The following is a 57,671-nucleotide window of genomic DNA, read 5'->3' on the forward strand; positions in this document are numbered from 1 at the left end:
ATACTATGCTTTTTAAGATAACCACAGAAACCACAGCTTCTACTACTACTAATTCAATTTCATATCAAAAAATAGATAAAAGTAGAGAAGTAAAAAATTTCGATTTTTTTAACGGTATTGCCTTTTTGAAATAGCTATGAAATTCTTATATCAATAGATTTTTATTTGAGATAACTGGATGAAGTTAAGTTGTTCCCAATCTGAGCTTAATGCAGCTCTTCAGCTTGTTAGTAGAGCCGTTTCTAGTCGACCGACACATCCTGTGTTAGCAAATGTTTTACTAGCTGCTGATGAAGTAACGGGAAAAGTTCGTTTAACTGGATTTGATTTAAGTTTAGGAATACAAACTTCTATTTCTGCTTCTATAGAAAATAGTGGTGCTATAACTTTACCAGCAAAAATATTCGGTGAAATTATTTCTAAATTGTCTAATGACTCGCCATTAATTTTAAAACTAGATGATAACAGTCAGCAAATAGAATTAACTAGTAAAAGTGGTACATATCATGTGAGAGGAATGTTGGCTGATGATTTTCCTGATTTACCATTAGTCGAAAGTGGAACATCTCTCAAATTAAATCCATTATTGTTATCAAGTGCTATTAAATCAACTTTATTTTCAAGTAGTACAGATGATGCTAAACAATTACTTACTGGAGTTAATCTTACCTTTGATGGTTATGGTTTAGAATCTGCTGCTACAGATGGTCATAGATTAGCTATTTTAAATTTAAATAATATTTTATCTCAATCAAATGATGAAAATATATCTACAAGTATTGATAAATTTTCAATTACTTTACCTTCAAAATCTTTAAGAGAAGTCGAAAAATTTTTAAGTACTTGTGATATTAATCAACCTATTAATTTTTTTATTGATAAAGGACAGGTTGTATTTATATCAGCTGATGAAATTATTACTATTAGAGCTTTAGAAGGTTCATATCCAAACTATTCTCAATTATTACCAGAAACATTTGAGAATATTTTAGAATTTGATAGAAAAGAGTTTATAGCTTCATTAGAAAGAATTGCTGTTTTAGCAGATCAGCATAATAATGTTATTAAAATAACTACTGATAGTGCCGCAAATGTAATTAGAATATCAACCGATGCTCAAGATATTGGAACTGGTTTTGAATCTTTACCTATTTCTTTTAAAGGTGAATCATTTCAAATAGCATTTAATGTAAGATATTTATTGGATGGTCTTAAAGTTATAGATTCAAATCTTATAAAATTGAGCTGTAATGCACCTACAACCCCAGCTGTTTTTTCTCCTATTAATAGTGATCTTAATTTTACTTATTTAGTTATGCCTATCCAAATAAGAAATTAATTTTGTCAATACCAAATAAACTATTATTTAGTGATTTCTTAAAGCATAATGTCCGTTGTGACAAAGGCATAGACCATGGTCCTGTTGTAGCTGCATGGATGCATCCTCCAGCTCACAGAATATTAGGTTGGATTAGTCGACCGTCTAATTTAAGATTAGAAAGAGAAGTTTGGAGATTAAATCAATTAAAAGGTATAAATCAGCATGAACTATATGTAAAAGGAAATGGTTCTTCTTCTGATGATCAGACTTTAGATCGTTTTCCTACTTTAATGAAAGCTAATGTTTTTAATAGCAATGGTGAGAAATTAGGTCTTATAGCTGATTTTGTTTTTGAGCCGAAAAAGGGAAATATTCAATATTATTTAGTAAGTCGTTCCAATCCATTGATCCCTGGAACAAGTCGATGGCGTTTATCTTTATCTCAAATAATTGATAAACAACCTGGTTCCATTTCATGTGATATTCATACATTTGAAGATTTACCTATTCATAAAGCAAGTTTAAGAGAAGAATTTTTAAGTAAAAGTAGAAAATGGAAAAATCAGTTTCAAGATTTGACTTATAAGGCTTCTGACAGGTTAGAGGGATGGATAGATGAGCAAATAATTGAAAACGAGAATACAAGTTTTAATGATTCATTTATCTCTGAAGATAATTCTGATTCCTACGATGATTGGATAGATAATTTAGATATAGATAGTTCTGAAGAATTTAATAGAATGAATGAAAGTAGAAGAAAAACAAGTTCTACCAATGATAGAGATCTTGATCCCTGGATTTAATAAATGACATCTTTTTCTAAAAATACAGCTTTTAATCAATTAGTTAATTCGCCAGGTTTTTTTGTTGAATATGACTTGTTAGCTTCTATTGAACAAGAAGGTTTGAAATTAGATGATTATGTAGAAATTTGTCGAAGACTTAAGCGACCACCAAATCGTAATGAATTAGGAATGTTTGGTGTTATGTGGTCTGAGCACTGCTGTTATCGCAATTCTCGCCCGTTATTAAAAAAATTTCCTACCACTGGTCCAAGAATTCTTGTTGGTCCAGGTGAAAATGCAGGAGTGGTAGATATTGGCTTTGGTCAAAAATTAGTTTTTAAAATTGAGAGTCATAATCATCCATCTGCGGTAGAACCTTTTCAAGGAGCTGCGACTGGTGTTGGAGGAATATTAAGGGATATTTTTACTATGGGAGCTAGACCAATCGCTTTATTAAATGCTTTAAGATTTGGTCCTTTAGAAAATGAAAAGAATATTAGTTTATTAGAAGGTGTTGTTTCAGGAATTTCGCATTATGGAAATTGTGTAGGTGTACCCACAGTTGGAGGAGAAGTTCGATTTGACAATAGTTATTCAGGTAATCCTTTAGTAAATGCAATGGCATTAGGTTTAATGGAAACAGATGAAATAGTTTGTTCAGGAGCCAGTGGTATAGATTTTCCAGTTTTATATGTTGGAAATACTACTGGCAGAGATGGAATGGGAGGAGCAAGTTTTGCAAGTTCTGAACTTTCAAAAACCTCAATTGATGATCGGCCGGCTGTACAAGTTGGTGATCCGTTTCTTGAAAAAGGATTAATAGAAGCTTGTTTAGAAGCATTTAAGACAGGGTATGTAATTGCAGCTCAGGATATGGGAGCTGCAGGTCTTACTTGTAGTTGTTCTGAAATGGCTTCAAAAGGTGAGGTGGGAATTGAATTGAATCTTGATCTTGTTCCAGCAAGAGAGAAGGGAATGACTGCATATGAATTTCTGTTGTCTGAATCTCAAGAACGAATGTTATTCGTTATTAAACCTGGATCAGAACAAGAATTAAAACAATTATTTATGAGATGGGGTTTATATGTTGAAGTTGTTGGAAAGGTCTTAAAAGAAAAGGTTGTAAGAGTGTTACATAAAGGAAAAATAGTAGCAAATATTCCAGCATCTGCACTCGCTGATGATACACCTATAGAGGAACATACATTACTAAACTCTGTTCCTGAATATTTACAAGAACATTGGAAATGGGATGAAGATTTATTACCTGAAAATTTAAATAATGGTATTATTAATCTTCAAAATAAAGTATTTATAAGTTGGAATAATGTTTTACTTAATTTATTAAGTAATCCTTCAATAGCTTCAAAAAATTGGATATATAAACAATATGATTATCAAGTTCAATCTAATACAGTTATTTGTCCTGGAGAAGCAGATGCAGCTGTTATTAGAATTCGTTCGCAAAATAATTTTAAAATAAAATCAAAACATAATAGAGGAATAGCATCGGTAGTTGATTGCAATGATAGGTGGGTTTATTTAGATCCAAAACGCGGAAGTATGTCTGCAGTAGCAGAAGCAGCTAGAAACTTAAGTTGTGTTGGAGCTGAACCATTAGCAATTACAAATAATTTAAATTTCTCGTCTCCTGAAAATCCAGTTGGTTTTTGGCAATTATCAATGTCATGTGAAGGAATAACCAATGCATGTAAGGTATTAGATACTCCTGTTACCGGAGGAAATGTGTCATTATATAATGATACAAAATTACCAAATAATGCTGTTATACCAATACATCCAACTCCAGTTATTGGTATGGTTGGCTTAATAGATAATTTGAATAATTTATGTAAAAAAGCTTGGCTTAAAACAAATGATCAAATTTTTATAATTGGATTACCTTTAGAAACTAAAAAAAATAAAGATAATAGAATTTCATTATCTGCTTCATCTTTTTTAGAATATATACATGGTTTAAAAACTGGAAGACCACCAGAAATAGATTTAAATTTAGAAAAACAAGTTAATCTTTTTCTAAGAAAAATAATCAAAAAAGGTATTATCAATTCAGCTCATGATGTAGCAAATGGAGGTTTATCAGTAGCTATAGCTGAGTGTTGTATTGCTTCTGGATTTGGAGCAAAGATTATTTTACCTGAAAGTGATTCTAGGTTAGACCGTACTCTTTTTGCAGAAGGAGGATCAAGAGTTTTAATTAGTTGTTCAGATTACCAAGCTACAGAATTAAAAAAATATTATAATAATTTTATTTTACAAGAATCTAATATTTTTTCCTTATCGTATATAGGCAATGTTAATAATCAAAAAAAATTATCAATATATCAATCAAAAAATTTGATTGTAGATATAAATATTCAAGATTTACAAGACAAATATAAAAATACTATTCAGAAAAAAGTATCTAATTAAATTCTTGATGACTTATAATTTTAATATTCAAAAAAGTTTTTTTAACGAGGAAATATAATCATGTGTGGAATTGTAGGTGTTGTTTCAACCGATCAGTGTAATCAACAAATCTACGATAGTTTGTTATTGCTCCAGCATAGAGGTCAAGATTCTACTGGGATTGCAACGATGGATGGCAGTGTTTTTCATATCAATAAATCAAAAGGTCAAGTGCGTGAAGCTTATAGAACTAGAGATATGAGAGGTTTGATAGGAAAGACTGGATTAGGGCATGTAAGATATGCAACCAAAGGAGCTGCTCATCGAGAAGAAGAAGCACAACCTTTTTATGTAAATGCTCCTTATGGAATTATTCTTGTTCATAATGGCAATTTAACTAACACAAGAGAATTAGAAAAAGAACTTTTTAAAGTTGATAGAAGGCATACAAATACTTCAAGTGATACTGAAATGTTATTAAACGTTTTGGCTACAGAATTAAACACTGCAATATCTGTAAAAGATATAAATCCCAATGATCTTTTTAATGCTGTAAAAAGGCTTCATTCAAGAGTAGAGGGATCCTATGCTTCAATTGCATTAATTGCTGGTCATGGACTTTTAGCGTTTAGAGATCCTTTTGGAATACGACCTTTAGTTATTGGGAAAAGGTTAGTAGGAAACAATAAGCCAGAATGGGTAATAGCTAGTGAATCATTAGTGATTGAAAATAATGATTATCAAATTGTTCGAGATGTTGAACCAGGAGAGGCAATTTTTATTACCTCCGATGGTGAGTTTTTCTCTAAACAATGCTCAGACAATCCACAATTATTTCCTTGTTCATTTGAATATGTTTATTTGGCTAGACCTGATTCAATAATGAACGGTATTTCTGTTTATGAGTCAAGATTAAGAATGGGAGATTTACTCGCTGAAACTATAAAAAAACAAATTTCTTTAGGTGATATAGATGTTGTAATGCCAATACCCGATTCCTCTAGGCCTGCTGCAATGCAAGTAGCTAGACAGTTAGGTATTGAATATAGGGAGGGTTTTTTTAAGAATCGTTATGTTGGTAGAACATTTATAATGCCTGGTCAATCACTACGAAAACGTTCTGTTCGTCAAAAGTTAAATGCAATGAGTACTGAATTTAAAAATAAAAATGTTTTGATAGTTGATGATTCAGTTGTTCGAGGAACAACATCTCAGCAAATAGTTCAAATGGCAAGAAGTGCAGGTGCTAATAAAGTTACTTTTACATCTGCTGCACCACCCATTAGATATCCACATGTTTATGGTATTAATATGCCAAGTAGAAATGAATTGATTGCTTATAATAGAAATATAAATGAAATTGAAAATAATTTATTGATTGATAAAATGATATATCAAGAAGTAGACGATCTTACTAAAGCTATAACTAGGGGTTCTAAAATTAAAGAATTAGATTTATCTTGTTTTACAGGAAAATATGTAACTGGTACAGTAACTCAAGAATATTTATCTTGGATTGAAAAAACTTCTTTATCTTAATTATTTTCTGGTAATATCATTGATAAAATAGATTTTATAAATTCGTTTTCTTTTAAGCTTAGATTTAATTTTTTTTCTTTTTTGTAAGGGTGACTATTAATTTGTTTTGTATCTAATTTTTCATATCTATCTTTATTCGTTTTAATATAAATATATTCATTATCTATAAAACAATTAATTACTCTATCTTTTGTTTTCTTAGTATCCTTAAAATTGATACCTATTGTTCCTAATTCTCCTTTTTTTGATATTTCAATTTCTTGGATATTATGTTTTATGAAAGAATTTTTATTTGTTATTAATATTAAATTTTTAATTTGTTTATCTTCAACAGTAAATACATCAACTATACTTTCACCTGGGAATAATTTTATTATATTAGATCCTTTAGCTAGTTTGCCCATACATGGAAATTCATTTTCTGTTATTTTAAGTTTAATTATTCTTCCAATATTGCTTATTACTAACAGATAACTATTTTCTTCAAAAATAAGACAAGATTTAAGTTTAATTTTATCTTTTAATTTTAAAATAGTTGTTGATCTGTTAGAAATGTCTGTTATTTCACTAATTGCAATTCTTTTAAATTTTCCATCACTGCTTATTAATCCCAAGCTCATACCTTTTTTATTCGGTAATGGAATGAAATTAATTATTTTATCATTTTCTAAACCTGCAGGTAAAAATTTTTCTAAGGGTCCTGGATTTTGTCCCGCAAATTCCCACTTGAGAATGCCAATTTTTCCTAGCTCACTAATAGCTAGAATTTTTGGCTCATTTTTTATTGGCCATATTAATTTAGGAGGTAAAAAATATTTTTCTTGATTACTTTCTTTTAGTTTTAATTTTTTAATTGTTATTGATGGTACTATTTTAATTTCATTGTTTGATTGAATGATAATTTCTGAATCTATTGATAATTCTTTTAATGCATTTATTCTTTGAAGCTCTTTGTTTGGTCTTTGATTTGCTATTCGCTCGGCAATTAGTGCATCTCCGCCTTCGATTAATTTTGTTTTTCTTGAGCTTCCAAATCTTTTTTTGAGTTCTCTTAATTCTTTAATCATTAATTTCATCAATTGTTCTCTATTGTTGATAATTGACTCCAGATCATCTCTTTTAAGTTTTAAATCTTTTATCTCATTTTTTAAAGAAGTTTTTTCAAGGCTTGTTATTTTTTTTAAAGGCATACCTAAAATCCCATCTGCTTGCCTTTCATTAATTTTTAAACTATTAATTAAATTATTTTTGGCTTCTGCTATATCTTTAGATTTTTCAATTAAATTTATAATTTCTCTTAGATTATTTATTGCTTGTATTAGTGCTTCGACTATTTCTTGCCTGCTCTTAATTTTTTTTAATAAATAATTGCTTCTTAGTAAAATAGTATTTTCTCTAAACTCTAGGAAATTATCTAATAATTTTCTTAATGTAAGTTGTACTGGTTGACCATTAACTAACGCAAGCAAAATAGCACCAAAATTACTTTGTAAAGAAGTTTTTTGATATAAAAAATCTAAAATTTTTTCTGGATCAGAATCTCTTTTGATTTCTACTAGAATCCTCATTCCATCGCGATCACTTTCATCTCTAATATCTGCTATTCCAGAGACTTTTCCATTATTAACTAGATCGGCTAATTTTTCGATCCAATTAGCTTTATTTAATTGATAAGGTAATTCAGTAATGATAATACCACTTCTTTTGTGTTTACCTTTTCCTGGAATAATTTCTTCAATATGAGCTATTCCTCTCATGGTTATACTTCCTCTGCCTTTTGTGTAAGTTTCTTTAATCCCATTACTAATTAAAATTTCTCCTCCAGTAGGAAAGTCTGGTCCAGGGATTATTTCTAATAATCTTTCTTCGCTTAATGAGGGGTTTTTGACTATCGCTATTAAAGCTTCTACTACTTCATTTAAATTATGGGGAGGAATGCTTGTTGCCATTCCTACAGCGATACCTGCACTTCCATTTAAAAGTAGAAAAGGTAGTTGAGCGGGTAATACATCTGGTTCTTGCTGTGACCCGTCAAAATTTGGAGAGAAATCAACAGTTTCTTGATCAATTTCACTTAAAATTGCATCGTTTGATATGGGTGCTAATCGAGTTTCGGTATATCTCATTGCAGCTGGAGGATCATCATCAATTGATCCAAAGTTTCCATGACCATCAAGAATTGGGTATCTAGAGCTAAAAATCTGCACCTGTCTTACAAGTGCGTCATATACCGCTTGATCTCCATGTGGATGATATTTACCAAGAACATCTCCTACAACACGAGCACATTTTCTATAAGGTCTATCGGGCGTAAGTCCTAATTCATGCATTGCAAAAAGAATTCTTCTTTGCACTGGTTTCAGACCATCTCTCGCGTCAGGCAATGCTCTTCCAACGATTACGCTCATTGCGTACTCGAGGTAAGAACGCTGCATTTCTTGATGCAACGAAATTGGTTTTAGCCGTTCTTTGGCCATCTTTGAGTATGTAAGAGGCCTAAATTTCTATATTTAGGCTACTAACTAATTTGTTAAAAACCAGTTTTTTGTTAAACATTTATTCATTGAATTTTTTCTTTAGCTTCTTTAACTACTTTTTTCATTTCTTTCGCTTTAAATAAAAGTTGTGCGGAGTTCTGTAATTTCTTCCCCCACAATTGTTTCGATTGATAGTTTTTTGAAACATATTTAGGATTAGATATTAAAGCATTTTTTGCTAGATTTATTGTATAAATAGATTTATTATCTGTTGAAAATAATACGATTGCAAGAGCTAACATAGGCTCGGCATCATTACTAATTTTAAGTGCTAATTTGAATTTTGATATTGCTTCTTTTGAATTATTTAATTCATATTGAATGAGTCCTTCATTATTAATAGATTGCCAAAAAGAGGAGTTTATTTTTGAAGATTTTTTAAATGCAATTAATGCTGATTTATAATTGTTTAACATTATTTCAGCATTACCTAATTGAAAATAGCCTCTTTCACTATTTTTATTTATTAGTAAACCTTCATTTATATAAAATTTGGCTTTCTTAGGATTATTTAAATCCATATATATAGATGCTTTCTTGAAATATATGTTTTCTTCTTTTGGTTTTAGTTTTATTGCCTTATTTAATGATGATAATGCTTTATATTTTTGATCTGATCTTATCTGAGCTTCTGCAAGACTATTCCAAAGAGCTATTTCTGAAGGATTTAATTTAATTGCTAATTCTAAAAGTTTAATTGCTTCAGAATTTTGACCCAGTTGAATTAACTGAATCGCTGTTCTTCCAATTTGTATTGATGTTGAATTTAATTCCTTTTGGTTTGGTTCATTAATTTTGGGAAAGAAAGCATTTGCTGATTTAATTATAAGAAAATTGTTAACTAGAGTTAGATAAAGTAAAACTTGAAAAATAGCTGTAATTTTATTTGTCATAATTATAAATTATTTGATATTGAATTTATATTTCTACGCCACATCCATGGCTTAATACGTTTTAATGCGGAGCTATTTAAATTTTCTTTCCATTTTGTATCGCTCCATGATAATGCATCTTTTTTAGTTAAATTCAAAATCCATTCCGATGGTTGAAGATCTGGTTCAGATGTGGTAGGTATGCTTTTTTTGTTCCAAGGACATACTTCTTGACAGATATCACAACCTGCGACCCAATTACCCATTTTATTAATAATATTTCTGGGCAATTGTTCTTCTCTGTTTTCTAAGGTGTGATAGGCCAAGCATTTATTTGAATTTACAATAAATGGTTCTTCTATTGCTTTGGTTGGACATGCATCAATACATTTTTCACATTCTCCACAAATAGGTTTTGATGGCTCGTCGGCTTCCAAAATTTCAGTAGATAAAAGATGGCCTAAAAACATCCATGAGCCAATTTTTGAGTTGATAATATTGCTATGTTTTCCAATCCATCCAATTCCAGCTTCTTCAGCCCATGCTTTATCTAATAATGCGCTTGTATCAACACAAATTTTCCATTTAGAATTTGGTCTTTCTTTTTCTAAAAATTGACCAATCCTTTTTAACTTGTTTTCAATAACTTTATGATAGTCTTTTCCCCATCCGTATCTTGCTATTGAGATATCTTTAGGAGTTTTTTCTACTTCAACATAGTAATTTAGTCCTACTGCAAGAACACTTTGCACTCCTTTAAGCATGTACTCTATATTTTTTCTTCTTGGGCTTTTCATCCATTCCATTTTGGCTTGATGTCCAGCTTGAAGCCATCTTTCCAATGAAGCGTTTCTAAGTTTGATTCTTGAAGATCCTGGAACTTTTGCAATCCCTACTGCATCAAATCCTTCTTCAAAAGCTTTTTCTTTTATTTTTTTTGTAAGATCAACAGATTTTTTCAAGTTCACAGTTTGTTTTTCATTAATAGTTTTTATACCTTTAATTAAAAGGTTCTTTAGTTGATTGAGACTTTATTTGGGTCCTCAAATGCGTTCTTTTAATGTTTTATTTCTATTATTAGCTTAAATTATTTAATTAATGCACTGAATTTGGTTAGATTGTATATATATACACTTTTCGGACTCTCTTTATTTGGTGCAGTCCTCTTCTCCAAAGCAAGACCTGACTCTTGCCTCAAGGCTTCAGCAGGATCTAAAAAATGACCTGATAGCTGGTCTTTTGGTGGTTATTCCCCTAGCTACCACTATATGGTTGTCTACAATTGTCAGTCGGTTTGTACTGGCAATTTTGACTTCAATACCAAAGCAATTAAATCCTTTTATTACTCTTAATCCTTTATTGCAAGACCTAATCAATCTTGCATTGGGTTTAACTGTTCCTTTATTAGGTATTTTATTGATTGGTTTGATGGCCAGAAATTTTGTAGGAAGATGGTTGCTTGAGTTTGGGGAAGGAACTCTTTCTCGTATCCCTCTGGCAGGATCAGTTTATAAAACCCTTAAACAACTATTAGAAACTTTTCTTCGAGATAATTCCACTAGGTTTCGCAGAGTCGTCTTAGTTGAATATCCACGAGAAGGCTTATTCAGTGTTGGTTTTGTAACTGGTATTGTTGGCCCATCTCTTCAAACTGAACCTGATAAACCTTTATTAAGTGTTTTTATACCTACAGCACCTAATCCAACTACTGGTTGGTATACCTTAGTACCAGAAGGCTCTGTTAAAGATTTAGATATTTCTGTTGAAGATGCATTTAGAACAATTATTTCTGCTGGAATTGTAAATCCTGATGATAGAAATAACTCTACAAATACTTCTTTTTCTAGTTTATTTTCTCAGTTAAGAGCTTCTTCTTCATAATTATCTTTAAATTTATAGTTATGCAATTTAAATCAATTTCTAGAGAATTAGCTCTATTACTTTTAGGGCAAATTAAAAAAAATGATATTAATAAAATTAATATTGAAATATTATTAGGTAAAGCTATTGAATCCTTAACTCAACATTGGAGAGAGCAATTAGATTTTTGTGCTTCGAAATTAGAAAAAGCAAATCAGGATTTATTAGATAGTGAATTGCAAGATGATGCTGGTTTGCTAAATAAATCTCGTGATTACTTGAAGACTTGTTTAATTGACTCAGAAAACATATTAAATAGTTTGTCTGACAGTATTGAACTGCCAAGACTTCTAGCACTAGGTGATCAAAAAGAAATTCGAGAGCTAGCTCTTAAGCGAGTTCATTTGGTTATCGAAAAGCAAGATGAGATAGATAGTAATCTTGATTGCGTTATGGAGGGTTGGAGATTAAAAAGATTGCCTAGGATAGATAGAGATATTTTAAGATTAGCTTTAGTAGATTTGATTGACTTTAATACTCCTACTGCTGTTACCTGTAACGAGGCTGTGAATCTAGCTAATCGTTATAGTGATGAACAAGGAAGAAGAATGATTAATGGAGTTTTAAGGAAACTTCAAGATTCTGCTTTAAAATTAAATTAGTAATGAAAGACGATCTTTTTAAGGATGAAAAAATTCCTTCAAATACAAATCAAAGTGATTTTTCTTCATCAGTTAATGATGATTCTTTAGATTGGGCTAAACAAGCTTATTTGCAATTAAAGCAAAAGCAAAAAGATGAAAAAGAAATACGAGAAAAAGAAATACTTAATAAAAAAAATATAGAAAATAATACTAAAGCAGATTTTAAATTAAATGATTCAGTTGAAAAAAAATTTCAAGTTAATAAAATCTCCAAAGAGGAAGATGAACCTTTACTAGGTGATTTTGATGAAACTTTTACTTGGTCAGCGGAGGTTTTAGCTGCACAGGGTAAAAAAATTGATCAATTTTCGTTAGATGATATTGATTGGCTAAGTAGATTAAAACAAGGATTAGAAAAAACTCGTAAGGGATTTGTTACTGACTTATTAGATAAATTAGGTGATGATCCACTGACTCCTGAAGTTCTTGATGATTTAGAAACTCTATTATTGCGAGCGGATGCAGGGGTTTTAGCTACTGATCAAATTTTAGATTCATTAAGAACTAAGCTAAATGAGGAAGTCGTAGAAGCTTCTGAAGGTTTACGTTTTTTGAAAGACCAATTAGTCAATATTTTAGAAAAACCTATAAAAGATAGTGGTGTTTCTTTACTTTCTCCAAAAAAGGGTGTTTTAAATATTTGGATGTTAGTAGGTGTTAATGGAGTTGGCAAAACAACTACTCTTGGTAAATTGGCAAGTGTTGCAAAAAGAAGTGGGTTTTCGGCAATGATTGCTGCTGCAGATACTTTTAGAGCTGCAGCAGTTCAACAAGTAAAAGTATGGGGAGAGAGAACAGAAGTAGAAGTTATTGCAAATGAATCTAAGAATGCTGATCCAGCTGCAATAGTATTTGATGCTATTGGAGCATGTGAGTCAAAAAGTATAGATTTATTATTAATAGATACTGCAGGAAGATTGCAGACAAAAAATAATTTAATGGAAGAACTAAAAAAAATTAGAAAAATTATTAATAAACTTTCTCCAAAAGCTAATGTTGAATCTTTATTAGTACTTGACTCAAGTCAAGGGCAAAATGGACTTAGGCAGGCTCTTGCGTTTGCTGATTCAGCAGAATTAACAGGAGTAATACTTACAAAACTTGATGGATCTTCTAGAGGAGGAGTTGCTATGGCAGTTGCATCAGAAGCTAAGCTTCCAGTTAGGTTTGTTGGGGCTGGTGAGAAAATTAGAGACTTACGTCCATTTAATAGCTTTGAATTCGTAGAGGCACTTTTAGCTAATCGATGATATTAAAGAAATTTTTTGTAAATGTTGCTAAATTTTAATTTCTTTATTGCTGGAGAATGGTGAATAAAAATTCTCCAATTTCACAACAAAAATATCACCAAACAACAAAATTGTTATCCAGTGCTGCGTCAAAATCTTTAACAGAACTAATTGAAAGTCTTTCTCAAGAGCAAATTGCTAATCAAGATTTATTGCTTTCTTTAAGCTTTGCCTTGCGAAGTTTTACGAATTTACAGCGTTTTCTCGAACTGATTCCACTTTTTGTTACTCAATTAGTTGGTATTAAAGGATCATTGTTAATTCCTTTTCAAGATAATGGCAGTCTTTGGCGAGAACAATTACAAATAGTTCCTCTCGATGAAAATCAAGAAATAATTAGGCAATTATTTCTTTTAGAAGATGGGCTGAAAGCTGGTTTTGGGATGCAAGAAAGTAATATTTTAATGCTAGATCGATTAGTCCAGAGGCATTTGGACTCTTTTAACATAATGGCAACTTCTGTAGTTTCTCGAGGAAGACAAAGAGGGAGACTCTATGCATTTGATAAAAAAGAAGTTGAATTCGGAAGTAATATTCATCGCAAACATATTCAGTTAGTTGCTGACATCACTGGAGTAGCCATTGAAAATGATGCCATATTTCAAGTGATAAGGAATCATGAGAAAGTTGATAGACAAATAAGTATTGGTGCTGAAATTCAATCACAATTATTACCTGATCAATGTCCAACAATTGAGGGTGTAGAATTAGCTGCTTGTTGTAGGCCTGCTTTTCAAGTCGGTGGAGATTACTACGATTTTATGCCGACTCGGCCAGATCTAACGGATTTAGCAAAATCTTCAGGTCGTTGGGCCTTCGTAATTGGCGATGTTATGGGTAAAGGTGTTCCTGCTGGATTATTGATGACAATGTTGCGTGGGATGCTCAGAGCCGAAGTTTTAAGTGGATTACCTCCTGATTGTATTTTGCATGATTTGAATCAATTAGCGCTTGAAGATTTGACGCAGTCACATAGATTTGTTACTTTATTTTATTCCGATTTTGATGCAAGATCAAGAAAATTACGTTTTGCTAATGCAGCACATAATCCCCCGTTACTTTGGAGTGCCAAGTCAAAATCAATAATTAGATTAGATACTCCTGGTTTATTAATTGGACTGCAACCTGAAGCTGAATATGGATGTGGAGAGATCACGCTTCAGCCTGGAGATGTCCTTCTTTACTACACTGACGGAGTCACTGAAGCACCTGGTATATCTGGTGAACGTTTTGACGAAAATCGGTTAATAACTTTTTTAGATAGATTTGCGAGGCAAGGTTTAGGAGCTAAAGAAATATTAAATAAAATTTTTGAAAGATTAGATAGCTTTGTTGGTTTAGGTGATAATCATCTTGAAGACGACGCTTCAATGGTTGTTTTAAAAGTCAATGAAGAATTATCGCTTCCTGAATTAACTTAGTAAATTCACTGACAATTTCGAATACTCTTGCTTTATTTGTATTAGTAATTTGGAAAATCCATTGAGTAAAACGTGGAGCGATAGATTTGATAAAGGATTAAATCCTTTTATAGAAAAATTTAATGCTTCAATTGAGTTTGATATTTGTCTATTAGAAGAAGATTTGGATGGTTCAATTGCGCATGCTCGTATGTTGGGAATTCAGGGAATAATTACTAAAGAAGAAGCTATTGCAATAGAAAACGGTCTTCAACATATCAGGAAAGAAGCATGTGATGGATTATTTCAGCCTGATATTTCAGATGAAGATATTCATTTTGCAGTAGAAAAAAAATTAATAGATTTAATCGGTCCGATTGGAAAAAAACTGCATACGGGTCGTAGCCGTAATGATCAAGTTGGAACAGATCTCAGATTATGGCTAAGAAAGCGTATTGATGAAATTGATAAGGATTTAGAACGTTTTCAACTATCTCTTTTTTTATTAGCAGAGGAAAATCTACATACTCTTATTCCTGGTTATACGCATTTACAACGTGCTCAACCTTTGTCTTTAGCACATCACTTATTGGCATATGTTGAGATGGCGCAAAGAGATAGAAATAGATTAAAAGATGTAAGAAAACGAGTTAATATTTCTCCATTAGGAGCTGCTGCTTTAGCAGGAACCTCTATTTCTATTAATAGAAAAATTACTGCTTCTGAATTGAAATTTGAAGATATTTATTCTAATAGCTTAGACGCTGTAAGCGATAGAGATTTTGTCGTAGAATTTTTGGGAGCCTCATCATTAATAATGGCTCATTTAAGTAGATTATCTGAAGAAGTTATTTTATGGGCATCTGAAGAATTTGCATTTATCAAATTAACAGATAGATGTGCTACTGGAAGTAGCCTTATGCCTCAAAAAAAGAACCCAGATGTTCCAGAGTTAGTCAGAGGTAAGTCAGGGAGAGTATTTGGACATTTACAAGCAATGCTTACCATGATTAAGGGATTACCTTTGGCTTACAATAAGGATTTCCAAGAAGATAAAGAAGCAATTTTTGATAGTGTTAAAACAATTAGGAATTCATTAATTGCAATATCAATTTTATTTGAAGAAGGTTTGATTTTTAGAAAAGACAGACTTAATAAAGCCGTTTCATCTGATTTTTCAAATGCTACCGATGTTGCTGATTATTTAGTTTCTAAGAACATACCATTTCGGGAAGCTTATCAATTAGTTGGGAGAATCGTTAAGACCTCTTTGGAAGAAGGAATCTTACTAAAAGATATTCCTTTTGAGAAATGGAAAAAATTTCATAAATATTTTGAAGAAGATATATATGAAAAGCTTTTGCCTTCAAGTGTGGTTGAGTCGCGTTTGAGTGTTGGTGGAACTGGATTTGAGAGAGTTCAGGAAGAGCTTCTTCTTTGGCGCGAAAAATTATTTAAGTAAAATAATTGTTTTCAATCTATTTGAGGGCTTTCGGTATTAAAGTGTTTGATGATGGCTCATTTTAGAGTTATTAAATTTGGCTATTCATAGCCCAATTAGTTACATTTTATTTTCAGTCCAATTTTCAAGTGAGTATTTTTGTCGGCAACTTACCCTTCCGCGCTGAGCAGGAAGATGTCATTGAATTGTTTTCTCCCTTTGGGGAGGTGGCAAATTGTTCTTTACCTTTAGAACGAGATACAGGACGCAAAAGAGGTTTTGCTTTTGTTGAGATGGCTGATGAAGCAGTTGAAGCTTCAGCAATTGAATCTCTACAAGGTGCTGAGCTTATGGGTCGCCCTTTAAGAATAAACAAAGCTGAACCTCGAGGCAGTGCTCCTAGAAGAGGCGGTGGCGGTTATGGCGGTGGCGGCCAAGGCGGTGGCTACGGCGGCGGTGGTTATGGCGGTGGCGGCCAAGGCGGTGGCTACGGCGGTGGCGGTTATGGCGGTGGCGGCCAAGGCGGTGGCTACGGCGGTGGCGGTTATGGCGGTGGCGGCCAAGGCGGTGGCTACGGCGGTGGTGGCCAAGTTGATCAATCAGCTCAAGACAGACCTTCTGGCGCTAAAGGTTGGGAAGATCGTAGTCATGGCAATGCTTCACAGGATGCTAATGGCTTTGATCAAGGTCGCAGTAGAAGAAGAAGAGGTGCTTCGCCTGAAGGAGGAGATGATTCTTCCGTAGATTATGGTGGCGCAGAAAGTTAAAAGTTTTTGCTACTTATTTCTATAGCCCTGCATCTTCAAGTTGTAGGGCTATTTTTTTTAAAACTGAAATATCTGCTTTACTATTTTGACATTTTTCGCTTAATTCTTGTCTTAACATTTTTGCATTGGGTATGTTTTCTATTAGATTTAAAATGTGTTTAGCCATATTCCAAAGTCTTCCATCATTCTCTAGATGTTTTTGAGTAAAAGGAATAATTTTTTTAATTATTTTTGACCTCGTAAGATACTCCTCTTTTTCTCCATAAATTTTTGAATCTATTTCTTTCCAAATGTATGGATGAGAATATGCAGCTCGACCAACCATCGCACCATCAAATGTTTGTAAAGCTCTTAGACATTCATTTATTGTATTAATACCTCCATTAAGTTCGATTATTAATTCAGGTCTTTTGTTTTTTAATTTTTGAACTCTTTCGTATTGAAGAGGTGGAATTGTACGATTCTCTTTAGGATTTAATCCATTGAGCCAAGCTTTTCTTGCGTGAACTATAAATCTGTCTGCTCCTGCAATTGAGCAAATATCTACAAATTTGATTAGGTAATCATCACTGTCAAGATTATCAATACCTAACCTATGTTTTACAGTGATTGGGATATTGCATGATTTTTTCATTCTTTCAATACAATTAGCCACTATTTTTGGCTTTCCCATCAGGCAAGCGCCAAAGTTGCCTGATTTTACTTTTGGACTTGGGCATCCAATATTCAAATTAATTTCGTCATAACCCCAATCTTCTGCCATTTCTGCCGCTTCAGCTAAAAGAATTGGATTGTCTCCTGCAAGTTGTATTGAAATAGGGTGTTCAATTTCATCAAAATCTAATAACTTCTTTCTATTTTTGCTGTAATGAAGAGCTTGAGCGACAATCATTTCTGTATATAAAAGTGATCGTTCTGTTATTTGCCGCATTAGGACACGAAAGTGCCTATCTGTGCAATCCATCATTGGAGCAATACTTATTCGATAGCTAGCTAATTCATTCGTTGTAGAAGATTTGGAAATCATTTTCTATAATTTAATTTTTCACCTTTTAAGGAGTAATTTTATTAATATTTACCGAACTGAAAAATTTCTTTGAACCGTAGATTTTTAATGATTGGATTTTTGAATACTCTTTTGGGTTTTATTATCAAACCTAAAAGTGCTTTTGCTTCATCTAAACCTATGAATAACTATAAAACTTTAACTGATTCAGATTGGGAAAAGCGCTTATCCAAAGAGGCATATTATGTTTTGCGGAAAGAAGGAACAGAAAGGCCGTTTTCAAGTCCATTGAACGATGAAAAAAGGAAAGGAATTTTTCGTTGTGCTGGATGTGGACTTGCTTTATTCTCTTCAAAAACAAAATTTGATAGTGGAACAGGTTGGCCAAGCTTTTTCGATCATTTACCTGATGCAATCGAAACAAAAACAGATTTTAAATTAATTGTTCCACGAACTGAATACCATTGTCGAAGTTGTGGTGGGCATCAGGGGCATGTTTTTAATGATGGTCCAAGGCCAACTGGTAAAAGGTATTGCAATAATGGGGTCGCTATTGTATTTGAGGTTGATTCTTAAATTATTACCCAACTAATTGATAGGTGTGGGCTTCCGTAGCTTGTATAAAAAACTCTTTGCTATCAACATGTATTAATAGCCAATCAAATTATATGAATTCAGACGTTCCTTCATCAGAACAGGAATTACCTCAGGATGGTTCATCAGAAAATGATTCCGATGAAAATTCTGTAAGTTCTGAAACAACTAGTGAATCATCCAATAAAGTTGAACTACCTAACAGTTCTCAAGTTGAACCTCAATTGAATAATGATTCTATAGATTCAGCTAATGATCAATCTTCAACAGCATCTGATCAAAAAATAAAAGTTCCAGATACTGAAGCGAGATTACAGCAATTAGAAAAAGAGTATGAGACTCTCAATGGTCAGTATATGAGGATAGCTGCTGATTTTGATAATTTCCGAAAGCGTCAGACAAGGGATCAGGATGATTTAAAAATCCAACTTACTTGTAGCACGCTAAGCGAAATTCTCCCTGTTGTTGATAATTTCGAAAGAGCTAGACAACAATTAAATCCTGAGGGTGAAGAAGCTCAAGCATTGCATCGAAGCTATCAAGGACTTTATAAACAATTGGTTGAGGTTCTAAAGCAATTAGGTGTTGCTCCAATGCGTGTAGTTGATCAAACTTTTGATCCCTCATTGCATGAAGCTGTGATGAGAGAGCCAAGTGAGGAAAAAGCAGAAGATATTGTCCTAGAAGAATTACAAAGGGGTTATCACTTGAATGGACGTGTTTTGAGGCATGCTTTAGTCAAAGTTTCTATGGGACCAGGACCGAAAGCTGCTAATGAAGAGATTTCTGATCAGAGTTCTTCTAATCAAGAACAAAATGAACCTTCGGAGAATTTAATTAACGATGAGAATTAAATATTTGGTGATCGAAATGGAATTGAATTTGTTTAAATAGACAAATGGCTGATTTTTACGAACTTTTGGGCGTCAGTAGAGATGCTGATTCTGACACTTTAAAAAGAGCTTATAGGCAGCAAGCTCGAAAATATCATCCTGATGTTAATAAGGAAGCAGGAGCTGAAGAAAAGTTTAAAGAAATAGGTAAGGCATATGAAGTTTTAAGTGATTCTCAAAAGCGAGCTCGTTATGACCAATTTGGAGAAGCCGGATTAGGTGGAGCAGCTGGTATGCCAGATATGGGAGATATGGGCGGCTTCGCAGATTTATTTGAGACCTTTTTTAATGGATTTGGTGGCTCTGGTTCGCCAGGAGGTGGTGGACGCCCTCAAAGACGTGGACCTCAGCAAGGAGATGATTTACGTTACGATCTCACAATTGATTTTGATAAAGCTATATTTGGACAAGAAAAAGAAATCAAAGTTCCTCATCTAGAAACTTGTGATGTTTGCAGAGGAACTGGAGCTAAGCAAGGTACTGGACCAGTGACTTGTCCCACATGTAGTGGGGCTGGTCAAGTAAGAAGAGCTACTCGTACTCCTTTTGGAAGCTTTACCCAAGTAGCTGAATGTCCAACTTGTGGTGGAACTGGACAAATAATTAAGGATCCTTGTAATTCTTGTGGTGGGAAAGGTGTTAAACAAGTAAGAAAACAGTTAAGAATTAATATCCCTGCTGGAGTTGATAGTGGAACCCGCTTAAGAGTTTCTGGAGAGGGTAACGCTGGATTGAAAGGAGGTCCATCTGGGGATTTATATGTATTTTTAAAAGTTAAAAACCATCCAAACCTTAAAAGAGATGGATTGACTATTTTATCTGAAGTAAATATAAGTTATCTTCAGGCGATTTTAGGTGATACGATTGAAATAGAAACAGTAGATGGTCCTACTAAGTTACAAATTCCAGTAGGAACACAACCTAATTCTATTTTAAATTTAGAAAACAAAGGTGTACCAAAACTTGGTAATCCCGTCGCGAGAGGTAATCATCAAGTTTCTGTAAAGATTAAATTACCTACAAAACTGTCAGACTCTGAAAGAAATTTATTAGAAGAATTAGCAGGACATTATTCTGCACGTGGACCTCAACATCATTATCATAAAAGTGGGTTATTTGGTAAGTTATTTGGAAAAAATTAGTGAAAAAAAAAATAATAATTGATCATTATTTAGATTTACGTGGTCTTGTTTGTCCAATCAATTTTGTCAAATGCTGTTTAGCTTTAGAAACTTTATCTTTAAACCAAGTTTTAAAAGTGGATTTGGATTTAGGCGAAGCTGAAATAAGTGTTATTGAGGGCTTGAAAGAGAAAGGTTATAAAGTTGATATTCTAAAAAAGGATTCACAGATGGTTTCTTTAATGATAACTAGTGAATAAAAATAACTCTAATAAGTTGTTCGGAATTGTCATTGCACTTAAGGCAAATTTTTTAATTGTAGAAATTGATTCTAAAGATGTTAAACAAGATCCTATTGATGAGTTTGTGCAAAAAATTAGATTATTATGTACTAGGAGAAGTAAATTAGATTTTCAAGGTTTGTTTATAGATGTAGGCGATATTGTTTTTGTTGAGGCTATAGATTATAAAAATAAACGAGCTGTGATTTCTGATGTTAAACCTCGGAAAAGTTTTTTAAAACGTCCTGCGGTAGCAAATGTTACTTCAATTGCTATTTGTATTTCTGTCGATGAACCGTCATTTGATAGTGAACAAACTAGTCGTTTTTTAATAACTGCTGAATCTGTAAAGATCAAACCTTTTATAATTCTAACAAAAATTGATTTGATTAAAAAAAATGTTTTGAATTCATTTATCAATAAATTAAAACTTTGGGGTTACGATTCTGTAGCAGTATCTATAAAGAATGCCCAAGGAATTGATTCGTTAATTGAACGATTTAGACAAACAAAACTAACCGTTCTCGCTGGTCCCTCTGGTGTGGGAAAGACAAGTTTAATAAATCACTTAATTCCTTCTCTTTCATTGCCTACTTCTTCTGTTTCAAAAAAATTGAGGAGGGGTACACATACGACTAGACATGTCGAACTTTTTTCTATTGGAAACGGATCATTTCTTGCTGATACTCCAGGCTTTAACCGTCCAGAAATAGTATCTGATATTTCTGGCTTTGCCTATTTGTTTCCTGAATTTCGAGCGGAGTTAATTCACTCGAAATGTAAGTTTCGTAATTGTTTACATAGAGACGAACCTGGTTGCGTAATTAATAAAGACCTTGAAAGATATTCTTTTTATCGTGAAAACATAGATGAAATGATTAATTCTCGTCTCCCATACCAGGGAGATTTAGTTTGAATCCACCTGTTAAATCTTCCATACGCTCTTTCATTGTTGAGGTAGAGGCTTCGTGAGCGGATTTCATTGCATCAAGTATTGCTTTTTCAATTATTGTTTTATCTTCTGAAAGTAATGTTTGATCAATTTCTATACGTAAGGGCTTTTGATTGCCTGACATCCATATTTTTGCGCGATTATCGTTATTTGCTCCCTCTATTTCCATAATTTCAAGTTCTTCTTGAAGTTTTTGAGCATTTTGTTGAATTTGTTGTGCTTTTTTAAAAGCCTCAGTTAGTTGTCCAAAATTTGGTAGTCCGAATCCAGCCATGAGATTTTCCAATTGTTAATAATTTTAGGCTTTAAATTTCAAAGCCACATTGTTTGACTTCTGTTTCTAACAAGATTCCATATGAATCAAAAACTTTTTCTTGGATATGTTTAATTAATTTTCGTACATCATGAGAAGAAGCTTTATTTGCGTTAATTATAAAGTTGGAATGAATTTTGGATATTTCAGCTCCACCAAAGCGAAATCCTTTTAAACCAAGTTCTTCAATTAATTTTGCAGCTTTTAAAGGTTCAGGATTACGAAAAACACTCCCGCAGCTTTGGTCTTGATATGGTTGAGTTCTCAATCGATGATTAAAATTTTCATTTGTGATTTGACGGATTTTCGATTCCTCATGACCAGATTCCAATTTGAGTTTTGCAGATACAACAATTAAGTTTTCCTCTTGAAGAAGACTGTACCGGTAGCCAAAATTTAGATCAGCTGATTCGATGATTTTGTATTCACCTTTCAAGGATAGCGTTGTAATACTTTCAAGATAGTCAGATATGCAATTACCTTGTGCACCTGCATTCATGACTATTGCTCCACCAATAGTTCCTGGTATTCCTACAGCCCATTCAAGTCCATGTAGTCCATTCGCGGCAGCTTTTCGAGCCAAAGTGGGAAGCATCTCTCCGCTAAGGACCTCTATATTTCCAGTATTTTTATCAATTTGAATTCCTTTAAGCTTACGCATACATAGGCTCAAACCTTTAATTCCTTCGTCATTTATTAAAAGATTAGAGCCAGCACCAATTATATTGCAGGGAATTTTTTTCTTATTTATCCAATTAATTAAATATTTTATTTCTTCATTATTTTTTGGTTGAGCAATCCATTCAGCAGGACCGCCTATTCTCCAAGTTGTAAAATTTGATAAGGAAATATTTTTTTTTAATTCAATTGAATTCATCTTTTAAGCAGCAAAATTATTTTTAATTGTGTTATTAACAACTACTTTTAAAAATAGATTTGCACATGTTTTATTAATATCTCCTGCTCCCATAATTAAAATTAAGTCTTTTTCAATTGTTTTTTCTATCATTAATTTTTTTAATTCTTGATTATTATCTGGGGTATATATTTCAAGATTTGGTTTTAATTTTTTCAATTCATATGCAATTGATCGATTATTGATTCCTTCGATTTGATCTTCTCCAGCTGAGTAAATTGGAGTTATAAATACTAAATCAGATTTACTAAGACTTTTCGCAAATTCTTTTTGAAACTTTTTTACCCTAGTAAACCGATGTGGTTGAAAGATACTTACTAGTCTATTTGGTGATATTGATGAAATATTATTTTTTGTATTAATTATAAGTGATGCAATTGATATTGCCGCATTAATTTCACTGGGATGATGAGCATAGTCTTCAATTATTAATCTATTTTTCCATAATCCTTTATAGTCAAATCTTCTTGATGGTAGATGTAAATGAGTAATACCCTTTTTGATATCTTTGAAAAGAATACCGGCTGTTCGACACGCAGCTATTGCAGCTACTGCATTACTTAAATTATGTATTCCAGGAACAGGTACTTTTATAATATCAACAAATTTTTCTTGTTCATAATACTCTGCTATAACTTCACAACCGTTTGATTCTTTTGGAATTAATGCAAAATCAATACCTTCAATTTTTTGTGTAGAGAACCATTTAGATTTTTGTATATTTTTTTTAAGATTTTTACAGTCAAAATTGGCAATTAGGTGGTTACAATTTTTAGCAAATTCTTTCATAGTCTTTAATAACTCTTCTAGATTTTTGTAATGATCAACATGTTCAAGTTCTACATTAGTTATTACTCCAATATTTGGATTAAATTTCACTAACGATCCATCTGATTCATCTGCTTCGGCAACCAGTAGTTCACTATTACTAATGTTGTAATTTTTTTTGTATAGAGGAACTATTCCACCAATTATAGCAGTAGGATCTTTTTTGATGATAGAAAGAATTGTTGTAATGTAAGTGCTTGTTGTTGTTTTACCATGTGAGCCTGAGACCACTATTGATTTCTTTTGATCGATTAGAAACTTTAGTATTTCTGATCGATGTTTGATTATTAAATTATATTTTTTTGCTTCTTGTAATTCTAAATTGTCCGGACCTATTGCAGAACTTGTGACTACTAAAACATCGTTCTTTTTATTATCTTGAAGAATTTTTTCTATATTTGCTTCTTCTTGAGTCTGAAAGATTTTTACATAACCTTCCTCTAATTCTTTTAAAAGCGAGCTTTTTTTTTGGTCAGAGCCTGATACCGAATATCCATTTTTAACGAGAATCATTGCTAATGCAGACATACCAATACCTCCTATTCCAATGAAGTGGATATGAGGTGGTAGGTGTCGTGACTTCTTCAATTTCACTTAAGTGTCGAATGAAAGATAACTCTTCATCTATCGGAAGGCACATTTTTTAAAGAATTAGAGAGTTTTTATACCTTTTATGTCCTTAACGCTTCAATTATTTTTCAAAATGCTCAGAAAATGATCATCGTTCTGTATGATCAGCGGCCAGTAGCTTATGCGGTTTAACCGTTTTTGAAATGACTTTGCGTGTTGCGATTAATGGATTCGGAAGAATAGGACGCAATTTTATGCGTTGTTGGCTGAGTAGGGGTTCAAATACAAATATTGAGGTGGTCGGTATTAACGTCACTTCTGATCCAAAGACTTGTGCCCACTTGCTGAAATATGATTCTATTCTTGGAGCAATAAATGATGCTGAAATTTCACATACAGACGATACATTCCAAATTAACGGAAAAACGATTAAATGTTATTCAGACAGAAATCCTTTAAATCTTCCTTGGAAAGAGTGGGGTATTGATCTAGTTATTGAGTCAACAGGTGTATTTAACACCGATGTTGGTGCAAGTAAGCATTTACAGGTAGGTGCTAAGAAAGTGATTCTTACTGCGCCTGGTAAGGGTGAAGGTGTTGGTACTTATGTGGTGGGTGTTAATGCAGATAAATATTCTCATGAAGATTTTGATATTCTCAGTAATGCCAGTTGCACCACTAATTGTTTAGCCCCAATAGTAAAAGTTTTAGATCAGAAGCTAGGAATAAATAAAGGTTTAATGACCACAATTCACAGTTATACAGGAGATCAAAGAATTCTTGATAATGCTCATCGTGATTTACGTCGTGCTAGAGCTGCAGCAATGAATTTGGTTCCTACCTCTACTGGAGCGGCAAAAGCAGTGGCTCTTGTGTATCCAGAAATGAAAGGGAAACTTACTGGTATAGCAATGCGAGTTCCCACTCCAAATGTTTCTGCGGTTGATTTGGTTTTTGAATCAAGTCGCAAAACTAGTGCTGAAGAGGTAAATGCATTATTAAAAACTGCTTCACAGGGCGAAATGAAAGGAATCATTAAATATGGTGATTTGCCTCTTGTTTCCACTGATTATGCGGGAACTAATGAATCAACAATTGTTGATGAAGCTTTAACTATGTGTATCGATGACAATATGGTTAAAGTTTTAGCCTGGTATGACAATGAGTGGGGTTATAGTCAAAGGGTTGTGGATTTGGCCGAGATTGTCGCTCAAAAATGGAAGTAAAACTAATTACATATAGTTAAAAGTGTTGAAATAGATTTGATTGGTCAATATTAATTTCTTCTAAGTCATCCCAGAAAACATTAGGTTTACCTTCTTTTATAAACCCAATTATTTGGGCAGAACTAAATGTTTTTGACAAAGCTTCTGCCCAATCTTTAGGAAGACTTAATATCAATTGATAGTCTTCTGCACCGTTAAATACCCAGTCGTCCCAAATTAAATTTTTTGGCCAATCAGGATCTTTTAGGATAGAAGTTTTTGATAAAACTGCTTGACAATTACTGCTTTCGCAAATTCCTCTAATCGATTCAATAAGTCCATCGCTACTATCAGTCCCTGCGGCTCTCCAGCTGTTTGACTGAGGCTTGCACTCTTTTAATGCTATTAGCGCTTTTAAGGCTGGATAGGGTCTCCTATGTGCCTTTGTAGCTCTTTCAATCAGCTCAAGACTTATTTCGTTTTCACTTGGTAGTTTTTCTGATGTTAATAGTGCTAAACCTAATCTGCTTAATCCATGGAATCCTGTACTAACAATGTAATCACCTGGCAAAGCATTTCCTCTATGAAGTCTGGGCTGGTTCATTTCGCCGATTGCAGTAATTGAAATCATTTTTATTTCTCCAGAAGTGCAATCTCCACCAATTATCTCTCCTCCAAATTCCTTCATGGCTTCATACATTCCTTCATATAGCTTTTCTACCCATTCCCATTCTGTGCTTGGAGGTAAAACAAGCCCAACTGTGAATGAAATTATATTGTCTGAGCCGCTACAAATAAGATCAGAAATATTTGTAGTAATAGATTTCCAGCCAATATCTTTAGCATTAGATATTTTTTCAGAAAAATGAATATTTTCTACAAGTAAATCAGTATTAATAAGTAATTTATTTTTACTTTGTTCTATTTCTGCAATATCATCATCAATTTGCCCTAAACGCATAAACTTTTTTAAGCGATTGAGCAGTTCTCTTTCTCCAATATCTTGAATTCTAGTTATCACTTTTTTAAACTTAGGCTTTGAGTTTTAGATTTTCTGAACCATTTAATACTTTTATCTCAAGAATTTTGTCGTCTACTCCTAATTTATTTAAGATTTCAGAACCTTCTATTACATAACCAAAAGCGGCGTTTCTTCCATCAATAAGATTACGTCCAGCTGGATTTAATTCAGCTTCGTATAAGAAGAAGAAAAATTGGGATGAACCATCATTTAAATCCGAGTCAGAGTGAGCCCAGCCAAGTGTTCCTAATGTTGCAAATGGAAGAACTGGTGTTTCTGTGTAAAGACCAACTTCCTCAAATGTTTGGCCATAAAGTGTTTCTTTAGAATTTGGAGTTCTTATTTCTAATGGGATTTTTCTCAACTCATTTGTCTCAGGATCTACGTAACCAATTTCTTCTCCTTTAGGATCACCTGTTTGTAGAATAAAAAATTCCTCAGCTCTATTAATTGGCAAACCATCATAAAAACCTTTCATGGAAAGATCTATAAATGCTCCTGCCGTTAAAGGAGCATTGTATCCATCAATAATTGCACTCATATTTCCTTTTGAAGTTTTTATTTCTACATTAGCTCTACCTAAAAGTCTTGGTAAATTGTCATATTCACTAGGTATTTCATACGTAAACTTATTAGTAATTAAAAGAGATTCTAAATCATCAATTTTCTTTAAACTTTGTTGCCTGATTTCAAGAAATGAGAGTTTATTTTTTTCGTTTGCTATTTGGTTTAATTCCTCAAGATCTTCTTTTAAATTTGTAAGAAGATTCATTGCTTTTTCCTTATTTTCTTCAGGAATTGAGTCAAGAATTTGATTTTTTCTGTTGCTGACCAAGAATTGACTGCGTGAGGTGGCTTTGCTGATGGCTGACCATCTACTCCCACGAAGATCGTCGCTGGTATCCTCAAGTTTGTTTTGTAATTCACGTAATTCTTTCTGGTCGATCGGTAAAGAATTTCTTAAGATTGCATATGGATCTTTTTGTCGATTACCATTTGGAAGGCTTGCAATAGCAGGGTCAACCCATGGAGAACTCAAAGAAAATAGGATTGTTATCAAGGCAAGAATGCAAATCTTTTTTGCCATGTTGATTCTATGTTTTGCATGACTTTGGCACAGACTTATGATCGATTGGTATCTTTTGTGTGAATGATTTCAAGTAACGACTTTCGCACTGGCACGACGATCGAGTTAGACGGTGCAGTTTGGCGTGTTGTTGAATTTCTACATGTCAAGCCTGGGAAGGGTTCTGCGTTTGTCAGGACTAAATTAAAAGCGGTAGTAAGCGGAAATGTTGTTGAAAAAACTTTTAGAGCTGGTGAAATGGTTCCACAAGCTCTTTTAGAGAAATCAAAGTTGCAACACACATATATGGATGGTGATGATTTTGTTTTTATGGATATGACTTCTTATGAAGAAACACGCTTAACTGCAAAACAAATTGGAGAAAGCAAAAAATATCTAAAGGAAGGGATGGAGGTTAATGTAGTGTCTTGGAATGAAAAACCTCTTGAGGTTGAATTGCCCAACTCAGTTGTTTTAGAAATAAAAGAAACTGATCCTGGCGTCAAAGGTGACACTGCTTCGGGAGGTACAAAGCCTGCAATCTTGGAAACAGGAGCTCAAGTTATGGTCCCTTTATTTATTTCAATTGGTGAGAAAATTCGAGTAGATACTCGAAATGACAGTTATCTAGGCCGAGAAACACAATGACTATGAATCTTGATCATGAAGAGCTTCATCGCTTGTTGGCAACTCTAGCTGAGAGCGATATTCAAGAGTTTCGACTTGAGGGAGAGGATTTTTGCCTGGAAGTTAAACGTAATCTTGGGCTTCCTTCCGAATCAATAGCATCTCCAAAGAAAATTACAACAGAGGAGATTGATCCACCACTCCCTCAGCGAAAAATCGAGGCTTCTGCGGCACCAAGCACTCCTCCTCCTTCAGTCCCAGGATCACGCTCTGACTTGGTTGAAGTAACTGCTCCTATGGTTGGGACCTTTTACCGGGCACCAGGTCCTGAAGAGCCTCCTTTCGTAGATATTGGATCAAGAATCAGTGTTGGCCAAGCTGTTTGTATTCTTGAAGCAATGAAATTAATGAATGAACTAGAATCTGAGGTCAGTGGTGAAGTGGTTGAAATTCTTGTTGAAAATGGAACTCCAGTTGAGTTTGGCCAGGTTTTAATGAGATTAAAAACTGGATAAGATTTGCTCCTTATTGAGAAAGGATCCAGGCATTATTAATTGCGGCAATCATACTTTTATCTCTTGCTATGAATTTATCTGCAATATCAAGAGCTGTGCCATGATCAGGTGATGTTCTCACAAAAGGCAGTCCAAGAGTTGTATTAACAGCTTGATCAAAGGCAATAAGCTTTACAGGTATAAGACCTTGATCGTGATATAAAGCAAGTATTCCATCAGGAGCATTATTTTCTTTTGAATCGTAATTCCATGCATCTGCTGCTTTAATCCAGCAAGTATCCGGAGGTATGGGTCCATTAATATGTACATTTGGATTGTCTAATTTCCATTCATCAATGGTAGGAATAATTAAGTTTTGTTCTTCCATTCCAATTTTTCCTTCTTCTCCCGCATGTGGATTTAATCCAGCTATTTGTATTAATGGTCTCTCTTTAAACTTACGACAGAAGTTTAATAATGTATCTAATTTGAATTTGATTAATTCTTTGGTTAAATTATTATTTACTTTATTAATAGGTATATGTGTTGTGGCTAATAAAGTATTAAATCTCCAACCATTGTTTGGTGATACAGCTGTAAATAGCATAGATGTTTTTTTATTAGATAATTTACCTAATAATTCAGTTTGTCCTGCAAATTTATGACCTGCTTTATGCCACGCGATTTTTGAAATAGGTGCTGTTACTAGAGCGTTAGCTTTTCCTTCTAAAACAATATTAGTTGCATTAAAAAGCCATTTAAAACTTGCTGATCCTGAATTTTCATCAACTATTCCTGGAATAATTTTTTTCTCTAAAGGGATATCAATAATATCAAGATTAGTTGGGTCAGATATATTACATATTCCATGATTAATTAAATTTGAATAAGTTTGATAAATATGATTTTTGCAACCAATAAGCAAAGGATTTATATTTTTGTTTAAGTTATCTGAAGCAAGGGCTTTTAAAATGATTTCAGTTCCTATACCCGCAGGATCGCCTAATGAAATAGCTAGAGTATTTTTATTATTGTTAGATACGTTGAAATTTTTCATTTTGCTATGTGTTTTTGTGATGTCAATTTTTTTAGCTTAATTAAATGAATTGCTAATGGTTATTTCGTTATAAACAGTAGTAAGCTTTTTATTATATTGCATACAATTTAATAGACTTAGATAATTCATTAGAATTACATGAATTTTTAATATAATAATGATTAAAGATAATCTAAAAAACATAGATTAATTATTAACTTTTAATTTTGAATAACAATTTTTCAGGCCAGATTTAAAATCAGGGTAAAGAAGAGAATATCCAAGTTTTTTACATAATAACTTGTTATCAATTTTCCGATTTTCTTGCCAAAAAGATAGCGCCATTGGACTCATTGTTTTTTTTGCAATTTCAAAAGGTAATGTTGATGGTAGAGATTGTTTAGCTAATTTTGCTGCGAAAGTATTTACCTCGAGATTACTTGTCGGTAAGTTGTCAGCAATGTTCACAACGGATGGATTATTTCCTTGAGAATATAAATTAATTAAAAAAAAGACAGCTCCAGCAATATCATCGACATGAATTCTTGAAAAAACTTGATCGGGCTTATCGATCATTTTTAGTGTGCCATTCAAAAGGCTTTCAAATGCAGACCTTCCAGGTCCATAAATACCCGGCAATCTAAGTATTTGAATAGGAAGCTTGGTTTCTAACCATTCTTGTTCACAGGAAAATCTACGTACACTTCGTTCTTGCTGGGGATTAGGAGAAGTTGCTTCGTTTACCCATGCTCCTTTTGTGTTTCCATATACCCCCGTTGTGGAAAGGTATCCAACCCATTCTATAGTTTTTGAATTTAATAATTTACTCTTAACTTTGTTGAGTACGGGATCTTTGCCATTCATTAAAGGAGGTATACAACTTAAGACATGTGTTGCGCCTTCGAGAATTTCATTAGACAATTCGTTATCGCTATTAAATACGAAATCGGCACCTGTACTATCTTTTTTTCTTCTGCTACATAAAACTTTTGCTCCTAATAGTCTGCCTACACTTGCGATTCTTTGTCCGCTATACCCGCCTCCAAAAATGATTAATTTCGATTGAGGCGGCATGCAAGCCAATCGCTTGACAATATCATGAATCATTAGTACAAATGTATTATGTTGATTATTTGGTAATGAGTGCTTCTTATTTAAAGCCTAGTCTGAATTCCATCAATGGACCTAGCAGATTAAGGAACGATAAAAAATTATATGTAAAAAAGAGAAACCATGACTTGATAAAACCTTTAATTGCTTCTATTTGCTTTTTATTGTGTTTAGTTTTTGTTCCTGAGAAACCAACTAATTTATCTTCTATATGTGAAAAATATAATTCTTATGCAGCGTGCCAAGTTTGGTAAAACTTTAAGCTGGTTGCCAAGAATAATCTTCATTTAAACGTTGTTTCGACTTTTTTAGACTTTCATTATTTTTTGGTTGAGCCCATTTTAGAAGTCGAAGAGCCAAACGAATATCTCCTTCAGTCCATGCTCTTATGGCCATTGAACGTCTTGGATCGTAAAAACGTTGTTTTCTATACCATTCAAAAGCATCATTGTCTGTTTTGCTTCCATTGCATGAAAGGCAAGCAGGTACACAATTTTCAGTGATGCTTAATCCACCTTTACTTCTTGGTAAAACGTGATCAATTGATTCTGAATTTTTCCCACAATATATACAGCTTTTACCAGTGAACTCATGCAATGACCTACGCCATCTTCGGTCACTTAACTTTGGGCATAGATCTTCTAAGAAAACCGCATCCCTGTTGTGCATACGTTTTAATTATCTGCATGAATTCTGCCTTGATAAAGGCATTAGTCAATGTATCGAAAATTGCATTTTTGATTTTTACAAGATTATTTTATTTTTTTGATCCTTTTCTCTCATTGATTCAATGTTCTTAATTAATAATTATAACGATCTAAATTCATTCCTTTAGGTGTTTTTTCTATACTTTTGTCATCTTTTAATTTATCGTCATTGCTTATTGTTATCGGTGTTGAGTCACCTGTATATAGATCTCCTAAATAATTAATGCAGTCTTCATATTTTATTGGATCTTGAACTACTTCTTCAACAATAAATGAGGCAGCTTGTTTAGGTGAAGTTTTGAACAAGCCTTGTTTTTTACTTTTAATAAATTGATAGGCTGCTTGCCAGCTTGGCTCATGTGTATTACCACCATTTCTCATAAAACAATATATATCTGCTCCGTTTGTTACTGCTGCGTTAGTTTTTGTTCCTAAAGTAGTACCACATAATAAACAAATTATTGAAATTGGTAAGAAGTTTCGCTTTATCTCAATTGGCATGATTTTAAGAGAATTATCGATTTTAAATTATCTATTTTTTTTTCTTCTGTCTAGCTCTAGTTCGAATTAGTAGTTCTTTTTTAAAACCTATTAGCATGATTTTTGACTGTATAAAAAATCCCATTTTAGAATTGACGAATTAATTTGTTTACTTTTGATTTCGCTTGACTTTTTTATATGACTAAAATAACTATTTTTTGATATAGTAATTAACGAAATTTTTTGTATTTACAAATTTAATAATGAATGCAGTACAAGTAAAGAAACAAGAGTTTTTAAAAGATGCAGTTTGTTTTTTTAAAAATGCTTCAGAGCATGCTGATGAAGGAAATTTACAATCATGCGCTGCATTAATTTTAAAAGCACTTGATAAAGAGAGAATGGCTGGACGAGTTGGGCCTCAGGTCCTTCATTTAATTAAAACTAGATAAATATCCTATCAATTGCATTAAAATATTCATTTCTTTTTATCTAGGATAATCTAGATAAATTTAAAAACTTTATTTTATTTACTCGATTTGGTACGCAAAAATCATAAACAGATATAACTTACTTTTAATTAGGTATTTATTATTAGTTATTTAGTACAGAAATTGATTTAGCCAGTCCTTTACCTATCGGAGCCTTGAGTTTACCAATTTTATCTAAACTGCACTCTAAAGCTGAGATTACACTAATAATATCTCTATCATTAACAAATCCTAAATGTCCAATTCTAAAGATTTTTCCTTTTAAGTGATCTTGTCCTCCAGCAAGGAGTATATCGAAATCATTTTTTATTGATTTTCTTATAGTTTCTGCATCTACATGCTCAGGCTGAACAGCTGTTATTGCTGGGCTTCCATAACCTTCTTTTGTAAATAATTTCAAACCCATTGCTTTTATTCCTTCTTGTGTTGCTTTTTGATGACGAGCGTGACGTGTAAAAATATTATTTAATCCTTCTTTTTGCATCATTGTTAATGATGCTTCTAACGCAAAATATAAATTTATGGCAGGAGTAAATGGATTACTATTTTTATTTATTGCTTTTAAATATTGTTTTAAATCTAAATAAAATTTTGGTAAATCTGATGAAGCATTGGCTTCCCAAGCTCTTTTGCTCATAGCAACAAAACTTAGGCCTGGTGGAATCATATAACCTTTTTGAGAGCCGGAAGCTATTACATCAATTCCCCATTCGTCCATTGGAATATTACATGCACCAAGGCTTGTTACACAATCAGCGATAGTAATGGCTCTACTATGACTTTTTACTGCGCTATTAATTTCTTTGAGATCATTAATTACTCCTGTTGAAGTTTCTGAGTGAGTCAAAATTACAGCTTTAATTTTCTTTTCAGTGTCTTCTTCGAGAATCATTTTAAATTCATTAGGATCTAAAGGCTGGCCCCAATCACTTTTTACGACTTTTACATTTAGCCCATATGCTTTGGCAACTTTTACCCATCTTTCTCCAAATTTCCCATTATCTCCACATATGACTTGATCACCTTTGCTTAGTGTATTTATTATTCCAGCCTCCATTGCAGCAGTCCCACTCCCAGTAATTGTTAGAACGTCCGCAGTTGTTTGGTGGAGCCATTGAAGTTGCTTAGTTGTTTTTTGAACAATTTCTTGAAACTCTCCACTCCTATGACCGATAGGATGTTTACTCATACAACTCAAAACGTTTTCTGGTACTGGCGTTGGTCCAGGAATCATTAGATTGAGTTTGTCTTGCATGTACTTATTTAGTTCTAGATTATTATTATTTTAAAAAATTATTTAGGGAATTTCTTCTATCGTCAGCTCTTCGAATGATTTGAATGAATTTACTCTTCCTGTGTGGGTAGTTGCGGCTGCGAAGTCTGCAATGAACACGCTCCTTGGGAATAAATTTAAAGATATTGAGAAAATTTATTTGCCAAATAAACAAGGGTCAATTGAGGTGCCTATCTGTTCCTCTGCATTGCTTGATAATGGTGAGAGATCATTAGCCGTTAGTCATTGCCAGTCAGGTTTATCTCTTGATGTAACAAGAGGGTTAGAAATATGGGCGTATATTAAATTCAATAAAGCTAATAAACCCTCTGGAAAGATAGTTGAAAATGGCTTTCCTGAGTGGCTGGATTTCCATGCAGGATATGGAGTAGGCAAATTTGAATCATCTGGTCTGCCATGTATATCAAAATTTGCGCTTGATTTGTTATGTATAAATCTTTATCCCTTATTACCCAAAGACTCTTCAATCACAGTGGAAGTTGTATTACCTGAAGGCAAAGATCGTGCTTTAAAGACCAGTAATAAAGCTTTTGGAGTTGTTGATGGATTATCACTTATTGGTACACAGGCTGAGGTTCAAATTAGTGCTTCTCCTGAACAGTTGAAAAATTGTATAGAGATTTTGCATCACAAATGTTCTAAAGCCTCATTTGATGGATGTTTGACATTTGTTATTGGTGAAAATGGAATGGATTTAGCACTAAAATTTGGACTTCCAGCTGGGCAAATTATTAAAACCGGTAATTGGTTAGGCCCTCTTCTTGTTGCTGCTGCAGAAAATGGTGTGAAGAAACTTTTATTATTTGGCTATCATGGCAAATTGGTAAAATTATCTGGCGGTGTTTTTCATACCCATCATCATCTTGCAGATGGAAGACTTGAAATACTCACTTCACTTGCTGTTAGAGAAGGTATTTCTTTTGATTTGATTGAATTAATTAGTAAATCAAGTTCAGTGGAAAATGCTTTATTAGCACTTGAGTTAAATCATCCAGAGGAGGTTGCTTTGATTTGGGGAAGGATGGCAAAAGAAATTGAAATTAAAAGCTTGAAATATGTGAATCGATATTTGTTTTCTGCCATTGAAATAGGAACTGTTTTATTTGATCGTAAAAGACAAATTCGTTGGGCTGGGTTACAAGGTTTAAAACAAATTAATTCTTTAGGGTTAATTCTTAAGTGATCGGCATATTCCTATTCTCTTAATTAGTCTATTTGATAAGAATGTTTTACAAGGATTCATCAGGTTAATATGACTTCAATGATTTCAAAGGAAAAACGAAATCCAGCAATCGTTATTCTCGACTTTGGCTCTCAATACTCCGAATTAATTGCTCGCAGGATCAGAGAAACAGAGGTTTACTCATTAGTTATGAGTTACACAACAACTGCTCAGCAATTATCTGCTCTGAAGCCTAAAGGAATAATTCTAAGCGGGGGACCTGGGTCTGTTTATGAAGATGGTGCTCCATTTTGTGATCCAGAGCTGTTCAATTTAGGTATTCCTGTTCTTGGAGTTTGTTATGGAATGCAATTAATGGTGCATCAATTAGGAGGCTCTGTGAAACCTGCCACGGGAAAAGCGGAATATGGAAAAGCACCGTTAGAGGTTGATGATCCAACAGCCCTATTAACTAATGTTATGAGTGGATCTACTATGTGGATGAGTCATGGAGATTCAGTTAAAAAATTACCACAAGGATTTGTCAGATTAGCCCATACTTCTAATACTTCAGAAGCGGCTATTGCATTACATGAAAAGAGTTTTTATGGAGTTCAATTTCATCCTGAAGTTGTTCATTCTACTCAAGGAATGGTTTTAATAAGAAATTTTGTATATCATATTTGTTCATGTGAGCCTGATTGGACTACAAATTTATTTATAGATGAGGCTGTTACTCAAGTACAGCAACAAGTAGGAGACAAAAAAGTTTTATTGGCTTTATCAGGTGGAGTTGATTCATCAACTCTTGCATTTCTATTAAATAAAGCAATTGGAAATCAATTGACATGCATGTTTATTGATCAAGGTTTTATGAGAAAGGGTGAGCCGGAATTTCTTATGTCATTTTTTGATGAAAAGTTCAATATCAATGTTGAATACATAAATGCTAGAGAAAGATTTATTTCGAAATTAAAAGGAGTAATAGATCCTGAGCAAAAGCGTAAAATTATTGGGCGAGAATTTATTAGAGTTTTTGAAGAGGAAAGTCTTCGTTTAGGTCCATTTGATTACTTAGCTCAGGGGACGCTTTATCCTGATGTAATTGAAAGTGCTGGAACTAATATTGATCCAAAAACAGGAGAAAGAATAGCGGTTAAAATCAAAAGTCATCATAATGTTGGAGGTTTACCAAAAGATTTACAATTTAAATTGGTAGAACCTTTGAGACGTTTATTTAAAGATGAAGTTAGGAAAGTTGGTAAATCTCTTGGATTACCAGATGAGATTGTTCGGAGACATCCATTTCCAGGTCCAGGATTGGCTATAAGGATTTTAGGTGAGGTTACTCATGAAAAATTAAATTGTTTAAGAGATGCCGATTTAATTGTCCGAGAAGAGGTTAACAATGCTGGCTTGTATCACGATATTTGGCAAGCGTTTGCTGTCTTGCTTCCTGTTTACTCGGTTGGAGTAATGGGAGATCAAAGAACCTATGCATGGCCTATTGTGCTTCGATGCGTTTCAAGCGAAGATGGAATGACGGCTGATTGGTCTCGCTTGCCATATGAAGTTTTAGAAAAAATTTCTAACCGTATAGTTAATGAAGTCGAGGGAGTTAATAGAGTTGTTTTGGATATAACAAGCAAACCTCCAGGAACTATAGAGTGGGAGTAGCGGAAACGTCTATTTTTTAGTGATAACTTGATTGATATAGTTTTACGTAGATTTTACATGAGAAAAATGATGCCGATATAACTAGGGTTGTGATGGGTCGGTTTTACGTGATTTCTTTTTATCTTCTCTATGGAGAAATCCTAGAAAGATGGTTTTTTCTACAAACTCAAAATCTGAAATGTTTTGAACGTAGTGAGTTTATAATTTTGATACCCAGAACTGATACATTCCTGCGAACGTGTTGGGATGTTTTTCTTCAAACTTTGCCCAGTTTTGTAAATTGATTTGTTTTTTATCTTCTGGGAAACATTGCTGATAAAGAGATTTAACGGGTTGTGGCAGTAAGAATCCCAGAAACTTTAATTTATTAGAACTGAGAATATCTTGTAATTGGTTAATTGTGAATCTATGTTCTTGTGCGTGAAAGCATAGATCACGACATTCTGACATCGTATAAAAATTACCCCAATTCCGAAGATTAGTTATTTGTTCAATTTTGCCAGAAAAAACATCTTCTCTCAAATTTTTGATCTCTTCTTCATTTGGTTGAAGATTCTTAGTGGTTATGTACTCTCTTGCTGCAATAATATCTTGTCTTGCTAGTTCGCTATATAAACCCAATTTAAGAAAACCGTTATTTTTCAAACTATCCAATAATTCTCTCAACCCTTTTGAAGGATTATCCATATGGTGTAAAACACCTCCACATTCAATAATATCAAATTGTTCCTCTAATAAATTTACTTCTAAGAGATCCATCTCAATTAGTTCAACATTATCAATTCCAAGTTCATTTATCTTCCTTTGAGCATAAGATAAACTAGATAAACTTAAATCTATAGCTGTGATTTGAGCGTTATTATACCTCTGTGTTTGTAAGATTTGATTACCTGTACCACATCCAGCAATGAGGATTTTTAATTGCTCCTCACCTTCATTTTTATTGATGTAGTTGGGTTTGATTTCACTATTAATTGCTTGATTAATAGATGACTTTTGACTTTCTTTATGACTTCCATATCTCCATCTAGGATATGGATTTTTTTCATATTGAGATTTTACTTTTTGAGAAATATTTTCATTAAAGGACCCTAATTTTTTGATATTTTGGGATAATTCAACTTCTTTCAAAGGTTCTATTATTTGTAATTTTATTAGTTCTTTAAAACTTTGATGAGAAGAATTAAAAGATTTTAAAGATGGTATTTGAGTAAGAAGTTTATACAGTGGCAAATAACAAGATAAAATTGAAATATTTGTTTCACTTACTTCCCCATTTTTACATTTATTGATTATTGTATTAATACATATATTTTCTTCTTCTGTTAATGAGTAAACATATTCATTAAGAAAGCATTGTTCTCCTAAGGCAATAATAAATTGTAATTGAGAGAAACTTATTTCTTCTTTACTCTCGGCAATCCTATCGCATATATATTTTCTAACATTGGTTAGTAATTTCTCCAATCTAATATCCCTAAAAGTTATCTTTTTAAGTGCATTAATGATGACTTTTTCATTTACAAGCATTTCTATTTTAGAAAAATCTAAATCTATTTTTTCTAGATTACTAATTATTTTATTGCTATATAAAAAGTTAAATGCATTAAATAATTCTTTATGAGTTACATCATTTCTCTCTAGCAAAAGATTTAATATATCTTTTAATTTTGCTTTCTTTAACTGAGATATGTCTGATTCTTTTATAAATCTAGTAATTGAGGAGTAAATATTAGAATTTTTTGGATTGATATTAATTGTTTTAAGATAAGAATCAAATGCTCCTACTTGATCGCCAAGCTCATTCAATATGTTTCCCAGATTGTAATGAGCATTTGCAAAATCAGGATTGAGTTCAATTGCTTTGCGGTAGGATAATTCTGCTTCTTTTAATTTGCCAAGATCTTTCAATATATTTCCTAGATTGGAATGCGCCTGTGCGTAATTAGGATTAAGTTCAATTGCTTTGCGGTAGGATAATTCTGCTTCTTTTAATTTGCCAATATCTCTCAATATGACTCCCAGATTGTAATGAGCATCTGTGAAATCAGGATTGAGTTCAATTGCTTTGCGGTAGGATAATTCTGCTTCTTTTAATTTGCCAAGATCTTTCAATATATTTCCTAGATTGGAATGCGCCTGTGCGTAATCAGGATTGAGTTCAATTGCTTTGCGGTAGGATAATTCTGCCTCTTTTAATTTGCCAAGATCTTTCAATACGTTTCCTAGATTGGAATGTGCTTCTACGTAATCAGTATTAAGTTCAATTGCTTTGCGGTATAACAATTCTGCGTCTTTTAAGTTGCCAAGATTTTTTAATATGACTCCATAATTAGAAAAAACCCTGTGATCTTTGAATCCTTGACTTATGAACTGTTGATAATATTTTGTTGCTTCTGAAACATTTCCCTGTGAATGAAACTTAAATGCTTGATTGATTATTTGTTCTTTAGAAGGTTTGGTTTTCTTATTGCGTTTCTTTTTAGATTTATGCTGATCTCCAAAACCTTTCATCTTTAAAACCTTCAGGTCCCTACCTTAAAAGTACAGTAATATAAACACTCAACTTATTGACCATATCTTTTGTCTCTTGGTGACTTCTCTACAAAAGTATCATTGAGTTTAATTTCCCTCCTAATCCATTGGTATGAATGGGTTTTACGTGCCATATTTAAAGATAAAACCCGTTGCTATGACTGAGGGTTTAGAAATACTCTTTTGCAATACTTTTTGGTAGTCGCAAAATCTAGGTCGTGTAGTCGGCATTAATGCGAACATATTGATCAGATAAATCACAACCCCAAGCAGTAGCAGAACCTTTCCCAATACCTATCCTTAATCTAATACTTATAAGATCATCCATCAAATATTTTCCTTGTAATCTTGCTTTCATAAAATTGCTAACTATTTGTCTATCAAAATCTAGAGGTACTCCATTAGCAAATATTTCATACGGTCCAATCCATAATGTGACATCAGACAAGTTAAAATGTTCACCCGCACATCCAAGTGCAGCGATAATTCTTCCCCAATTAGGATCTGAACCATGAACTGCGGTTTTAACTAATGAGGATGAAGCGATAGTGCGAGCTTTTAAGTGAGCATCTAAATCAGATTGAGCACCGTCAACTTTAATCTCCAGCAAACAATTAGCACCTTCGCCATCCCTCGCAATTGATTTAGCCAAGTATTGGGCAGTCAAATGTAATCCCTCTTCAAGAGTTGATAAAAATCTTTGATCTAATTGTCTTCCGGAAGAGAAAGCTAGAAAAGTATCATTAGTACTTGTATCACCATCAACTGTGATTGCATTAAAAGATGAATTAGCAACTCGCTTAATCATGTCAGACCATAATTCCTGATCAACACCAACATCACATGTTATATAACTCAACATTGTTGCCATTGATGGATGAATCATACCTGAACCTTTAGCCATACCTCCGATACAAATTCGTCTTCCTCCAAGAACTGCTTCATATGCAATTTGCTTCACCTTAAGATCTGTTGTAAGGATTGCATTTGCCGCATCCAGGTATACATTCTTCTCTAAGCTCTTGATCAAAAGATCTAAATGACTATTCACTCTCTCTAATGGTATTGGCTCACCAATGACGCCAGTAGAACAAATCAAAACTTCTACATCAGATAAGCCCATACGTTTAGCAATTTCATGTGTGATTATTTCACTATCAATTTTCCCTCTACCACCTGTACAAGCATTTGCGTGTCCAGAATTAATTACTACAGCACGTATTTTTCCTTTCGAAACTTTAAGTCGATCAATGCATAGATCAACGCAATAAGCGCGAGCCACAGATTTAGTAAATGTACCACTGCAACAAGAACCTTCAGGAGCATAAAGCAAAGCAAGATCTTTCTTTGCAGAAGGTTTTAACCCTGCTGAAATACCGGCTGCTAAAAAACCATCAGGGCTGGAAATACCACCAGAAATTGGAGACCATATAGAAGATTCCATAAGACTCAAATTCAGAAAGGCTTTTTTGACTTACTATCAATATTAATGACTGACAAAAAACAAACAAACAACTTTTGTCTTAGATGGACAGGCAAGCAAAGAAGAATAGGTATCACTGGAGGTATTGCTAGTGGAAAAACGGTTATTGGTGATTTTCTTTTTCAAACTAAACAATGGCCTATTTTAGATGCTGATTTATATGCTCATGAAGCATTGAAGCCTGAAAGCGAAATATCAAAACAAGTCTTATTAAGATATGGAAATAAAATAATTTTAAATTCAACCAAAAATCATCAAGTTATTGATCGTAAAGCATTAGCTCAAATAATTTTTCAAAATAATTATGAAAAAGATTGGCTAGAGGAAATAATCCATCCATTTGTAAATAAAAGAATCGAAGAAGATTTAGAGAAATTCAAATCAAATTCAATAATAGTATTAATTATTCCTCTACTATTTGAACAAAACTATACACATTTATGTAGTGAAATTTTGTACATAGATTGTTCTAAAGAAAAGCAGATTGAGCGTCTTCAAAAAAGAAATGGCATAAGTATTAATGAGGCAAAGCAAAGAATTAATGCACAATGGGATAGCTGTTTTAAAAAACAATTTGCAGATTTTACGATTACTAATTCTACAGATGATGAATCATGGAAAGAAGAATTAAATAATTTATATAATTCCTAAGCTTGTAATTTTTTATTTAAAATTTCATTAGCAAGTTTTGGATCAGCTTTCCCTTTTGTTTCCTTCATTAATTGACCAACAAAAAAGCCTAAAAGTTTCTTCTTCCCTGACCTAAAAGACTCAACCTCATTAGGATGATTAAGAATTAATTTCTCAACAATTTCCTCGATAACTTTCGGATCAGCAATCATCCCCAAACCACGTTCTTTAACTAATTTCTTTGGAGAACCACCTTGACTTAATAATTCAGGTAATAGATCTTTGGCAATTTTCCCGCTTATTTCTCCGTCATCAATCATATTTAACATTTCTGCTAATTCTTTTGGTTGTAAACATATTTGATCAAAAGATAATCTATTAGAATTAAGATAAGCTGCTATATCTCCAGTTATCCAGTTTGCAGAAGATTTTGGTGCCGCGCCTTCATCAACAACTTTTTCAAAAAATATAGCCATTGAAGATTCATCAGTCAAAACTCTTGAATCATAAATAGAAAGACCAAGTTCTTTAGAATACCTATTTCTTTTTGCCGCTGGCAATTCCGGTAGTTCAGAACGCCATTTTTCTTTTAAATCATTACTTACTTCTATGGGACCTAGATCAGGATCAGGGAAATAACGATAATCGCTACTGCCCTCTTTTGATCTCATGCTTTTAGTCAATTGCTTACCCTCATCCCATAACCTCGTTTCTTGTTTTACTTCTTCTCCAGATTCATAAGCTTTAATTTGCCTCTTAATTTCATATTCACAAGCTTTCTGAATAGCTGAAAATGAATTCATATTTTTTATTTCTACTTTTGTGCCAAATGGATCATCAACAGTTGGTCTTACTGAAATATTTACATCACATCGCAAAGAACCCTCCTGCATATTCCCATCAGATACTCCCAAATAACGCATTATTCTTCTAATTTCAGCTGCATATTCCGCAGCCTCTCTACCTGTTCTTAAATCAGGTTTACTAACTATTTCAGCAAGTGCTACGCCTGCCCTATTGTAATCAACCAGAGAATGGGTGGACCCTGATAATTGATCACTACCTGCGTGAACAAGTTTTCCAGCATCCTCTTCCATATGTAGTCTTTCAATACCTATTTTTTTGACATAAGTTTCTTTCCCTTTTTCAGCTACTTCTACCTCTATCCAACCATCTTCTGCAATAGGTTCATCAAACTGAGATATTTGATAATTTTTTGGTAAGTCTGGATAAAAATATTGCTTTCTATCAAATTTACTATGAGAGGCAATATTTAAGTTCAAAGCCATCGCTGCTTTTACTGCATATTCCAGAACCTTTTTATTTAAAACTGGCAAAGTACCTGGTAATCCACAAACCACTGGATCGATATGAGTATTCGGATCATCACCAAAATTTGTTGATGCACTAGTAAATATTTTGCTCTTAGTCCCTAACTGTACATGCGTCTCTAATCCGATTACTACTTCCCAAGAAACATTTGATTCTGACATTAATTTGACCTAGATATATGAATCTTATGAAAGAAAAGCTCAGACATGGAAGCTAACGTAATCTAAAACATTGAAAATAACATTTTCCAAATCCAAGCAATGGGTGTCTTAAATGAAAAACCATTGTTAATCCTCGGGGGAGGGTTAATGGGTCTTGCAATAGCCCATGAACTTGCTCAAAGAGGCAAACGCGTAGAAGTTTTAAGTAGAAGCAGACGTGAAGCAGCTGGGTTTGTTGCTGCTGGAATGCTAGCCCCGCACGCTGAAGGTCTTCAAGGTAATCTTTTAAATCTTGGTCAACATAGTCTTCAAAGACATCCTACATGGATAGAAAGTATTGAAACAAATAGCAAAATGTCATGTGGTCTCAAAACTTGCGGAATTGTTGTCCCATTTGAAAGCCATCAAGACTGTGAATCATACCCAACATATAAATTTGGTGAAAAGCTAAAAAGAAATGAGCTCCTTAAAGAAGTTCCAGGACTTTCAGAAAAATGGAAATTAGGTTTACTTTTTAGGCAAGACGGTCAAATCGATAATAGAAGACTTTTAATGAGAGCACTTGAAAAAGCATGTGTTGAATTAGGTGTTCACTTTCAAGAAGGAGTTGAAGTGATTGAAATCCTGAGAGATTCACAGAAGTTTAATGGAGTCAAAATTAAAGACATTAATGGAAATATCAATCATTTAAAAAGTGAAGAAGCAGTGCTCTGCTGCGGAGCCTGGAGCAAACAAATTTTTAAAACACTCCCTATTTTCCCGGTTAAAGGCCAGATGCTATCTATTCAGGGTCCAAAACAGATTCTGAAAAGAATTGTTTTTGGACCTGGAATTTACCTAGTTCCAAGAGATGATGGTCTAATAATCGTAGGGGCAACAAGTGAGCGTGAGGCAGGCTTCCAGAAAGGTCTCACTCCAAAAGGACAAAGCGATCTACAAAAAGGCATTCAATCTCTTATTCCTGAACTTAATCAACTACCTCACATGGAGAGATGGTGGGGGTTTCGTCCATGTACCCCCGACGAAGGACCATTACTAGGAATGTCAAAAATCAGTGGACTCTGGCTTGCTACTGGGCATCATCGCAATGGAGTTCTACTAGCAGCAATAACATCAGAATTAATTGGAAAAGCAATTTGCTCGACCCCTTTAAGCAATGAGGAAAGTAGTTTTTTGACCCAATTCAGATGGGATAGATTTAAAAACCACTTATAAAAAGATTATGAAATTCAACTTTATTTATTCAACTCTCCATGCTTGATCTGATGGAGTCCAAACCACAAGTTCATTTTCCTGGAACCATAAGTTAATTTCAAAAACTGCAGTATCAGAACCATCAGAGCCATGAATGACATTACGACCAATATCTACCGCTAAATCACCTCTAATAGTTCCTGGTTCTGCCTCAAGAGGCTTTGTTGCTCCAATCAATTTTCTCGCACTTGCAATAACACCTTCACCCTCCCAAACCATCGCTACAACTGGTCCACTTGTTATGAAATCAACTAAACCTGAAAAGAAAGGACGATCTTTGTGAACACCATAGTGTTTTTCAGCAAGTTCTTGGCTTGGTGTTAGTTGTTTTAGCCCAACTAATTTAAAACCTTTAGTTTCAAAACGACCAAGAATCTCAGCTATTAAACCTCTTTGCACACCATCTGGCTTGATGGCAACAAAGGTTCTTTCCAAAGTCATTGCAATATTCAATAATATGAAGCCATAGTCTTCCTAAAACTGCCCTCTTGGCAAGTAAAACATGACACTTAATAAAACTGTTCTTAGATTTAATTGTATTAATCATGACTGATCAAAACTTGGCAACTTTGTTATTGCATAAATGGCTGTGAAAAATACTAATCAATCTCTCTCTTGGACTATCCAAAATAGCTCAGACCTCTATGGGATTGAACGATGGGGAAAGGGTTATTTCACAATCAATGAAAAAGGGAATATTAGTATTTGTCCTAAAGGTTCCAAAAATAAATCTTATGATTTGATGGAACTTTTAGATGAACTCGAAAGTCGAAAACTAAAATTTCCTCTCTTAATAAGATTTGACGATATTCTCGAAGACTGCTTAAAAAACTTACATAAAGCTTTTGAAAAAGCAATTAATCACTATCAATATCAAGGAAAATACCAAGGTGTATTTCCAATCAAATGTAATCAACAGCGTCACGTAGTTGAAGAATTAATCACCTGTGGTTCCAAATGGAATTTTGGCTTAGAAGCTGGAAGCAAACCAGAGTTACTAATTGCTTTATCAATCCTAGAAGATCCTAAAGCTTTACTAATATGTAATGGCTATAAAGATCAACGTTATATTGAAACAGCTATTTTAGCACGTCAGCTTGGACGTCAACCTATAGTAGTTATAGAACAAGCAAGTGATGTTGATCTTATAATCAAATCTAGTAATTTACTGGGAGCATCTCCACTCATAGGAATACGAGCCAAACTATCAAGTCAAAGCAGTGGAAGATGGAGTAGCTCGATTGGTGACAAGTCGAAATTTGGACTGTCAATTCCAGAAATATTGAAAGCAATCAAAAGATTAAAAGAAGCAAATCTTCTCAATGAATTAAAGCTTTTACATTTTCATCTAGGGAGTCAAATTAACGATATAAGTGTTTTAAAAGATGCCTTACAAGAAGCAGGACACATTTATGCCGAATTAATTAATCTTGGGGCACCTATGGGATACTTAGATGTTGGAGGTGGTTTAGGAATTGATTACGATGGAAGTCAAACTGCCTCAATAGCATCTACTAACTATTCACTTCAAAATTATGCAAATGATGTAGTAGCAACAATTAAAGAATGTTGTGAATCAAAAAAGATACCACTACCTACTTTAATTACAGAGAGTGGGAGAGCTATTGCTAGTCATTTCTCAATCTTAATCTTCAATATATTAGGCAAAAATTCGTTGCCTTCTGACATTCCTAAAGAAGATGAAAAAGAATGTCTCTCTGTCAGAAATTTACGTGAAACATTAGTCCATCTAAATTCTCTAGAACTTAAGCAAGAAGAAGATTTAGCCAAACTACAAGAAGCATGGAATGATTCTCTTAAATTTAAAGCAGATGCACTAGCGGCTTTTCGACTAGGTTATTTAGATTTAGTTGAACGTTCAAAAGCTGAGCAGTTGACATGGGCCTGTGCAAAAACAATAGTTAATCAATTACCAAAAAATATACTTCTACCTAAAGAACTAAAGAAATTAAGTGAAAGCTTAGCCGTAACGTATTACGCAAATCTTTCCGTATTTAGATCGGCTCCAGACACTTGGGCCATTGATCAAGTTTTTCCAATTATGCCAATCCATCGGCTTAACAAAGAACCCAACAAACTTGGTCACTTTGCGGATTTAACATGCGATTCAGATGGAAAGCTTGACCAATTTATTGATAATGGAAAAATTAAAAATTTGCTACCTCTTCATGAATTTAATCAAAACGAAAAATATCTAATTGGTCTTTTCTTAGGTGGCGCCTATCAAGAAGTAATGGGAAATCTACATAATTTATTTGGGAGTACTAATGCAGTGCATATAAGATTTTCAGAAAAAGGGAAATATAAAGTTGAGCATGTCATTCGTGGGAATACAAAATCAAATGTTCTTGAATATTTGGAACATGATCCAGAAATATTATTAGAGCGATTACGAAAATCAAGCGAATTAGCTATTCAAGGCGGGCATCTGAAAATCCATGATGCGCAAAAATTAATAGAACATGTAGAAGCCAGCCTCCGCCAAAGCACTTACCTACAGAGCTAAATCAAGACAATTGTTGAGTCAAATCTTCATTAGCTTTTTCTAAAGCTAGATCCAACGATTGAGGTTGACTACCACCTGCTTGAGCAAAATTTGGGCGACCGCCGCCGCCGCCGCCGCACATTTTTGCAACCCCACTTATAAATTTGCCTGCATGTAAACCATCTGAGACTAAATCAGGAGAAAATGCAACAACAAAAACTAATTTAGTATCGATCTCCTGATTTGGAATACCTCCAAAAACAACAGCAGAATACTTGCCTAAATGATCTATTAAACTTGAAGCCGCAGATTGCAATCCAGATCCGTCAACTCCATCTAAACGTCTAATTAATAATTTACTCTTACCAACAGATTTTGCATAACTCGCCAAACCCAATGCTTTTGCCAAAGCGAGTTCATTTTTTACTTTGATGAGTTCTTTTGTTTTATCTTTCAATTCCTGTTGAAGAGATGAGACTCTCTCAACAATTTCATATGATTGAACTTTGAATGATTTACTTAACTCCTTAACTACCAAATCACGTTCATTAAAATAATCTAAAACTGATGGACCAGCTATGGCCTCTATTCGTCTGATACCAGAAGCTATACCTGTCTCATTAATAATCTTAAACGTACCTAGTTGTGACGTGCGAGTGACATGGGTTCCTCCACATAACTCCATAGAAACACCTGGAACATCCACAACACGTACCACATCGCCATATTTCTCACCAAACATTGCCAAAGCACCAGCAGCCATAGCCTCCTTAATTGGCATTGTTTTAATTTGAATTGGATGATCTTCAGTAATCCATTGATTTATTCGTACTTCCATATCTTCAAGTTCTTTTATTGTCAAAGGTTTTGGAGCATTAAAATCAAATCTCAATCGATCATTTGAAACTAACGAGCCTCTTTGACTTACACTTGAGTCAATCAATAACTTCAAAGCTGATTGTAATAGATGTGTAGCGGTGTGATTTGATGTAGTTCGTTGACGAAAAGATGGAGTAACATTCATCTGAACAGATGAGTTAACTTTTAGAACTCCGGTACTAACAATTCCGGAATGAATAAAAATATTCTTCTTTTTTCGAACATTGTCTATAGACACCTCAAGATCTTGAGATGTTATTAAGCCTTTATCTCCGATTTGGCCACCTGACTCAGCATAAAAAGGCGTTTTATTAACAATAATCTTGACTAAATCACCCTGAATAGCTTGTTTTACTAATTCATTATTTTTAAAGATGCCTATCACAGTTGAAGTGGTTTCTAAATTGTCATAGCCCTCAAATCTTGTTTCATCAAATAAAGAAATTTCTCTTTCAATTGAACCTTCTTCAGTTAAATCAATACTGACAGAAGCATCTTTTGCACGTTTGCGTTGCTTTGCCATCTCCTTCTCAAAACCATTAATATCAACAGAAATACCTTTTTCATTCGCGATCTCTTCTGTTAATTCCAAAGGAAAACCATAAGTATCATAAAGCTCAAATGCCTGCGCACCAGAGATAAGATCACATTCATGAGCTGTTATCTCTGCCAAAAGTTTCTCTCCCCGTTCAAGCGTTTCAAGGAAACGAGATTCTTCTATTTTTAACTCATTAAGAATAATTTTCTTTTTCTCAAGTAATTGAGGATAAGCATTTTTCATCAACTCAATAGCAACTTCAGCCAGCTGTGGTAAAAACGGCTGATTAATACCTACCAGTCGACCATGTCGAATCATACGCCGTATGAGACGACGAAGAATATAGCCTCGCCCTAGATTACTAGCACTTACACCATCACAAATTAAATGAGTGACAGCTCTGCAATGATCTCCAATAATTTTTAATGATGTTTTATTTTTTTTATTTGTATTTTTATAAGTAATTTGAGCTAATAAAGCAGCTGCTTCAATGAGAGGAAAAATAAGATCCGTTTCGTAATTGTTAGATTTTTTTTGCAAGATTTGAGCCATTCTTTCTAAGCCCATTCCTGTATCAATATGACAATTCGCCAATGGTTCAAGATTGCCCTTTAAGTCCCGGTTGTATTGCATAAAAACCAAATTATAAAATTCTATAAATCTACTATCATCTTCAAGATCTATTCCATCACTTCCTAATTCCGGTTTAAAATCAAAATAAAGTTCCGAACACGGACCACAAGGTCCTGTAGCACCAGATGACCAAAAATTATCAGAGGCACCCATTCTGATAATTCTTTTTGCATCAACCCCTACAACCTCTTTCCATATTTTCTCTGCTTCTGAGTCTTCTTCAAAAACACTAATAACTATATTCTGTGGATTTAGTCGAAAAACCTCAGTAGTTAATTCCCAGGCCCATTGAATTGCCTCTTTTTTAAAATAGTCACCAAAAGAAAAATTACCTAGCATCTCAAAAAAAGTATGATGCCTCGCCGTTTTCCCTACATTTTCAATATCATTTGTTCTTATACATTTTTGACTGGATGTTGCTCTCGGAGTAGAAGACTCTTTTAATCCTAAAAAGATAGGTTTAAAAGGTAACATCCCCGCAATTGTCAATAAAACTGTTGGATCATCTGGAATCAATGAAGAACTTGCAAGTTTCTTATGATTATGTTGGGTAAAAAAATTTATAAATGCTTCTCTTATCTCATCTCCCGAAAGGAATGGAGGATTCATTGAGGAGGAAAAATTTTTTTGCATACCTAAAAATTATCTCTAAAAAGGTTTTTGAAAACAATCACAAAAACGTCAAATGTGCTCAACTCACCCTAAACAATAACAAAATGGAAACCCGTGAGACTTCTAAAGACAAAATATTCAAAAAAATCATTCGATAAACTGGCTTATTGCAAACAAATACTATTTACGGGAAGCAGTATCACACTTACAAACCTCAATATCCTATTATGGTTGAAATGAACTAGGTATTTTCACTTAGCAACCTGATTTATTGCAGCCTTCAGGCTTTCTCTAATTAATGGCTTTAGGAACATGATTTTTACTGAATCGACAGCTTTAGCAAATCAGAAAAGTGATACTCCTAAGCTTTCACTGCAATATGAACAAATTGCTGCAGATACTCACACTTTAAGGTCATTGGATTGGGATCGAAGCAGATTTGATATTGAATTCGGCCTTCGAAATGGGACAACATATAATAGCTTTTTAATAAGAGGCAAAAAAACTGCTCTTATAGATACAAGTCATTTAAAGTTTAAAGATATTTGGTTTGAAAAACTAAGACAAGAAATCAATCCAACAGAAATTGATTATTTAATAGTCAGTCATACGGAGCCGGATCATTCAGGACTCATAAAATACTTAATTGAATTAAATCCAAATATTGAAATCGTCGCATCTAAAGTAGCTATAAAATTCCTAGAAGATCAAATTCATCAACCTTTTAAGTCACGAGCAGTCAAAAGTGGAGAGGAACTCAATTTAGAAATTAATTCAATCAGCGAAATCGAGCATAAAATTGAATTTATTAGTGCACCAAACCTGCACTGGCCCGATACTATTTTTTCTTTTGATCATGGAACACAAGTTTTATATACTTGTGATGCGTTTGGTTTGCATTATTGCTCAGAAAAATTGTATGACGAAAATCCAAGCTTATTAAATGAAGATTTTCGATTTTATTACGACTGCCTCATGGGTCCTAATGCCCGCAGTGTAGTTCAGGCATTAAAAAAAATTGATGCATTGCCAACTATCAATACTATTGGTGTTGGACATGGACCAATCCTTAATTTTAATACGCAGTTATGGCTGAATCATTACAGAGAATGGAGTAAGCAAAGAAGTACAGGCGAAAATTACGCTGTGGTTTGCTATCTCAGCCAATATGGTTTTTGTGATCGGCTTAGTCAAGCAATTGCTCATGGCATAGGCAAGGCAAATGCTCCAGTCCAATTAGTTGATCTTATTGCTTCAGACACTCAAGAGTTAAGTGCTTTGATTAGTGACGCAAGTGCAGTCGTTGTACCAACTTGGCCCATCAAATCTGATTCAGAATTACAAAGCAATATTGGAACCCTACTTGCATCCTTAAAACAAAAGCAGTGGGTAGCGACTTATGACTCCTATGGCGGAAATGAAGAGCCTATTGACTTTATTACCAACCAATTAAGAAAGCTCGGACAAAAAGAAGCTTTTAAACCACTTCGAGTTCGTGACGAACCAAACAAAAGTGTTTATCAACAATTTGAAGAAGCTGGTACAGATTTAGGTCAAATTCTTACTAGAAAGAAAAATTTAGCTGCCACTAAAAGCCTTGATGGAGACTTAAATAAAGCACTCGGTTGCATAAGCGGTGGACTATACATTGTTACAGCGAAAGATAGTGAAGGCCCGGATAGTCGAGACGGTGCGATGGTTGCAAGTTGGGTTAGTCAAGCAAGTTTTGAACCGCCTGGAATAACCGTAGCAGTGGCTAAAGATAGAGCCATTGAATCACTATTACAAGTCAATGATCGTTTTGTTCTCAATATCCTTCAAGAAAATAACTATTTGCACCTCTTCAGACACTTTTTAAAACGTTTTCCACCAGGTGCTAATCGATTTGAAGGAGTTGAATTAATGAATGATCTTGCAGCTGGAGGACCAGTTCTATCTGATGCGTTAGCGTTCCTTTCATGTAAAGTTATTCAAAGAATGGAGACAACAGATCATTGGATAATTTATTCATTAGTTGAAAAAGGTAATTTATCTAATACTCAAAGTAAAACAGCTGTTCATCACAGAAGAGTTGGTAGTAATTATTAATAATGACAGTAGAAAATATTTCTTCGCTAAATTTAAATACTTTCATAAAAAAAACCATTCAGATTCCTATTGAGGAAAACTTCATTTGCTTAAGAAGCCTAAACCCAAAAAGAACAAGATTTGAAGTTGAATATTCTCTTGAAAAAGGTAGTTGCACTAATTCTTTTTTATTTAAGCCTTCTGAAGATGAACATTCTAAATCACAAGATTATATTTTAATTCACCCTCCTGGTTTAACATTTGAAAAAGAATTTCTAGACGAGTTTGAGACATTAATTAGCAGTGATTCGTCTGCAATAAAGTTAGTCATGGGTCATATCAATCCCAATAAAGTAGCTTTTGTGAAAAGAATGAATGTGAAATATAAAAATTTAACGGTTATTTGTTCTAATCCAGGTGCAAAATTATTCAAAGAGATTTGGAATTTACGAAAACCCTCGCAAAATACAAATCCTAAAAAAGCATTGGAGACAGTTGAAGTTCTTCCAAATATACAAATCATTAAACAATTAGAAACTCTGTCACTCGAAAGTAATTTTGAGGTTACGTTCATTCCCGCGCCAACAGCTCGCTGGCCTGGTGGACTAATTGTTTTTGAGAAGCAAACTGGTTTATTGATGAGTGATAAATTGTTCGGTGCACATGTTTATGAAGAAAAATGGGCTGAATTAAACAGCAGTAGCACGGAAGAAGAGAGAAGACATTACTTCGATTGTCTAATGGCACCAATGTCTACCCAAGTCAATAGCATTATCGAAAAATTTGAAGACTTCGAGATTGATACGATAGTACCCGGACATGGACCTGCAATCAGCGGTAGTTGGAGGAGTTTATTAAACAACTACCAAAGCTGGGGAGAAAGCCAAAAATACAGCAACTTAAGAGTTGCTCTATTGTTTGCAAGTGCATATGGAAATACTGCTGCTATTGCTGATGCCATTGCTAGGGGAATTAGTAAAACAGGGGTCAAAGTTAAGATTATTAATTGTGAATTCACCGCATCAGATAACTTAGTCACTGAAATTCGTAAAGCAGATGGATATTTAATTGGATCGCCAACGTTAGGAGGACATGCACCTACCCCGATTGTTTCAGCACTTGGCTCTCTTTTGGCTGAGGGAGATAGAGGAAAGCCGGCTGGAGTATTTGGAAGTTATGGATGGAGTGGGGAAGCTCTTGATTTACTTGAAAAAAAGTTAAAAGATGGAGGCTTTAAATTTGGATTCGAACCTATAAAAATCAAATTTAGTCCTGATCCTTTAATGATTAAAAAACTTGAAGAAACAGGTATTCAATTTGGTAAGCAATTAATTAATGCAAAATTACGGCAACAAAGAAAGGCTAATGTAGGTTTAAATACAAGTAAAAGTGATCCAACAATTAATGCACTCGGAAGAGTCGTCGGATCACTATGTATATTGACTGCTCAAAAAGGAGATGAAGATAATCTTATTAGCGGAGCTATGGTTGCAAGTTGGGTTAGTCAAGCAAGCTTTTCTCCTCCTGGTATTACGATTGCAGTCGCTAAAGAAAGAGCTGTAGAAAACTTACTTCATACAGGAGATAACTTTGCTCTAAACATTTTAGAGCAAAACAATCACCAAAGCCTCCTTAAACAATTTCTCCAATCATTCAAACCTGGAGATAATAGATTTAACGATCTAGAAATTAAATTAAGTCCAAGCAATCAGCCTTTATTAAACGAAGCTTTAGCTTGGCTGGAGGGTACAGTTAGTCAACGAATGGAGTGTGGGGATCATTGGCTGATATATGCTGAGATTAAACATGGAAAAGTCATTAAAAAAGATGGAGTAACAGCAGTTCATCATCGAAAAACCGGAGCGAACTACTAGATCCATTACAAAAACGACATCATCCATTCACTCTTCCCTTTTGATTCACAATGTCTAATAAAAAGCTTCTTGTTATAGCTGCTAGTAATGGTGAAAATCTCAAACTAGCCAAAAGATTTCTAGTTGCATGCAAAGAACTAAATTACTCATGTGAATTACTTGATTTGACGGAATCCAAAAATGATTTACCTATATTTAATCCACGTCATAATTCAAAAGATAAAGCACCAGAAAATCTTAAATCGATTAATACTCAAATGGAGAGCCACTCTCACTGGGTCATTTGTGCGCCAGAATATAACGGCTCAATTCCTCCAATTCTTACAAATGCAATAGCTTGGCTTTCTGTACAAGGAACAGATTTTCGCAGTTTATTTAACGAGCGTCCAATTGCAATTGCAAGTTTTTCCGGAGGAGGGTGTATGGAATTATTACTTTCGATGAGAGTTCAATTAACCCATCTTGGAGCTTTAGTCTTAGGTCGTCAATTAGCTACGAATAAACAAAAAATTGCTGAGGATAAGTCAATCAACGCAATTCTAAATCAATTACTAAAACTTAATCATTCTAATCTTTAGTTCTAATTCACTCATCATTAGATTTTTGCTCATACCATGTCTCTAATATTTTTCTTGCCATGGGTAAAGCATGAACTGAACCGCCACCAGGAGTATTCTGAGCAAAAGCAACAATAACTATTTCTCCAGAATCATAAGGTGCAAAGCCAGCAAACCATGCATGATCAGCCCCTCCACTACTATCTTCAGCCGTTCCTGTTTTGCCGGCAACAGGAGGAAGAACAGAGGTGTCTAAATTTATTCCTATACCAGTACCATTAGTTACTACTTTTCGAAGACCTCGACGAATTGTATCTAATGTTGAATCTTTAATATCTACCTTCTGTAAATATTTTTCAGATCTCCAATTTTTTTTAGCATCAACTAAATGAGGAGTTATTAGATAGCCACCATTGGCAAATACTGCATATGCACGTGCCAATTGTAATGGAGTAACTTGAACAACCGATTGACCAATAGAGGCGCTAGCCAGATCCTCTACAATCCAAGGGGTTTCTCCAGGTTTACCCCAACCACGACCTTCAGCAGCCCATTCCTTATTCCCAACTAAACCCTTATTCTCATCAAAAATAGTTTCTATACCTGTGTAATTATCGAAGCCAAGTTTGATTGCAGCATCATACAAAGCATTTGATCCAGCCCAGACTCCAACCTGATAAAAAAATGTATTACTAGATACTCTAAGTGCATCTTCATATCCAATCCAACCAAAACCTCTTCTATTATATTCTGGAAAACAATGGCTACCATATGTAATACAAGGAACCGTATTCAATTTTCTACTGGCAGGAACTTTACCACTTTCCATACCTGCTATAGCAGTTACAGGCTTCCATGTACTCCCTGGATCGTATGCATTAAATGCTCTACTCAAAAGAGGATCCTTCTTTGACAAAAATAAGCTGTCATATTGAAAACTTGTAAAAGGTTGAGAAAAAAAATTAAGGTCAAAAGTAGGTTGACTCGCAATTGCTCTAATTGCACCTGTACGTGGATCAAGCGCTACTATTGCTCCACCAACTTTGTCAGATAATACTTTTTCTGCAGTACGTTGCAGATCTAAATCAAGAGTTAACCTTATATCCTTTCCAGCTCTGGGTAATTTCAACCCTAAACTACGCTGAACTGTACCTATTGCGTCGATCTCCAGCATTTCGCCTCCCCATTTACCTCTCAATTCAGATTCAAAAGCAGCTTCTATACCTTTTCTTCCAATTCGATCAGATAATTTATACCCTTGTTCTGAAAGTTTAGAAAACTCTTTTTGAGTTATCAACTGGGTATAACCCAAAGCATGAGCTGCTAGTGACTTATAAGGATAATTTCTAATTAAATCAATATCTATCTGAGCACCATATAAATTATTTTCTTGTTCTTTAAACCTAACTACTTGCTCCTCAGATAAATCAGTTAATAATATTTTTTTATACGGAGTATCTAAATTATTTCTATTAAAAGCAATCTCTAATTTCTTAGTAGAAACATTTAACAAATCAGATAAAGACCTTCTTAAATCAATCCATTCACTATTAGTTATAAGTCTAGGTTGAACTGATAAAGAATAAAATAATTTATTATCCGCTAGAACCTTTCCATTACGATCTAATAATCTTCCTCTTATTGGTGGATTAGCAATTAGCTTAATTCTATTTTCTTCTGAAAGTTTTTTATAGTAAGAGCCATTAATTATTTGTATCCAAAAAAGACGAAAGCCAGTTATTGAAAAAACAAAACAAATAAACAAAAAGAAAACTAGAGGTTGATTAAAAGCACCTACATGCTTTTTAGAACTTAAATAGAATTTTTCCTTTTTCTTCATTTCTAAAATTCAAAATATTTTTTTATCATCTATGTTTTTGAGTCATTGAAAGATGATCACTTAATTCATCTAATTGACTATCAATTCTTCTTAAAATTGAAACTAAAGAATCTTGATCATTAATGTCACAATCAGGATGAGTTTCTTCAACAGTCACATCAACTGAGACAATTGGATGACCTAGACCAGGAATAATTTGATCAATTTTGTCCCTTACTGTCTTCGCAGAACTTTCTCCATGAACCTGAAATTCTGAAATTGGATCATCTGATCTAAATACATTGACTATTGTCTTCAATCCACCAGTTTTAGCTTTGTTAAGCATACCCATACCAAAAGGCAAGGCAGTCTCCATTGCAAATAAATGCAACTCTCTTAAGTGATCTTTAGCCATAATGGCCTTGCAAAAGCTACTTCAGGATACTTGTTTCTGACGTTGGAAAGTAAGGAGTACAACTATTATTTGAAATGCCAATAGACCAACCACCAAATATCGACATCACAATTATTGCCGCAAATGGAAGAAAGGCTTGATGAGTGGTGTCGAGCGTTAACCATTCTTGCCAACCTCTTACAAAACGTTCTCTAGCAAACCTATTACGCTCTCTTGAAGCGAGATTAATTTTCTTTCTAAAAGATTTCTCTACCCAACGTTCAAAAGATCTTTTTTTAGTTATAGCCATCTTTCTCTCGACTTCTAGTAATTGTCCTGCATTCAGATCAGGGTGAAAAGTCCCAATTAATTCAAGCGTTTTCAAAAACATTTCAACAGCTGCATCTTTAATAATACGCTCTTCATCTTTAAGAAAAGTCCAATCAACTTCAGGATAAAAACGAGCTCTATTAAGATGAATTTGCTCTTCTCCCAACTGACCAGGTTCTCTTAACCATCTATCAGTATTGTTATCGAAGCGTCGCCAATAAAGAAAAGGATTAATATAAACTACCTTCCCTGAGATAGTAATACTATCTTTCTGCAGGCGTCGACTTAACTGCGAATCAGTCTGTGGTGCAACTGTCAAAAGTAATCAGCTGTTGAACCAAGTTATCTTTTTTTTGTGTACCAGACCACCCCTAAATAGGATTCGTGAACTAAGAAATGATCAAGTTATTCAAAATAAAGGGCAAAAAACAGATGATCTTATTTTTTCTGATTGTCGCTTCTGCTCTTAGGTTTCAATTTTGATGCTATTTCTCTGAATTAGATTCTACTGATCTCTTAGATAGTAAAGAAAATATTCAAATTCTTACATTAATTAAGTATCTTATTCAAACAGTTTTTGCATAAGAACAATAATTCAGTTATGTTCGTTGCGAACATATTCAAATCAATTCAATGCTACGCAAGCAAGAGAAAAATGCAGTCACTAGAGGAATTATCCTTGCTATCGGTTGGGGATGGGGTTTAGATAGATTTTATGAGGGTGATAAAAAAGGAGGTATTCTCTCAATTATTGGCTGGGGGATTATATTTACAAGTTTTCTATTTTTGAAATGCTCAGGTATCGAATATGTTGATGGCGTAAAAGATTATTCAAACTACAGTCCAAACCCTTTAATTGTTCTTCCCTTAATTGCTGGTTTATATGGAATATATTTAATCATTCGAAAAGGGTTTAGGTTAGCAAAGCAATTTGAAAATGCAGAAGACTAAAAAAATCTAGAAAGATGAAAAACTTGTAATTAGTGGAATCCAAGTCATTTTGTTTTTTACTAGTGACAAAGAGTCATCAAATAAGTAAAAATGAATCAACAGGACAACTCCTCACACAATCGTTCTGTTAAAAAAAGCATCCATCTTGTAAAAAGTTGGGTGCTTTTCTAAATGATTTCTGTCACATGGCACTTATGACAATCAAGAAACTGATTTGCTAAGAATTAGGATATTGATCTAATGAATCAAGTAAAAACTAGTTGTTTATCTCAAAAAAAACTCGACAAGCCATTAATAATTTTGTTTTTATCTCAATTAATTATTAAAGAAAAGCAAAAAACTTTT

The 57,671-nt window shown here is 33.7% G+C and carries 50 protein-coding genes; 28 read left to right on the forward strand and 22 right to left on the reverse strand.

Annotation, left to right across the window (positions count from 1 at the left end; translation table 11 throughout):
* Positions 1–178 precede the first annotated feature (178 nt).
* Genes dnaN through purF form a run of 4 tightly spaced genes read left to right on the forward strand, consistent with a single transcriptional unit; the run spans position 179 to position 6,057 of the window.
* The gene (gene dnaN, locus DNJ73_RS00005; RefSeq protein ID WP_158465687.1) at positions 179–1,339 is read left to right on the forward strand and encodes a DNA polymerase III subunit beta; all 1,161 of its coding nucleotides are present in this window, start codon (positions 179–181) and stop codon (positions 1,337–1,339) included.
* Between the two features lie 2 nt (positions 1,340–1,341).
* Positions 1,342–2,124, forward strand: a complete 783-nt coding sequence (locus DNJ73_RS00010; protein WP_158465688.1) for a PRC-barrel domain-containing protein — start codon at positions 1,342–1,344, stop codon at positions 2,122–2,124.
* 3 nt (positions 2,125–2,127) lie between these two features.
* A complete protein-coding gene (purL, locus tag DNJ73_RS00015; protein WP_158465689.1) occupies positions 2,128–4,539 on the forward strand; it encodes a phosphoribosylformylglycinamidine synthase subunit PurL in 2,412 nt (803 codons plus the stop codon).
* A gap of 60 nt (positions 4,540–4,599) precedes the next feature.
* A complete protein-coding gene (gene purF, locus DNJ73_RS00020; RefSeq protein ID WP_158465690.1) occupies positions 4,600–6,057 on the forward strand; it encodes an amidophosphoribosyltransferase in 1,458 nt (485 codons plus the stop codon).
* On the opposite strand, the gene DNJ73_RS00025 is transcribed toward purF, so the two are convergent.
* The 3 genes from DNJ73_RS00025 to queG form a co-directional block, all read right to left on the reverse strand.
* A complete protein-coding gene (locus DNJ73_RS00025; protein ID WP_158465691.1) occupies positions 6,054–8,534 on the reverse strand; it encodes a DNA topoisomerase (ATP-hydrolyzing) subunit A in 2,481 nt (826 codons plus the stop codon). The genes purF and DNJ73_RS00025 overlap by 4 nt on opposite strands.
* 83 nt (positions 8,535–8,617) lie before the next feature.
* A complete protein-coding gene (locus DNJ73_RS00030) occupies positions 8,618–9,487 on the reverse strand; it encodes a tetratricopeptide repeat protein (protein ID WP_158465692.1) in 870 nt (289 codons plus the stop codon).
* 2 nt (positions 9,488–9,489) lie between these two features.
* Entirely contained in the window at positions 9,490–10,428 is a 939-nt protein-coding gene (queG, locus tag DNJ73_RS00035; protein WP_158465944.1) for a tRNA epoxyqueuosine(34) reductase QueG, read from the reverse strand.
* A gap of 193 nt (positions 10,429–10,621) precedes the next feature.
* Here queG and DNJ73_RS00040 point away from each other — a divergent pair, with 193 nt between their 5' ends.
* The 6 genes from DNJ73_RS00040 to DNJ73_RS00065 all read left to right on the forward strand — a co-directional run bounded on the left by DNJ73_RS00040 (position 10,622) and on the right by DNJ73_RS00065 (position 16,927).
* Positions 10,622–11,347 carry a DUF502 domain-containing protein gene (locus tag DNJ73_RS00040; protein ID WP_374027170.1) on the forward strand — a complete coding sequence of 242 codons (726 nt, stop codon included), beginning with the start codon at positions 10,622–10,624 and terminating at the stop codon, positions 11,345–11,347.
* Between the two features lie 20 nt (positions 11,348–11,367).
* Entirely contained in the window at positions 11,368–11,988 is a 621-nt protein-coding gene (nusB, locus tag DNJ73_RS00045; RefSeq protein ID WP_158465694.1) for a transcription antitermination factor NusB, read from the forward strand.
* A 2-nt stretch (positions 11,989–11,990) separates the two neighbouring features.
* A complete protein-coding gene (gene ftsY, locus DNJ73_RS00050; RefSeq protein WP_158465695.1) occupies positions 11,991–13,280 on the forward strand; it encodes a signal recognition particle-docking protein FtsY in 1,290 nt (429 codons plus the stop codon).
* 56 nt (positions 13,281–13,336) lie between these two features.
* Positions 13,337–14,740: a PP2C family protein-serine/threonine phosphatase gene (locus DNJ73_RS00055; protein ID WP_158465696.1), complete on the forward strand. Its 1,404-nt coding sequence runs from the start codon at positions 13,337–13,339 to the stop codon at positions 14,738–14,740.
* 49 nt (positions 14,741–14,789) lie between these two features.
* The gene (gene argH / locus DNJ73_RS00060) at positions 14,790–16,181 is read left to right on the forward strand and encodes an argininosuccinate lyase (RefSeq protein WP_158465697.1); all 1,392 of its coding nucleotides are present in this window, start codon (positions 14,790–14,792) and stop codon (positions 16,179–16,181) included.
* A 128-nt stretch (positions 16,182–16,309) separates the two neighbouring features.
* On the forward strand, positions 16,310–16,927 hold the full coding sequence (locus tag DNJ73_RS00065) for an RNA recognition motif domain-containing protein (protein ID WP_158465698.1): 618 nt from the start codon (positions 16,310–16,312) through the stop codon (positions 16,925–16,927).
* A 19-nt stretch (positions 16,928–16,946) separates the two neighbouring features.
* On the opposite strand, the gene dusA is transcribed toward DNJ73_RS00065, so the two are convergent.
* Complete coding sequence (dusA, locus tag DNJ73_RS00070) at positions 16,947–17,954, reverse strand: tRNA dihydrouridine(20/20a) synthase DusA (RefSeq protein WP_158465699.1); 1,008 nt, start codon at positions 17,952–17,954, stop codon at positions 16,947–16,949.
* An 87-nt stretch (positions 17,955–18,041) separates the two neighbouring features.
* On the opposite strand from dusA, the gene msrB reads away from it, so the two are divergent.
* The 5 genes from msrB (at position 18,042) to rsgA (ending at position 21,738) form a co-directional block, all read left to right on the forward strand.
* On the forward strand, positions 18,042–18,509 hold the full coding sequence (gene msrB, locus DNJ73_RS00075) for a peptide-methionine (R)-S-oxide reductase MsrB (RefSeq protein ID WP_158465700.1): 468 nt from the start codon (positions 18,042–18,044) through the stop codon (positions 18,507–18,509).
* A 92-nt stretch (positions 18,510–18,601) separates the two neighbouring features.
* Positions 18,602–19,381, forward strand: a complete 780-nt coding sequence (grpE, locus tag DNJ73_RS00080; RefSeq protein ID WP_158465701.1) for a nucleotide exchange factor GrpE — start codon at positions 18,602–18,604, stop codon at positions 19,379–19,381.
* Between the two features lie 44 nt (positions 19,382–19,425).
* The gene (gene dnaJ / locus DNJ73_RS00085; protein ID WP_158465702.1) at positions 19,426–20,562 is read left to right on the forward strand and encodes a molecular chaperone DnaJ; all 1,137 of its coding nucleotides are present in this window, start codon (positions 19,426–19,428) and stop codon (positions 20,560–20,562) included.
* On the forward strand, positions 20,562–20,801 hold the full coding sequence (locus tag DNJ73_RS00090; RefSeq protein WP_158465703.1) for a sulfurtransferase TusA family protein: 240 nt from the start codon (positions 20,562–20,564) through the stop codon (positions 20,799–20,801). Before dnaJ ends, DNJ73_RS00090 begins: the two co-directional genes overlap by 1 nt.
* A complete protein-coding gene (rsgA, locus tag DNJ73_RS00095; RefSeq protein WP_158465704.1) occupies positions 20,794–21,738 on the forward strand; it encodes a ribosome small subunit-dependent GTPase A in 945 nt (314 codons plus the stop codon). Before DNJ73_RS00090 ends, rsgA begins: the two co-directional genes overlap by 8 nt.
* On the opposite strand, the gene DNJ73_RS00100 is transcribed toward rsgA, so the two are convergent.
* From DNJ73_RS00100 to murC, 3 genes are read right to left on the reverse strand one after another with little or no spacing between them, the layout of a single operon-like run.
* Positions 21,701–22,048 (reverse strand): YbaB/EbfC family nucleoid-associated protein, encoded by a 348-nt coding sequence (locus DNJ73_RS00100; protein WP_158465705.1) that lies wholly within the window; start codon positions 22,046–22,048, stop codon positions 21,701–21,703. The two genes, rsgA and DNJ73_RS00100, sit on opposite strands and share 38 nt — an antisense overlap.
* 31 nt (positions 22,049–22,079) lie before the next feature.
* The gene (gene murB / locus DNJ73_RS00105; RefSeq protein WP_158465706.1) at positions 22,080–22,964 is read right to left on the reverse strand and encodes a UDP-N-acetylmuramate dehydrogenase; all 885 of its coding nucleotides are present in this window, start codon (positions 22,962–22,964) and stop codon (positions 22,080–22,082) included.
* 3 nt (positions 22,965–22,967) lie between these two features.
* Entirely contained in the window at positions 22,968–24,419 is a 1,452-nt protein-coding gene (gene murC / locus DNJ73_RS00110) for a UDP-N-acetylmuramate--L-alanine ligase (RefSeq protein ID WP_257473428.1), read from the reverse strand.
* A 185-nt stretch (positions 24,420–24,604) separates the two neighbouring features.
* Between murC and gap the strand changes: the two genes are divergently transcribed.
* Positions 24,605–25,627: a type I glyceraldehyde-3-phosphate dehydrogenase gene (gene gap / locus DNJ73_RS00115; protein WP_158465707.1), complete on the forward strand. Its 1,023-nt coding sequence runs from the start codon at positions 24,605–24,607 to the stop codon at positions 25,625–25,627.
* A gap of 16 nt (positions 25,628–25,643) precedes the next feature.
* Here gap and thiL read toward each other — a convergent pair whose 3' ends face one another.
* A complete protein-coding gene (gene thiL / locus DNJ73_RS00120) occupies positions 25,644–26,627 on the reverse strand; it encodes a thiamine-phosphate kinase (RefSeq protein WP_187152505.1) in 984 nt (327 codons plus the stop codon).
* 10 nt (positions 26,628–26,637) lie between these two features.
* A complete protein-coding gene (locus DNJ73_RS00125; protein ID WP_158465708.1) occupies positions 26,638–27,714 on the reverse strand; it encodes a peptidylprolyl isomerase in 1,077 nt (358 codons plus the stop codon).
* 63 nt (positions 27,715–27,777) lie between these two features.
* Here DNJ73_RS00125 and efp point away from each other — a divergent pair, with 63 nt between their 5' ends.
* Positions 27,778–28,341, forward strand: coding sequence for an elongation factor P (efp, locus tag DNJ73_RS00130; RefSeq protein ID WP_158465709.1), 564 nt, complete (start codon positions 27,778–27,780; stop codon positions 28,339–28,341).
* A complete protein-coding gene (accB, locus tag DNJ73_RS00135) occupies positions 28,338–28,835 on the forward strand; it encodes an acetyl-CoA carboxylase biotin carboxyl carrier protein (protein WP_158465710.1) in 498 nt (165 codons plus the stop codon). The genes efp and accB overlap by 4 nt, the downstream gene beginning before the upstream one ends.
* Before the next feature lie 10 nt (positions 28,836–28,845).
* On the opposite strand, the gene pdxA is transcribed toward accB, so the two are convergent.
* From pdxA to DNJ73_RS00160, 4 genes are all read right to left on the reverse strand, one after another.
* The gene (gene pdxA, locus DNJ73_RS00140) at positions 28,846–29,871 is read right to left on the reverse strand and encodes a 4-hydroxythreonine-4-phosphate dehydrogenase PdxA (protein WP_158465711.1); all 1,026 of its coding nucleotides are present in this window, start codon (positions 29,869–29,871) and stop codon (positions 28,846–28,848) included.
* Between the two features lie 186 nt (positions 29,872–30,057).
* A complete protein-coding gene (locus DNJ73_RS00145) occupies positions 30,058–30,957 on the reverse strand; it encodes an SDR family oxidoreductase (RefSeq protein WP_158465712.1) in 900 nt (299 codons plus the stop codon).
* A gap of 261 nt (positions 30,958–31,218) precedes the next feature.
* Positions 31,219–31,629 carry an HNH endonuclease gene (locus tag DNJ73_RS00155; RefSeq protein ID WP_158465714.1) on the reverse strand — a complete coding sequence of 137 codons (411 nt, stop codon included), beginning with the start codon at positions 31,627–31,629 and terminating at the stop codon, positions 31,219–31,221.
* Between the two features lie 131 nt (positions 31,630–31,760).
* The gene (locus DNJ73_RS00160) at positions 31,761–32,168 is read right to left on the reverse strand and encodes a DUF6554 family protein (protein WP_158465715.1); all 408 of its coding nucleotides are present in this window, start codon (positions 32,166–32,168) and stop codon (positions 31,761–31,763) included.
* 242 nt (positions 32,169–32,410) lie between these two features.
* On the opposite strand from DNJ73_RS00160, the gene DNJ73_RS00165 reads away from it, so the two are divergent.
* Positions 32,411–32,599, forward strand: coding sequence for a hypothetical protein (locus tag DNJ73_RS00165; RefSeq protein WP_158465716.1), 189 nt, complete (start codon positions 32,411–32,413; stop codon positions 32,597–32,599).
* A gap of 142 nt (positions 32,600–32,741) precedes the next feature.
* Here the strand turns inward: DNJ73_RS00165 and DNJ73_RS00170 are convergent, their stop codons facing one another.
* Positions 32,742–33,893 (reverse strand): pyridoxal-phosphate-dependent aminotransferase family protein, encoded by a 1,152-nt coding sequence (locus tag DNJ73_RS00170; RefSeq protein WP_158465717.1) that lies wholly within the window; start codon positions 33,891–33,893, stop codon positions 32,742–32,744.
* Between the two features lie 79 nt (positions 33,894–33,972).
* Here DNJ73_RS00170 and cbiD point away from each other — a divergent pair, with 79 nt between their 5' ends.
* Together cbiD and guaA are read left to right on the forward strand one after the other, a co-directional pair.
* A complete protein-coding gene (gene cbiD / locus DNJ73_RS00175; RefSeq protein WP_158465718.1) occupies positions 33,973–35,115 on the forward strand; it encodes a cobalt-precorrin-5B (C(1))-methyltransferase CbiD in 1,143 nt (380 codons plus the stop codon).
* 69 nt (positions 35,116–35,184) lie between these two features.
* On the forward strand, positions 35,185–36,771 hold the full coding sequence (gene guaA, locus DNJ73_RS00180) for a glutamine-hydrolyzing GMP synthase (protein ID WP_158465719.1): 1,587 nt from the start codon (positions 35,185–35,187) through the stop codon (positions 36,769–36,771).
* Between the two features lie 198 nt (positions 36,772–36,969).
* Here guaA and DNJ73_RS00185 read toward each other — a convergent pair whose 3' ends face one another.
* Together DNJ73_RS00185 and argJ are read right to left on the reverse strand one after the other, a co-directional pair.
* Positions 36,970–39,285, reverse strand: coding sequence for a tetratricopeptide repeat protein (locus tag DNJ73_RS00185; protein ID WP_158465720.1), 2,316 nt, complete (start codon positions 39,283–39,285; stop codon positions 36,970–36,972).
* Between the two features lie 232 nt (positions 39,286–39,517).
* The gene (gene argJ, locus DNJ73_RS00190; protein ID WP_158465721.1) at positions 39,518–40,750 is read right to left on the reverse strand and encodes a bifunctional glutamate N-acetyltransferase/amino-acid acetyltransferase ArgJ; all 1,233 of its coding nucleotides are present in this window, start codon (positions 40,748–40,750) and stop codon (positions 39,518–39,520) included.
* A gap of 45 nt (positions 40,751–40,795) precedes the next feature.
* Between argJ and coaE the strand changes: the two genes are divergently transcribed.
* On the forward strand, positions 40,796–41,440 hold the full coding sequence (gene coaE / locus DNJ73_RS00195; RefSeq protein WP_158465722.1) for a dephospho-CoA kinase: 645 nt from the start codon (positions 40,796–40,798) through the stop codon (positions 41,438–41,440).
* On the opposite strand, the gene gatB is transcribed toward coaE, so the two are convergent.
* A complete protein-coding gene (gatB, locus tag DNJ73_RS00200) occupies positions 41,437–42,912 on the reverse strand; it encodes an Asp-tRNA(Asn)/Glu-tRNA(Gln) amidotransferase subunit GatB (protein ID WP_158465723.1) in 1,476 nt (491 codons plus the stop codon). The genes coaE and gatB overlap by 4 nt on opposite strands.
* Before the next feature lie 99 nt (positions 42,913–43,011).
* Between gatB and thiO the strand changes: the two genes are divergently transcribed.
* Entirely contained in the window at positions 43,012–44,127 is a 1,116-nt protein-coding gene (gene thiO, locus DNJ73_RS00205) for a glycine oxidase ThiO (protein ID WP_158465724.1), read from the forward strand.
* 24 nt (positions 44,128–44,151) lie between these two features.
* Here the strand turns inward: thiO and ndk are convergent, their stop codons facing one another.
* Positions 44,152–44,607, reverse strand: a complete 456-nt coding sequence (ndk, locus tag DNJ73_RS00210) for a nucleoside-diphosphate kinase (protein WP_158465725.1) — start codon at positions 44,605–44,607, stop codon at positions 44,152–44,154.
* A gap of 142 nt (positions 44,608–44,749) precedes the next feature.
* Between ndk and speA the strand changes: the two genes are divergently transcribed.
* On the forward strand, positions 44,750–46,693 hold the full coding sequence (speA, locus tag DNJ73_RS00215) for a biosynthetic arginine decarboxylase (RefSeq protein WP_158465726.1): 1,944 nt from the start codon (positions 44,750–44,752) through the stop codon (positions 46,691–46,693).
* Between the two features lies 1 nt (position 46,694).
* Here the strand turns inward: speA and alaS are convergent, their stop codons facing one another.
* The gene (gene alaS, locus DNJ73_RS00220; RefSeq protein WP_158465727.1) at positions 46,695–49,355 is read right to left on the reverse strand and encodes an alanine--tRNA ligase; all 2,661 of its coding nucleotides are present in this window, start codon (positions 49,353–49,355) and stop codon (positions 46,695–46,697) included.
* 291 nt (positions 49,356–49,646) lie between these two features.
* Between alaS and DNJ73_RS00225 the strand changes: the two genes are divergently transcribed.
* The 3 genes from DNJ73_RS00225 to DNJ73_RS00235 are packed head-to-tail and all read left to right on the forward strand — an operon-like array spanning position 49,647 to position 53,853.
* Entirely contained in the window at positions 49,647–51,422 is a 1,776-nt protein-coding gene (locus tag DNJ73_RS00225) for a diflavin flavoprotein (protein WP_158465728.1), read from the forward strand.
* Positions 51,423–51,424: 2 nt separating this feature from the next.
* The gene (locus DNJ73_RS00230) at positions 51,425–53,275 is read left to right on the forward strand and encodes a diflavin flavoprotein (RefSeq protein WP_158465729.1); all 1,851 of its coding nucleotides are present in this window, start codon (positions 51,425–51,427) and stop codon (positions 53,273–53,275) included.
* Positions 53,276–53,325: 50 nt separating this feature from the next.
* A complete protein-coding gene (locus DNJ73_RS00235; RefSeq protein WP_158465730.1) occupies positions 53,326–53,853 on the forward strand; it encodes an NADPH-dependent FMN reductase in 528 nt (175 codons plus the stop codon).
* Between the two features lie 7 nt (positions 53,854–53,860).
* Here the strand turns inward: DNJ73_RS00235 and mrdA are convergent, their stop codons facing one another.
* Genes mrdA through DNJ73_RS00250 form a run of 3 tightly spaced genes read right to left on the reverse strand, consistent with a single transcriptional unit; the run spans position 53,861 to position 56,694 of the window.
* Positions 53,861–55,672: a penicillin-binding protein 2 gene (mrdA, locus tag DNJ73_RS00240; RefSeq protein ID WP_158465731.1), complete on the reverse strand. Its 1,812-nt coding sequence runs from the start codon at positions 55,670–55,672 to the stop codon at positions 53,861–53,863.
* 25 nt (positions 55,673–55,697) lie between these two features.
* Positions 55,698–56,066, reverse strand: coding sequence for a hypothetical protein (locus DNJ73_RS00245; protein WP_158465732.1), 369 nt, complete (start codon positions 56,064–56,066; stop codon positions 55,698–55,700).
* Positions 56,067–56,082: 16 nt separating this feature from the next.
* Positions 56,083–56,694, reverse strand: a complete 612-nt coding sequence (locus DNJ73_RS00250) for a hypothetical protein (protein ID WP_158465733.1) — start codon at positions 56,692–56,694, stop codon at positions 56,083–56,085.
* 314 nt (positions 56,695–57,008) lie between these two features.
* Between DNJ73_RS00250 and DNJ73_RS00255 the strand changes: the two genes are divergently transcribed.
* Positions 57,009–57,326 (forward strand): hypothetical protein, encoded by a 318-nt coding sequence (locus tag DNJ73_RS00255; protein ID WP_158465734.1) that lies wholly within the window; start codon positions 57,009–57,011, stop codon positions 57,324–57,326.
* The last annotated feature ends 345 nt before the right edge of the window (positions 57,327–57,671 follow it).

The organism is Prochlorococcus marinus XMU1408 (assembly GCF_003208055.1).
Taxonomy (GTDB): Bacteria; Cyanobacteriota; Cyanobacteriia; order PCC-6307; family Cyanobiaceae; genus Prochlorococcus_B; species Prochlorococcus_B marinus_A.

Bases quoted from the DNA above. Each gene is read 5' to 3' on its own strand.
- dnaN (WP_158465687.1), top strand. From the start codon at position 179: ATGAAGTTAAGTTGTTCCCAATCTGAGCTTAATGCAGCTCTTCAGCTT.
- purL (WP_158465689.1), top strand. From the start codon at position 2,128: ATGACATCTTTTTCTAAAAATACAGCTTTTAATCAATTAGTTAATTCG.
- purF (WP_158465690.1), top strand. From the start codon at position 4,600: ATGTGTGGAATTGTAGGTGTTGTTTCAACCGATCAGTGTAATCAACAA.
- DNJ73_RS00025 (WP_158465691.1), bottom strand. From the start codon at position 8,534: ATGGCCAAAGAACGGCTAAAACCAATTTCGTTGCATCAAGAAATGCAG.
- DNJ73_RS00030 (WP_158465692.1), bottom strand. From the start codon at position 9,487: ATGACAAATAAAATTACAGCTATTTTTCAAGTTTTACTTTATCTAACT.
- nusB (WP_158465694.1), top strand. From the start codon at position 11,368: ATGCAATTTAAATCAATTTCTAGAGAATTAGCTCTATTACTTTTAGGG.
- ftsY (WP_158465695.1), top strand. From the start codon at position 11,991: ATGAAAGACGATCTTTTTAAGGATGAAAAAATTCCTTCAAATACAAAT.
- DNJ73_RS00055 (WP_158465696.1), top strand. From the start codon at position 13,337: ATGGTGAATAAAAATTCTCCAATTTCACAACAAAAATATCACCAAACA.
- dusA (WP_158465699.1), bottom strand. From the start codon at position 17,954: ATGATTTCCAAATCTTCTACAACGAATGAATTAGCTAGCTATCGAATA.
- msrB (WP_158465700.1), top strand. From the start codon at position 18,042: ATGATTGGATTTTTGAATACTCTTTTGGGTTTTATTATCAAACCTAAA.
- grpE (WP_158465701.1), top strand. From the start codon at position 18,602: ATGAATTCAGACGTTCCTTCATCAGAACAGGAATTACCTCAGGATGGT.
- dnaJ (WP_158465702.1), top strand. From the start codon at position 19,426: ATGGCTGATTTTTACGAACTTTTGGGCGTCAGTAGAGATGCTGATTCT.
- DNJ73_RS00100 (WP_158465705.1), bottom strand. From the start codon at position 22,048: ATGGCTGGATTCGGACTACCAAATTTTGGACAACTAACTGAGGCTTTT.
- murB (WP_158465706.1), bottom strand. From the start codon at position 22,964: ATGAATTCAATTGAATTAAAAAAAAATATTTCCTTATCAAATTTTACA.
- gap (WP_158465707.1), top strand. From the start codon at position 24,605: ATGACTTTGCGTGTTGCGATTAATGGATTCGGAAGAATAGGACGCAAT.
- DNJ73_RS00125 (WP_158465708.1), bottom strand. From the start codon at position 27,714: ATGGCAAAAAAGATTTGCATTCTTGCCTTGATAACAATCCTATTTTCT.
- efp (WP_158465709.1), top strand. From the start codon at position 27,778: ATGATTTCAAGTAACGACTTTCGCACTGGCACGACGATCGAGTTAGAC.
- accB (WP_158465710.1), top strand. From the start codon at position 28,338: ATGACTATGAATCTTGATCATGAAGAGCTTCATCGCTTGTTGGCAACT.
- pdxA (WP_158465711.1), bottom strand. From the start codon at position 29,871: ATGAAAAATTTCAACGTATCTAACAATAATAAAAATACTCTAGCTATT.
- DNJ73_RS00145 (WP_158465712.1), bottom strand. From the start codon at position 30,957: ATGATTCATGATATTGTCAAGCGATTGGCTTGCATGCCGCCTCAATCG.
- DNJ73_RS00155 (WP_158465714.1), bottom strand. From the start codon at position 31,629: ATGCACAACAGGGATGCGGTTTTCTTAGAAGATCTATGCCCAAAGTTA.
- DNJ73_RS00160 (WP_158465715.1), bottom strand. From the start codon at position 32,168: ATGCCAATTGAGATAAAGCGAAACTTCTTACCAATTTCAATAATTTGT.
- DNJ73_RS00165 (WP_158465716.1), top strand. From the start codon at position 32,411: ATGAATGCAGTACAAGTAAAGAAACAAGAGTTTTTAAAAGATGCAGTT.
- DNJ73_RS00170 (WP_158465717.1), bottom strand. From the start codon at position 33,893: ATGCAAGACAAACTCAATCTAATGATTCCTGGACCAACGCCAGTACCA.
- guaA (WP_158465719.1), top strand. From the start codon at position 35,185: ATGACTTCAATGATTTCAAAGGAAAAACGAAATCCAGCAATCGTTATT.
- DNJ73_RS00185 (WP_158465720.1), bottom strand. From the start codon at position 39,285: ATGAAAGGTTTTGGAGATCAGCATAAATCTAAAAAGAAACGCAATAAG.
- argJ (WP_158465721.1), bottom strand. From the start codon at position 40,750: ATGGAATCTTCTATATGGTCTCCAATTTCTGGTGGTATTTCCAGCCCT.
- coaE (WP_158465722.1), top strand. From the start codon at position 40,796: ATGACTGACAAAAAACAAACAAACAACTTTTGTCTTAGATGGACAGGC.
- gatB (WP_158465723.1), bottom strand. From the start codon at position 42,912: ATGTCAGAATCAAATGTTTCTTGGGAAGTAGTAATCGGATTAGAGACG.
- thiO (WP_158465724.1), top strand. From the start codon at position 43,012: ATGGGTGTCTTAAATGAAAAACCATTGTTAATCCTCGGGGGAGGGTTA.
- ndk (WP_158465725.1), bottom strand. From the start codon at position 44,607: ATGACTTTGGAAAGAACCTTTGTTGCCATCAAGCCAGATGGTGTGCAA.
- speA (WP_158465726.1), top strand. From the start codon at position 44,750: ATGGCTGTGAAAAATACTAATCAATCTCTCTCTTGGACTATCCAAAAT.
- alaS (WP_158465727.1), bottom strand. From the start codon at position 49,355: ATGCAAAAAAATTTTTCCTCCTCAATGAATCCTCCATTCCTTTCGGGA.
- DNJ73_RS00225 (WP_158465728.1), top strand. From the start codon at position 49,647: ATGATTTTTACTGAATCGACAGCTTTAGCAAATCAGAAAAGTGATACT.
- DNJ73_RS00230 (WP_158465729.1), top strand. From the start codon at position 51,425: ATGACAGTAGAAAATATTTCTTCGCTAAATTTAAATACTTTCATAAAA.
- DNJ73_RS00235 (WP_158465730.1), top strand. From the start codon at position 53,326: ATGTCTAATAAAAAGCTTCTTGTTATAGCTGCTAGTAATGGTGAAAAT.
- mrdA (WP_158465731.1), bottom strand. From the start codon at position 55,672: ATGAAGAAAAAGGAAAAATTCTATTTAAGTTCTAAAAAGCATGTAGGT.
- DNJ73_RS00245 (WP_158465732.1), bottom strand. From the start codon at position 56,066: ATGGCTAAAGATCACTTAAGAGAGTTGCATTTATTTGCAATGGAGACT.
- DNJ73_RS00255 (WP_158465734.1), top strand. From the start codon at position 57,009: ATGCTACGCAAGCAAGAGAAAAATGCAGTCACTAGAGGAATTATCCTT.